Raw genomic sequence first — 57,671 nt, forward strand, 5'->3', positions numbered from 1 at the left:
CCTATCATCAGCACTTTATCTTTGCCGCCCCGACGTGGGAGCATCCGCCCACCTCGTGATCGCCCGTGACGGGGAGCTCATCCAACTCGTGCCCTTCAACGTGGAGGCATGGCACGCCGGGCGCAGCTACTACCGGGGACGTGCCGAATTCAATCATTTCTCTATCGGCATTGAACTCGACAACCTCGGAAAACTGCAAAGAAAAGGCGAACGTTTTTTCGCCGAATGTGGGGCGGAAGTAATGCCTTCCGAGGTCTACGCGGACTACGCGAACGACAAACTCACGTACTGGCACAAATACACCGACGCACAAGTTGAAACCCTGCGCCAAGTATGTCGCCTGCTAATCTCCGCATACCCCATCTACCACATCCTGCACCACTCGGACATCACCTCCCGTAAACTCGATCCGGGTCCCGCACTCCCGGAGATCACGTTGGAGAGTTTGTTACTCGGCAGGAGCGAGTAACAAGTTACAGGTTCAATATTAAAAAATTTGCATCCGATGTATCGGATCCATGCAAAGGGTGCAAAATTCATTTTCAATTTTCAACTTTCAATTATTAAGTTATGGCAAAATTCAATTCCTATTTACTCGGAAAAATCAGAAACTCAGTAGGTAACGTAACCACATGTTACGTGAACAAACAAAACATTGCAAAGGCGAAAATCTTCGCCCGCAAAGATGTCAAAACCCCGGAAATACTGGCACAGCGAGCCCGAATGAAAGCCTTGACGGCAATCGTCCGGAGAGCGCTGCCCGTCATCCGGAAAGGATTCGCGGGAATCGGCAAAGGCTCACCCTCGAATGCCTTCACCGCCGCCAACATGGGCGCTATCGTGGTTGACGAAAAGTATAACACCACGATCGACTACGAGCATTTATTGCTGGGAAACGGTATGCTCTACCCTCCCAAAGTAAGCGCAGAGTACACCGAAGAGACGAAGAAGTATTCGTTCATGCAAGAAACACAAGAAAGCGAAGACGGTTTTGCCCTCCCGAATGACAAAGTGTACGCCGTCTTGCTCGAGGAAACCATGAACCGCACCAAACTGGTCGCACTCCGTGACCGGGGAGAAAGCGGCAGCACCAGCTACGCCCTCCCGGAAGACTGGGATGCCTCAAAAGTCCATGTCTATTGCTTCGCCACCACGAAAAACGGTAGAAGCGCTTCCGACAGCTTATTGATTCAGTGATTTACGATTTTAGATTTCAGATTCCGGCCGCACAGGCATCGCTCTCGGGCGGCCGGAATTTTTCATTTTCAATTTTCAACTTTCAATTTTCAATTTTCAATTGTATGAATTATTTTCTTACCGGCATGTTCTTCACCCTCAGCATCAACACCTTTCTCTCGCAAATAGCAGACAGTCTGATCGCGGGAACGGTCAGCCTGCTGGGCGGTGTACTAAGTTCCATCATCGTCGCTTGGCTTAAACGACAATGGGACAGGAGAAACTGATTTAGGGTTATACCCCTAAAAAGTATCTAAAAAAGAAAAGTTTTTAGGGTTATAGCCCTAAAAACTTTTCGTATCAAATCACATATTGATCTTATTTACATTTCTGGCACTCGAAATATTTCCATACCCCGGCAGCGCAAACAGCACCCAAGAAAGGAGCCACGATAAACAGCCACAATTGGCTCAACGCCTTACCACCCTCGAACAACGCCGGAGCGATACTTCTTGCCGGATTCACGGATGTTCCCGTCACGGGGATACAAACAATATGAATCAACACCAACGCGAGACCGATAGCCAGCCCGGCAAACCCGGCAGGTGCATTGGCACTGGTAGACCCCAGTACAACCAGAATAAAGATAAAGGTAAAGACAAATTCCGCCACGAAAGCAGGCACCGCGTTACCTTCCCCGTACATGTTCGCACCTGTTCCTTCCAATCCCATTCCGGAAGAAATCACGTAAAGAATCGCCGAACCGATAAGGGCACCGATGACTTGAAACAACATATACATACCGGCATCTTTGCCACTCATTCGTCCCGCCAAGAGCACACCCAACGTAATCGCCGGATTGATATGGCAACCGGAAATACTACCAATCGTGTAAACCATTGCCAACACGGACAAACCAAATGCAAACGCAATACCCAAGAAACCGATCTCACTTCCGGCAATCACCGCACTCCCACATCCCATAAGCACCAAAACCATCGTTCCGATCATTTCAGCTAAATACTTTTTCATAATTCTTGCTATTTAGATTGATAATCATTACAATAACACACGATTATTGCAACACACTTGTACATTTAAACAACAAGTTTAAGAAAAATATCTTTCCATTATTCACATCTGCCATTATTTTTCACCATCTCCAATGGCAAGTTACACGATAAAAATAGTGAAAGTGCCCTTCATCAGGACACTTTCACTATTTTATAAAATTCGTAATCTACTTAGAAAACTTACGACCGTGGAATTGAGCGCTATCACCCAATTCTTCCTCGATACGAAGCAATTGATTGTATTTTGCCATACGATCGGAACGGCTCAATGAACCTGTCTTGATCTGACCGGAGTTCGTGGCAACAGCGATGTCGGCAATCGTGGCATCCTCCGTCTCCCCGGAACGATGTGAAGTCACCGAAGTGTAACCTGCGCGATGAGCCATCTCGATAGCATCCAACGTTTCGGTCAAAGTACCGATCTGGTTTACCTTAATCAAGATAGAATTGGCGCACCCCATATCAATACCTTTCTTCAAGTATTGCACGTTGGTCACGAACAGGTCATCACCTACCAATTGGCAACGGTCACCGATACGTTTTGTCAGCAATTGCCAGCCATCCCAGTCATTCTCGCTCATTCCGTCCTCGATAGAATCGATCGGATAACGGGATATCAACTCTTCCAGATAATCCACTTGTTGCGCGGAAGTACGTTTGGCACCCGTGGCCCCCTCGAACTTGGAATAGTCATAAATACCATCCTTGTAGAACTCGGAAGAAGCGCAATCCAAACCAATCATTACATCCTCGCCCGCCTTGTACCCGGCAGCCTCGATAGCCTTTATAATAGATTCCAACGCATCCTCTGTCCCTTTCAACGCGGGAGCGAAACCACCCTCGTCGCCGACAGCCGTACTCAATCCTCTATCGTGAAGTACTTTTTTCAAACTATGGAAAACCTCGGCGCCCATACGCAAAGCCTCACGGAAAGATTCCGCCCCCACGGGACGAATCATAAACTCCTGAAAAGCAATCGGAGCGTCGGAATGAGACCCCCCGTTAATAATATTCATCATCGGAACCGGTAAAACTTTAGCATTTACCCCACCGATATAACGGTACAACGGCATCTCCAAAGCATTGGCAGCAGCCTTGGCACAAGCCAAAGATACGCCCAACAAAGCATTGGCGCCCAAATTACTCTTGGTCGGGGTTCCGTCAAGTTCAAGCAACGTCCGGTCAATACCGACTTGATCCGTCACTTCCATTCCCAACAACGCATCGGCAATCACCGTGTTTACATTATTCACGGCTTTGGTCACACCCTTACCGCCATATCTTTTTTTATCACCGTCACGCAATTCCAATGCTTCATGTTCTCCGGTGGATGCCCCGGACGGCACAGCAGCACGTCCCATCACTCCACATTCCAAAAGAACATCTACTTCTACTGTCGGGTTCCCTCTGGAATCCAACACTTCTCTTCCTATAACTTCAGTAATGTACATTCTTCTTTACTTTAAAAAGTTGGTAAATAAATTGTTGTGACTAAGGTACGTAAAACAAACGAAAAAGTCACCCGAAATAGTTTATAAAGTTTTTAAAGTTTATAAAATGCATAAAGTCAAGAATCTATCGAGGACATCACTTCTGAATAAAACCACTACCACAACCTCCACTATAAACAGTTCCTCTCTATATACCTCTTTTCCCACGTTCAAGACTGTATTCCAGCTCCTCCTCTGTTTATAGAGAAGGAGGATGCGAAGCAGACGGAGAGCTGGTTACTATCTTCATTTTGGGAAATTTTTTATTTTAACAACCTCTTCTAACGTAAAAAAAGAAAGGTATAAAGTAAACTTCAAGGACATTATAAACCTTTTCCGATTAAATTTGTCTTATTGTCACGGAGGAAGATCAAGGATACAAGCGATTTGAAACTTAGAATTTAAAATCTACAATTGACTTGTCTTTCTCCGAGGAATGTTCAAAATTGTGTATAAAGTGTATGAGTAAAATGAAAGATGTCGTCTTGACTATCTTCCTTGTCTTATTGGGCACTGCCGTGTTCTCGCAAACCGGACAAACGGGAAGTATCAAGGGGAAGATTATCGACGCGAAGACAAAAGAAGCCCTAGAGTTTGTAAACGTAAGTATCCGGACAAAAGATTCCGGCAAAACGTTAGTCACGGGAACAGTGACCGACTCCACCGGAGTGTTCCACTTGAGTAGAATTAAAAACGGTACTTATATTCTCTCCGCATCCTATATCGGGTATCGGACGCTAGAAAAGGAGTTCACGATCTCCTCGAAAGAGAGAAATATCAACCTGCGCAACCTCCTTCTGGAGGAAGATGCCCAAGCAATCAGCGAAGTTCAAGTAGTCGCGCAACGCGCTCAAATGAGGTTCGAGATTGATAAAAAGGTTTTTGACGTGGCCTCTAACATCTCTCAAGCGGGAGGATCGGCAAGTGATATTCTCGGCAATATTCCCTCCGTGGAAGTGGACAACGAGGGGGAAATCTCCCTGCGGGGTAATTCCAGCGTGACGATCTGGATTAACGGGAAAGCATCCGGCTTGACCGCGGATAACCAAGCACAGATACTTGAGCAGATTCCGGCGGAAAGTATCGAACGGATAGAACTGATCACCAATCCCTCGGCAAAATTCAGCCCGGAAGGGACATCAGGCATTATCAATATTATCCTAAAAAAAGACCGGAAAGCAGGCTATTACGGAAGCATACAAACCGGAGCCGATACACAGGGCGGCTATAATGCCAGCGCCAATATAAACTACAATAGCGGCAAAGTGGAAACCTACCTGAACGCCGGATACCGGCAAAGGAAATCGGAGGGGGAAGACAATACCAACCGCACGAACACGGACGAAGCAGGTAACCCCGTTTCCTACTTGAACCAGAAAGGAAAAAGTGACCGGAACGGTAGCTCGGTATTCGTCCGCGCGGGAATTACCTATAACTTTACCCCCAAGAATCACTTGAGTCTGGAAGCATTCGCGCACTTCGGGGATCGGAAATCGGACAATATGATCCGTTACGAGAGCAACGTGCCGGGATCTTTCACCACGAGCGAACGACTGACGCATTCCAAGAATTCGTCGAACGGCAATAATATCAATCTGGACTATAAACACGAATTCAATAAAAACAGCAACATCACTGCCCGCGCTTCATGGGACTTGTGGAAATCGGACGGTACGGACACGTACAAGCAACACTCGTTTTACCCGGAAGGAAAAGAAACCGCTTCATGGCAACAACAGGAAAGCGACAACCGCAGCCAATCATGGGAATTTCAAGTGGACTACGTAAATAAATTCAGCGAAGACAGTAAAGTGGAAGCCGGGTACAAAGGCTCGCTCAGCAACCGGAAAAGTCCCGTGGAAACCTATTCCGGGGCAACGGAAGCATCTGCCGTGCTGGACGAACTATTGTTCAACAAATACATATACGACCAGAATATACAGGCTCTATATGCCACGTATTCGACCAAATTAAACCAATTCGGGGTACAAGTCGGGTTACGGGGAGAATACACGGATACCGAAACGAAATCATTGGGTTACGGGGAACACCGGAGCGAGGTGAAACCTTACAAAAATGATTACTTCAGTCTGTTCCCCAGTGTATTTCTTTCGTACAGCCTGCCGAAAGACAACGAAGTACAAATAAATTACACCCGTCGCATTTCCCGTCCCCGCGGATGGCAGCTAAACCCGTTCGTGAACATGACTGACTCGCTCAATATCTCGTATGGCAACCCGTACCTCGATCCGGAGTTCTCCAACTCCTTCGAGGTAAACTACATTAAGAACTGGGAAAAACACACGCTTTCACTTTCCGCGTACTATCGGAACACGGATGATGTCATCCAACGTATCCGCTACCGCGAGGGAGACGTGATGAAAAGCACTTCCGCCAATATCACGCGATCGTCGTCCACCGGAGCCGAAATCGTGGCAAAAAACAAATTTTTCAGCTTTCTGGATATAACGACCACCATGAATCTCTATTACAACAAGCTGGACGGCTTCTCGTACACGCCGGAAGGAACCGACACCCCGGTAACAGGGGAAAAAGATGATAATTTCTCGTGGAATGCCAAAATGATCGCCAATGCCATGCTTCCCTACGCTATTTCCCTACAGGCAACGGGGAATTATAATTCGAGACGGATCATTGCCCAAGGACACCGGAAATCCAATTACAGCATAGATCTCGGTGCCCGGAAATCGTTCTTCAACCGGAAAGTTACTTTCAGCGTAAACGTACAGGATATCCTTAATTCCCGCAACTGGCATAGTGTCACCTCCGGCAACGGTTTCCGTCAAGATAGCGATAGCTGGAGAAAAGGGCAAGTATTCCGCTTCACCCTAAGCTACAATTTCGGCAACATGAAAGCCACCCCCAAAAAACAACAACGCCAACAGAATGAAATGAATGGCATAGAAGAGGAATTTTAGTTTATAACCCCTTACAAACAAAGAAACCCCGGACCTGAGTCTGGGGTTTCTTTATATCTGAATTTCAAATTATTCAGCCTTGGGAGCTTCCTCCTCTGTCTTCGGAGCTTCTTCAACCGGAGTTTCAGTAGCAGCCTCAGCAACAGGAGCGGCTTCTTTCTTGGCAGAAGTAGATCTCTTACGACGAGTCGTTTTCTTCACTTCTTCTTTCTTCACTTCCGTGTAAGTCGTGTTGTAATCAACCAATTCGATCATACACATTTCCGCGTTATCACCCAAACGGTTACCCAATTTCAAAATACGGGTGTAACCTCCCGGACGGTTAGCAATCTTCTCCGCGATGTCACTAAACATTTCAGCAACAACTTCTTTACGACGAAGATAAGAGAACACGGTTCTTCTAGAGTGAGTCGTGTCGTTTTTGGCCTTAGTCAAAAGCGGCTCAACATAGACCTTCAAAGCCTTAGCCTTAGCAACTGTCGTTCGGATTCTCTTGTGAAGAATCAAAGAACAAGCCATGTTAGAAAGCATCGCGTGTCTGTGCGAGCTAGTTCTACCCAAATGGTTAACTTTCTTATTATGTCTCATCTTACTTACTCTTTGTCTAATTTATACTTGGCAACATCCATACCGAATTCAAGGTTGTTGTTCTCCAGAAGGGCTTCTAACTCGGTCAAGGACTTCTTACCGAAGTTTCTGAACTTCAACAAGTCGTTCTTGTTAAATTGAACAAGCTCCCCTAAAGTTTCTACCTCAGCCGACTTCAAGCAGTTAAGTGCACGAACGGAAAGATCCATGTCCACCAATTTTGTTTTCAGCAACTGACGCATGTGCAATACCTCTTCATCGAACTCCTCGTTTCCATATTTATCCTCTGTTTCGAGAGTAATCTTTTCATCAGAGAATAACATGAAGTGATGGATCAAAATTTTAGCCGCCTCTTTCAACGCATCCGTCGGGTTGATAGAACCGTCGGTTTCGATCTCGAACACCAAACGTTCGTAGTCGGTCTTACCCTCCACGCGGTAGTTCTCGATTTCGTATTGCACGTTCTTGATCGGCGTGTAAATAGCATCGATAGGAATTACCCCGATTTCAGCGTCTGCAGGCATGTTCTCTGAAGCAGGAACATAACCGCGTCCTTTCTGAATGGTTAATTCTATCTCAAGGTTCGTGGCAGTGTCCATGTTACAGATCACCAATTCCGGATTCAAAACTTCAAAGCTTTTCAGGAACTGGTTCATAGCACCGGCAGCAAACGTCTCTTGTCCGGAAACAGTAACGGTTAGCTTTTCAAACTCCACGTCCTCCACTTTTCTTTTCAACCGAACCTGTTTCAAGTTCAAGATAATCTCGGTCACATCTTCGATGACACCGGGGATCGTCGCGAACTCATGATCTACACCTTGAATTTTAATACCGGTAATCGCAAAGCCTTCCAAAGAAGACAACAAAATTCTGCGTAGTGGATTACCAATAGTGATGCCGTAACCTGGCTCCAACGGGCGGAATTCGAATTTACCGAATCTTTCCGTTGATTCAAGCATGATTACTTTGTCCGGTTTCTGGAAAGCTAATATTGCCATATATATTTTTATTTTACTACTTAGAATATAACTCTACGATTAACTGCTCTTTAATGTTCTCCGGGATATCTGATCTTTCCGGTACATTAAGTAGTTTCCCACTCATAGCGGCAGCATCCCACTCTAACCAAGAGTATCTGCTACTTCTATTTCCTCTCAGTGAATCATTGATCACCTCCAAAGATTTGGATTTTTCTCTGACAGCTACAACATCGCCCGGGCGGATGCGACATGACGGGATGTTGCATACTTTACCGTTCACGGTGATATGTCTGTGAGATACATACTGACGAGCAGCAGCACGCGTAGGAGCTACTCCTAAACGGTAAACGATATTATCCAGACGGCACTCCAACAATTGGAGCAATACCTCACCGGTAACACCTTTACTACTCTCGGCTTTCTCAAACAAGATACGGAATTGTCTTTCCAACAAACCGTAAGTATATTTGGCTTTTTGTTTCTCTTTCAATTGAGTTCCGTACTCGGAAATCTTCTTTCTACGGTGAGCTATTCCGTGTTGTCCAGGAGGATAGTTACGACGTTCTAACGCTTTATCCGGTCCAAAAATGGGCTCACCAAACTTTCTTGCTATTTTAGACTTAGGTCCTGTATATCTAGCCATTTCTATTTGATTTTTAAAATTACACCCAATATATTAATTACACTCTTCTCCGTTTCGGAGGACGACATCCATTGTGCGGAAGCGGCGTAACGTCAATGATCTCGGCAACCTCGATACCGCAAGCGTGGATCGCACGAATTGCAGACTCTCTACCGTTACCCGGTCCTTTAACATATACCTTAACTTTTCTCATACCCAAGTCGAAAGCAACTTTACCGCAATCGGTAGCTGCCGTCTGGGCTGCATAAGGGGTGTTTTTCTTTGATCCTCTAAATCCCATCTTACCTGCCGATGACCAAGAGATAACTTGTCCGTTAGCGTTCGTCATAGAGATAATGATGTTATTAAAAGATGAATGAACGTGTGCTTGTCCCACGGCCTCTACTTTAACTAGCCGTTTCTTGTTAGATGTAGACTTCTTTGCCATAATTCAATCTCTTATCAATTATTTAGTTGCTTTCTTCTTGTTAGCAACAGTTTTCTTCTTACCCTTTCTCGTGCGGGCATTGTTCTTCGTGCTCTGTCCTCTTACGGGAAGACCGATACGATGTCTGATTCCTCTGTAACAACCGATATCCATCAGTCGTTTGATGTTCATCTGAACCGATGTTCTCAACTCTCCTTCTACTTTGTACCCATCATTGATGACCTTACGTACAGCAGCTAGTTGATCGTCATTCCAGTCCTTTACCTTAGTGTCAAAATCGATGCCGGCCTTTTCTAATATGGTCCTGGCACTACTTCTACCTATACCGAAGATATAGGTTAGAGCTATTTCCCCTCTTTTGTTGGAGGGCAAATCTACACCAACGATTCTTGCCATAAAACTCTTTTACGTTTTTACTTAATTAATAATCAACCCTGACGTTGTTTAAATTTCGGGTTCTTCTTGCAAATGACGAATAAAACGCCCTTTCTTCTTACAATCTTGCAATCAGCACTACGCTTCTTGACAGATGCTCTTACTTTCATTGCTCTACAATTTAATTTTTATATCTGAATGTTATCCTACCTTTCGTGAGATCGTAAGGGGACATATCCACTCTCACTTTATCTCCCGGAAGTATTTTTATATAGTGCATCCGCATCTTTCCTGAAATATGAGCCGTAATGATATGCCCGTTTTCCAGTTCGACACGAAACATAGCATTCGACAATGCTTCCGTTATCACTCCATCTTGCTCTATTGAAGGCTGTTTCGCCATAATTCAATTTTAGATTTTAGATTTTAGATTTTAAATTAACCCTTCATTTCCCAATTTACAATCTAAAATTTGCAATTTACAATTTCCTAATCTTCTATATATTCAAATGTTGACAAAATATCAGCTTCTCCTTTTCCGATAGCTATCGTGTGCTCGAAATGGGCTGCCGGCAAATGATCTCTTGTCTTGATCGTCCATCCGTCTGCCATCTGAAACACGTTACGCGCTCCCATGTTTATCATAGGCTCAATGGCTATCACCATCCCTACCTTCAACTTACAACCTTGTCCCCGGCGACCGTAATTCGGAACCTGAGGTTCTTCATGCAAATTCTTCCCTACCCCGTGTCCTACCAATTCCCTCACGACGGAAAAACCGTTCGCTTCGGCGTATGATTGTACGGCATAACCGATATCTCCTGTCCGCATTCCCGCTACTGCCTGTCCTATCCCTTTGTACAAGCTGTCTTTCGTCACTTGTAAAAGTTTTTTCACTTCATCGCTAATCTCCCCGACAGCAAACGTATAGGCGCTATCCCCGTAAAAGCCATTCTTCACAACCCCACAATCAACGGATACGACATCACCTTCTTCTAAACAACGAGAGGACGGTATCCCATGAACCACTTCATCATTCACTGAAATGCAAAGCGTGTTCGGAAAACCTCCATACCCGAGAAATCCGGGAATGCCACCGTTGGAACGGATAAAATCTTCCGCTATCTTGTCCAACTCTAAAGTCGAAATACCCGGGCGAACGTGTTTGGACACCTCACCCAGAGTCTTTCCTACTAATCGGTTGCTTTCCCGCAATAACTCAATCTCCTCCTGTGTCTTTAAAAAAATCATGTCGCGAAAGTACAATATTTTTCTTTAATACGCAGCAGGTCCGCCAGGATTTTTACCTTTGATTCGTCCCGACTTCATCAACCCGTCGTAGTGACGCATCAACAAGTGAGACTCGATTTGCTGTAATGTATCTAAAACTACACCCACCAAAATCAACAAAGATGTACCTCCATAGAATTGGGCAAACTGATGGTTCACGCCTGATATTTGAGCGAAAGCCGGAAGGATAGCCACAATTCCCAAGAAGATAGATCCCGGAAGAGTGATTCTCGACATAATCGTATCAAGGAACTCCATAGTTTTTCTTCCCGGTTTTACTCCCGGAATAAATCCGCCGTTCTTCTTCATATCCTCTGACATCTGCATCGGATTTACCGTGATCGCCGTGTAGAAATAAGTAAACGCGACAATCAATACAAAGAACGTGAAATTATACCAGAACCCGGTGAAGTCAGAGAATGCCGCTGCAAACCCGGACAATCCCTCCGCATTGGAGAAATTAATCAAGGATACCGGCAACAACATAATAGCTTGAGCGAAAATGATAGGCATAACCCCGGCAGCGTTGATCTTCAACGGAATGTATTGACGAACACCACCGTATTGTTTGTTACCCACGATTCTCTTGGCATACTGTACAGGCACTTTACGCGTTCCCTGTACAAGTAGAATGGAACCGCAGAACACGAGAAACAATATTATCAATTCGATCAGGAAAGCTACTAATCCTCCTCCCTGTTGAGTCACTCTGGAAGTTACTTCTGCAACGAAAGCAAATGGCAAACGAGCGATGATACCAATCATGATGATGATCGAAACACCGTTACCGATTCCCTTATCCGTGATTCTCTCTCCCAGCCACAGGACAAACATGGAGCCTGCCGCCATAATCACGATAGAGGGAAGTTGGAATTGCCAAAAACCGGTAGACACGAAAGCCTCTACAGGCACCTGAGCTTTTAAGTTTGTAAGATACGCCGAACCTTGTAATACGAGGATAACCAAAGTAAGGTACCGCGTGATTTGGTTGATCTTACGTCTTCCACTCTCTCCTTCTTTCTGCAAGCGCTGGAAATAAGGAACTGCAATTCCCAATAACTGCACCACGATGGAGGCGGAAATGTAAGGCATAATACCCAAAGCAAATACCGACGCGTTCGAGAACGCTCCCCCCGAGAACATGTCCAACAAGCCTAAAACGCCGCTGGAAGTTTGATCTTTCAAGGCCTGCAAGCCATGAGGGTCGATACCGGGCAGTACGATCTCTGTTCCTAACCTGTAAACGAGAATAAGCCCAAGCGTAGTTAAAATCCTAGTCTTGAGCTCCTCTATTTTCCAAATGTTCTTTAATGTATCAAATAACTTCATAAGTTCTTTCTTTTAAGGCATTGATCTGGGTTTTGTTAAAGTTGCTTCAAAAATAGTAATTCTATTTTAAAAACAACTTTAAACGCCCAAATTTTTAATCTTACAATTTAACTACCGTTCCGCCCGCAGCCTCAATAGCTGCTATAGCCTTAGCGGAGAAAGCATTAGCTTTCACTTCCAACTTAGTAGTTAACGCTCCATCACCTAATACCTTAAGAAGATCGTTCTTAGACATTAATCCGGCTTGAATCAAAACGTCTTTTTCAATTACTGTAAGATTTTCTCTCTCGGCCAAATCCTGAAGCATCCCTACATTAATAGCTTTATACTCTACTCTATTTATATTTTTAAAGCCAAATTTCGGTACACGTCTCTGCAAAGGCATCTGTCCTCCCTCAAAACCGATCTTGGATTTATAACCCGATCTTGATTTCGCACCTTTATGTCCTCTTGTAGAAGTACCTCCTTTTCCGGAACCCTGACCGCGACCAATTCTTTTCTCTCTGTGAGTTGATCCGGCAGCCGGTGTTAAGCTACTTAAATCCATTGTATACTATCTTTAAAATAGGTTCGACAATTACTTTACTTCCTCAACGCGAACCAAGTGTTTAACCTTGGCTACCATACCCATGATCTGGGGTGAGGTTTCGTGTTCAACACTACTGTTTACTCTTCCGAGGCCTAACGCGTTCAAAGTACCAAGCTGACGCTTATCGCTACCGCTTCTACTTTTTACCAGTGTAATTTTAATCTTTGCCATCGTTCATTCAGTTTTATCCGTTAAACACTTTGTCAAGACTAATGCCTCTCTGTTGAGCAATCATTCGGGGATCTCTCAATAACTTCAAAGCTGCAAAAGTAGCTTTTACCAAGTTGTGAGGGTTAGATGATCCTTTCGATTTTGCCAACACGTCTTTAATCCCGGCACTCTCCAATACGGCACGCATAGCACCTCCGGCTACCAGCCCGGTACCTGAAGAAGCGGGACGCATAAATACGGTTGCTCCGCTATATTTAGCTTCTTGCTCGTGAGGAAGAGTTCCTTTCAATACAGGCACCTTTATCAAATTTTTCTTCGCGGCTTCAACACCTTTTGAAATAGCGGTTGTTACCTCGTTAGCTTTACCTAACCCGTAACCTACCGTACCATTCTCGTCGCCTACCACCACGATTGCAGAGAAACTGAAGGTTCTACCTCCCTTGGTAACCTTGGTTACGCGGTTGATAGCCACCAATCTGTCTTTCAATTCCAAGTCTGCACTATTAATCTTCTGTTCCATGCTCGCCTACTTTTAAAAATTAAGACCACCGTTACGAGCTGCATCTGCTAATGCTTTCACTCTTCCGTGATACAAATACCCGTTTCTGTCAAACACAACAGCTTCGATACCGGCTGCCTTTGCTTTTTCAGCAATCATTGCACCCAACAATTGTGCCTGTTCTGTCTTGTTGCCTTTCTTTTCAGCAATCTCTTTGCAAAGTGAAGTTGCTGAAACCAATGTCTTTCCGGCATTATCATCAATCAACTGAGCAGAAATTTGTTTGTTTGAACGGAACACCGTCAAACGAGGTCTCTCAGCAGTTCCGAAGACTACTTTACGTATTCTTCTTTTTATTCTTATTCTTCTTTCTACCTTAGTTAAAGCCATAACATTACTTTTTTACAGGTGATTAAACTTTAGCTGATTTACCAGCCTTACGACGAAGAACTTCACCCACAAATTTGATACCTTTACCCTTGTAAGGCTCCGGTTTACGGAATGAACGGATCTTGGCCGCTACCTGACCGATAAGTTGCTTATCGCAACTTTCCAGCGTAATAATCGGGTTAGCACGTTTTTCATTGAGTACGCTCACCTTCACTTCATTCGGTAACACCAAGAAGATCCCGTGTGAATAACCTAACCCTAATTCAAGAACCTGACCTTCAGCATTCGCTCTGTAACCTACTCCGACCAACTCTTGTTTGATCGTGTAACCTTCAGAAACACCTACAACCATGTTATGAATCAAAGCACGATATAAACCATGCATGGCTTTATGAGCTTTATCTTCTGACGGACGCTCAACAACAAGTTGAGTTCCTTCCACCTTCACGATCATATCTCCGTGTACGTCCTGAGAAAGTTCTCCCTTCGGACCCTTTACCACGACCGTGTTGTTAGGATTTACAGTTACTGTAACCCCTTGTGGTATATCTATTGGTAATTTTCCTATTCGTGACATTTTCCGCCCTTTTTATTAATAAACATAGCACAATACTTCACCGCCAACATTCTTTTGGCGAGCTTCTTTATCAGACATTACGCCCAATGACGTTGACAAAATCGCGATACCCAATCCGTTCAGCACGCGAGGCATGTCCTCTACATTCGTGTAACGTCTCAGACCCGGTTTTGAAACACGTGTCAATGTTCTAATGGCGGGCATTTTCGTCTCGGGATGATACTTCAAAGCGATTTTGATATTGCTTCTGATACCATCTTGCTCAAACTTGTAATTCAGGATATATCCTTTTTCCTTTAAGATCTTGGTCATTTCCCGTTTCATCTTTGATCCCGGGATATCCACTACTTTATGACCTGCCTTCACTGCATTTCTGATGCGTGTAAGGAAATCTGCTATTGGATCTGTCATCTCTTCAAATTTTTAAATATTACCAACTAGCCTTCTTAACTCCGGGTATAAGCCCCGCAGAAGCCATCTCGCGGAATTGAATTCTGCTTATACCAAACTGTCTCATGTACCCTCTCGGTCTTCCTGTCAGCTTGCATCTGTTGTGCAAACGAACGCGACTGGAGTTTTTCGGTAGAAGGCTCAATCCAATGTAGTCTCCTTCCTCTTTTAATTTAGCTCGTTTCGCGGCGTACTTTTCTACCAATTTTGCACGCTTAACCTCACGGGCCTTCATTGATTCTTTTGCCATTTCGCTTTTTTTTAGTTCTTTTTAAATGGTAATCCAAATTCTCGTAGAAGAGCAAAAGCCTCTTCGTCGGTATTAGCCGAAGTTACAAAAGTGATGTTCATACCCATGATCTTGTGAACACTGTCCAACACGATTTCCGGGAATATGATTTGCTCCTCTATTCCTAAAGTGTAATTTCCTCTTCCGTCAAGCTTATTGTTGATTCCTTTGAAATCACGGATACGCGGAAGCGCGGAAACAATAAGTCTTTCTAAAAATTCATACATACGTTCTTTACGCAAAGTCACTCTTACGCCGATCGGCATGCCCTTACGTAATTTAAAGTTAGAAACGTCCTTGGTTGATTTACAAGTTACGGGCTTCTGACCGGTGATGGTCGCGATCTCGTTCACTGAAAACTCAAGGATCTTCTTATCCTGAATGGATGATCCCACACCCTGATTGATTACTATCTTCTCCAATTTGGGCGCCTGCATAACTGACTTGTATCCGAACTCCTTCATTAAAGTCGGTACAATTTCTTCGCTATACTTCTTTTTGTAATTTGGTACGTATTTCATTTATAATATTTGTTATAATGCCTCACGGCATATCATTTTCATTTTGCGGCTGCAAAACTACAAATTAAAATCATAAATTGCAAGTTGCTCTATAACAACCTGCAATTTTATTTATTCTTACTTCAACTCCTGACCGGATCTCTTAGCGTATCTCACTAATTTTCCTTCTGCGTTCCGGCGGCGTCCGATTTTGGTCGGCTTTCCGGTTTGCGGGTCAACAACGTTCAAGTTGGAGATGTGGATTGGAGCTTCTTTCTTAATGATTCCTCCTTGCGGGTGAGCGGCGTTGGGTTTGGTATGTTTACTTACCAGATTGATACCCTCAACAATAGCTCTTTGCTTTTCCGGAATCATTTCAAGTACCTTTCCTTGTTTCCCTCTGTCTTCTCCTGCATTTACTTGAACTAAGTCACCTTTCTTTATATGAAACTTCTTGCTCATCGTATAAATTATTTATGATTTATGATTTACGATTTATGATTTCAAGACTTCCGATCATTATTTCAATCTAAAATCTAAAATCATAAATCTAAAATCTTAAAGTACTTCGGGGGCTAAAGATACAATCTTGGTATAACCCTCACGAACTTCTCTGGCAACAGGTCCGAAGATACGAGTTCCTCTCATTTCTCCCGCGTTGTTCAACAACACGCAAGCGTTATCATCAAAGCGGATATAAGATCCGTCCGGACGTCTGTATTCTTTACTTACACGAACTACCACTGCCTTGCTTACAGTACCTTTCTTAACCTCAGCATTCGGGATGGCGTTCTTCACGGTAACAACGATTTTATCGCCCACGCGTGCGTATCTTTTCTTGGTACCACCAAGAACACGGATACAAAGCACTTCTCTGGCGCCGCTGTTATCGGCTACGGTCAATCTACTCTCTTGTTGTATCATGATTACTTAGCTCTTTCAATGATTTCAACTAATCTCCATCTCTTGGTCTTGCTCAAGGGACGGGTTTCCATAATTCTCACGGTATCCCCGATGTTACATTCGTTCTTCTCATCGTGGGCGGTGAACTTTTTGGTCTTGCTGACGAACTTCCCGTAAATCGGGTGCTTCTCCTTAAAGTGAACAGCAACCGTGATAGACTTGTCCATCTTGTTGCTTACCACAAGACCGGTACGCTCTTTTCTAAGATTTCTTTCCATTTTTCTACTACTTGTTTAATTCACGCTTGCGTAACTCCGTCATCAATCTAGCGATGTTTCTTCTTGTAGCCCGAATAATCATCGGATTCTCAAGAGGAGAAACAGCATGGTTCATCTTCAACTTCGTCAAGGTAGATTGCTCTGTCGCGATCTTCTCCTTTATCTCTTCTGTGGTTAATTCACAAATCTCTGATTGTTTCATTTCTCTTACATTTTTTCGTTTCGAAATTCAAATAGTCAACGACTACTCGGAATAATCACGTCTAACCACAAACTTCGTAGCGATGGGCAACTTTTGAGCCGCTAAACGCAATGCTTCTTTAGCGATTGCATAAGGTACTCCATCTGCTTCGAAAAGAATACGTCCCGGTGTAACCGGAGCAACGAATCCTTCCGGAGATCCCTTACCCTTACCCATACGAACCTCAGCGGGTTTTTTAGTAATAGGTTTATCTGGAAATATACGAATCCATATCTGACCCTGTCTTTGCATGTAACGAGTTACCGCAACACGGGCTGCTTCAATCTGGCGCTGTTCGATCCACATGTTCTCCAACGCCTTGATCCCGAAAGATCCGAATGCCAGTTCATGTCCTCTTTGGGCATTCCCTCTCATTCTCCCTTTCTGCGACCTTCTGTATTTAGTCCTCTTTGGCTGTAACATAGCTCTTGATCTGTTTAAAAGTTAAAAGACTATTTTTTTCTCTTTTTAAACCCGCCTTTTTTGCCGGCATTGTTCGGACGGTTGTTCTCTCTCGGAGCACTTACCAGTGCGTTCGGAACCAGTTCGCGTTTACCGTAAACCTCTCCTTTGCAAATCCAAACTTTAATACCCAGCTGACCGTAGGTAGTCAAAGCCTCGGCCTGAGCGTAGTCGATATCAGCACGGAACGTGTGCAACGGAATTCTACCTTCCTTATAGATTTCGGCTCTCGCCATTTCCGCACCGTTCAAACGACCGGAGATCAAAATTTTGATACCTTCCGCCCCCATTCTCATGGTTGAAGCGATAGCCATCTTGATAGCTCTACGGTAAGCTACACGGCCTTCCAACTGACGAGCTATGTTATTACCCACGATCACGGCATCCAATTCCGGACGCTTGATCTCGAAGATATTTATTTGAACTTCCTTATCGGTGATCTTCTTCAACTCCTCTTTCAACTTGTCAACTTCCTGACCTCCTTTACCGATGATAATACCCGGACGAGCGGTGTTGATCGTGATAGTGATGAGTTTCAAAGTTCTCTCGATAACAATTTTAGCGATTCCTGCTTTAGCGAGACGGGCGTTCAGATACTTTCTGATCTTGTAATCTTCCACCAATTTATCGCCATAGTTTTTACCGCCAAACCAGTTAGAATCCCATCCTTTGATGATTCCTAATCTATTGCTTATTGGATTAACTTTCTGTCCCATGTAACTATTCTTTTGTAATGTTTTCTACAGCTGTCTTGCTTCCCAGCACGATCGTCACGTGATTTGAACGTTTACGAATCCGGTGTGCTCTTCCTTGCGGGGCCGGTCTAAGTCTTTTCAACATACCTGCACCGTCAACGAAAATCTCTTTCACGAACAGGGCAGCTTCGTCAACACGCTTCCCTTCGTTCTTCTGTTCCCAGTTTGCAATCGCTGAAAGCAACAGCTTTTCAACCTTACGAGCAGCTTCTTTAGGACAAAACTTAAGCATATCCAAAGCTTTCTGTACATCTACCCCGCGAACCAAGTCTGCCACCAATCTCATTTTTTGAGGAGATGTAGGACAATCGCGAAGAATTGCAAAAGCCTTCTCTTTTTTGGCTTCTTTATTCTGATTTGCTCTTAATCTTTTTCTTGCACCCATTTTAATACATCTTCTTTAGTTCAACCTTACCATGCATTACCTTTTCTTCTTATCAGCATGGCCTCTGAATGTACGCGTCGGAGCGAATTCACCCAATTTGTGACCTACCATATTTTCAGTCACGAATACCGGGATAAATTTATTACCGTTGTGTACAGCGATAGTGTGCCCTACGAAGTCCGGAGAAATCATGGAATGACGAGCCCAGGTTTTAACAACCGATTTCTTATTGGACTCATTCATCACCAATACTTTTTTCTCTAGCTTGAAATCTATAAAAGGGCCTTTTTTTAACGAACGACTCATAACATCAATAATTAATCAGTTATTTTTTCCTTCTTTCTATGATATACTTGCTAGAGTGCTTCTTCGGAGCTCTAGTCTTGTATCCTTTAGCCAACAAGCCTTTTCTTGAGCGAGGATGTCCTCCTGAAGCGCGGCCTTCACCACCACCCATCGGGTGATCAACCGGGTTCATCACGACACCTCTCACGCGAGGTCTGCGACCTAACCAGCGCGTACGACCGGCTTTACCTGAACGTTCCAAAGCGTGGTCGGAGTTAGACACCGTACCTACTGTGGCGCGACAAGCTGCCAACACCATACGAACCTCACCGGAAGGTAATTTGATAGAAACGTATTTGCCGTCTCTTGCCACTAACTGAGCGTATGAACCGGCACTACGAGCCATCACGGCTCCCTGTTGCGGTCTCAACTCGATGTTATGAATGATTGTACCTAGTGGGATTTCAGATAAGAACAAAGAATTACCTACTTCCGGAGCAACACCTGCACCACTCATCACGGTTTGATCAACTTGCAACCCGTCCGGTGCCACGATGTAACGTTTTTCTCCGTCTGCATACACCAATAGAGCAATTCTCGCCGTACGATTGGGATCGTACTCGATCGTTGCAACACGAGCCGGAACATTATCCTTGTCGCGTTTGAAATCTATTATTCTGTATCTTTGTTTATGACCACCACCTATATATCTCATTGTCATTTTACCGGAATGGTTACGTCCACCGGTTCTTTTCTTCGGTCCTAACAATGATTTCTCAGGTCTATCTGTAGTCAACTGATCAAAGGTAATCGCTACCTTATGTCTCTGACCAGGAGTTACAGGGTTTAATTTTCTTACAGCCATCTTAATTAAATATTGCTAAAAAAATCAATACTATCACCTTCTGCTAAGGTCACAATTGCTTTCTTGAATGAAGCGGTTCTTCCGGAGATAACACCTGCTTTCGTGTAACGGGATTTTGCATCTCCCTGGTACACCATCGTGTTTACATTCTTCACGGTCACGCTGTACATTGCTTCAACTGCTCTCTTAATCTCTAATTTATTCGCTGCTTTGTTTACAACAAACGCTACTCTGTTCTGCTTGTCAGTCAATGCTGTCATTTTCTCTGACAAAATGGGCTTAAATATCACTTGCATGTCTTACTCTTCATTAAGATTGAACATTTCATTCAGGCCCTGCACCGAACTTTCAACGAACACGAGATTCTTAGCTCTCATGATATTGTAAGTTGCAAGATCGCTAACTCTCATCACATCCAAATATTGCAAGTTACGAGCGGATAACAGAACGTTATCGTTCATCTCGTTCGTCACCAACAGGATGTTCCGATCACCTAATTTCAGGTTATTCAACAGCTGTACCATCTGTTTTGTCTTCGGTGCCTCGAAGTTGAGATCCTCAACAATAGTAACTGCATTTTCAGCAACTTTCACAGATAACGCTGATTTACGGGCCAATCTTTTCAGCTTCTTGTTCAATTTGAAGCTATAATCTCTTGGTACGGGTCCAAACACTCTACCACCACCTCTGAACAGAGGGTTCTTGATACCACCAGCACGGGCACCACCGGTACCTTTTTGCTTTTTCAGCTTGCGGGTACTACCGGAAATCTCGTTTCTTTGTTTTGACTTGTGGGTTCCTTGGCGGTTGTTCGCTAAAAACTGCTTTACATCAAGATAGATAGCGTGTTCGTTAGGCTGAATCCCGAAGATAGCGTCATTTAACTCTATCTTCCTGCCTGTCTCTTGTCCGGCAATGTTTAATACACTTAACTCCATTACTTCTCGATAATTACGTATGAACCTTTAGCTCCGGGAATAGAACCCTTCACCAATAACAAATTATTCTCGGGTATCACCTTCAACACTTCCAGATTCTGAACCGTTATTCTATCACCACCTGTTTGTCCACCCATGCGCATTCCTTTGAAAACGCGTGACGGTGTAGAACAAGCACCGATAGATCCCGGCTTTCTCTGACGGTTGTGCTGACCGTGAGTAGCCTCTCCAACTCCAGCAAAACCGTGGCGTTTCACAACACCTTGGAATCCTTTTCCCTTGCTGGTCCCTACAACATCAACGTATTCTGTTCCCTCGAACAGTTTCACGTCAATTACATCTCCTAACTTGTACTCGACATCATACCCTGAAAACTCAACGAGCTTTCTTTTCGGAGTTGTGCCTGCCTTCTTAAAATGTCCACTTAGCGGCTTCGTTGTGTGTTTTTCTTTTTTGTCATCAAAACCCAACTGAAGTGCTGTGTAACCGTCTTTCTCTACAGTTTTTACCTGAGTTACAACACATGGACCGGCCTCAATCACAGTGCATGGAACACTTTTTCCCTCGGCACTGAATACGGAAGTCATTCCGACTTTTTTTCCAATTAAACCTGGCATCTCTTTTTTTCTCTTTTTAAAAATAGGTTTTCAATCTCTCTAATAACGACATAGGTTTTCGCCGTTATCATACTTTAATCTCTACTTCAACACCGCTCGGTAACTCTAGTTTCATCAAAGCGTCGATCGTACCTGCAGTAGAACTGTAGATGTCGATCAATCTTTTGAACGTGCATACCAAGAATTGTTCACGGCTCTTTTTGTTCACGAACGTAGAGCGGTTTACAGTAAAAATACCCTTGTGAGTCGGAAGCGGAATCGGTCCGCTTACCACTGCGCCGGTAGCCTTTACTGTCTTTACAATCTTCTCTGCAGACTTGTCAACCAAGTTGTGATCGTAAGATTTCAACTTAATTCTGATTTTTTGGCTCATGTTTTTAATTATGATTTATGATTTAAGATTTACGACTCTCGATCACTCTTGAATCGTAAATCACTAATCCAAAATTCTTACAATAATTCTACTCTACCGTTATTCTTCTCTACAACTTCCTTGGCAATGCCCTTCGGTACCTCAGCGTAATGCGAGAACTCCATGGATGAACTTGCACGACCGGAAGACAAAGTTCTCAAAACGGTCACGTAACCGAATTGCTCTGAAAGCGGCACTTTGGCCTCGATCACGCGAGCTCCGGCTCTTGACTCCATTCCTTCAACTTGTCCGCGACGACGGTTCAAGTCACCGATAATATCTCCCATGTACTCTTCCGGGGTTACCACCTCGAGTTTCATAATCGGCTCCAACAACACCGGTTTCGCTTTCTGTGCTGCTTCCTTGTAACCGATCTTAGCGGCCATTTCGAAAGACAAAGCATCAGAGTCAACCGGGTGGAACGAACCGTCAAGCAAAGTAATCTTCAAGCTTACCAACTCGTATCCGGCCAAAACACCGTTTACCATGGCATCCTTGAATCCTTTCTCTACAGACGGGATGAATTCCTTCGGGATATTACCACCTTTCACCTCGTTCACGAAAGTCAAACCTTCTTTGCCGTCTTCTGCCGGTTCCATTCTGAAGATGATATCAGCGAACTTACCGCGACCTCCGGTTTGCTTCTTGAATACGTGACGATGTTCAACCGTTCCGTTGATAGCCTCTTTGTAAGCAACCTGAGGAGCACCTTGGTTACATTCAACCTTAAACTCGCGTCTCAAACGGTCAAGGATAATATCCAAGTGAAGCTCACCCATACCACTAATCACGGTTTGCCCTGAATCCTCGTCAGTCTTCACGCGGAAAGTCGGGTCTTCTTCAGCCAATTTAGCCAAAGCCATACCTAACTTATCCGTATCTTTCTGCGTAAGTGGCTCAACAGCAATACCGATCACCGGTTCCGGAAATGTCATACTTTCAAGTACGATTTGATTTTCCTCGGTACACAAAGTATCTCCGGTACGAATATCTTTAAATCCAACGCAAGCACAAATATCACCAGCCTCGATCACATCCTTAGGCTGTTGTTTATTGGAGTGCATCTGGAACAAACGAGAAATACGCTCTTTCTTCTCTGTACGCGGGTTGTAAACGTATGAACCGGCCTCGATTTTACCGGAGTAAACACGTGTATAGCACAAACGTCCCACGAACGGGTCAGTTGCGATCTTGAATGCCAACGCAGAAAGCGGAGCATCAGGATCAATCTCGAAAGTCACGGATTCTTCTGTTCCCGGTCTTTTACCTGCAGCAGCCGGAATATCCAGCGGGTGCGGCAAATAAGCGATAACAGCATCCAACAAATTCTGAACCCCTTTGTTCTTGAATGAAGAACCGCACATCACCGGACAGAAATCCATAGCGATAACGGCTTTACGAACCACGGCTTTCAATTCTTCAACCGTGATAGAATCTGGATCCTCGAAGAAACGTTCCATCAAAGCCTCATCCTGAACAGCGGCAGCCTCAACCAACTTCTCTCTCCATTCTTGAGCTTCCGCTAATAAATTAGCCGGAACTTCTTTAATTGTTGCATCCTTCGATCCATTCTCCCACACGTAAGCCTTCATCTCGATCAAATCGATTATTCCCTCGAAATTCTCTTCTGCTCCGATAGGCAACACTAATGGAATCGGGTTAGCTTTCAATTTCTCGCGGATCTCACGTACTGCCTTGAAGAAGTCAGCACCTGAACGGTCCATTTTGTTCACGAAAGCGATTCTCGGAACCCCGTACTTGTTTGCCTGACGCCAAACGGTCTCCGATTGTGCTTCCACTCCGCCCACGGCACAGAACAATGCAACAGCACCGTCCAACACACGCAATGAACGCTCAACCTCAACGGTAAAGTCAACGTGTCCCGGGGTATCAATAATATTAATTTTATATTGCTGGTCCTGATAATTCCAGAAACAAGTGGTAGCGGCAGAAGTAATGGTGATACCCCTCTCCTGCTCCTGCACCATCCAGTCCATGGTAGCCGTACCATCGTGAGTCTCACCAATCTTGTGGTTTACCCCCGTGAAATACAGGATACGCTCAGTCGTTGTGGTTTTCCCGGCATCGATGTGAGCCATGATACCGATGTTTCTTGTAAAATGTAAATCTCTTTTTGCCATCTTCTTTCTATCCCTTCAATTAAAATCTGAAATGTGCAAAAGCTCTGTTGGCTTCAGCCATACGGTGAATATCCTCTTTCTTTTTATAAGCCGCTCCTTCTTCCTTGTATGCAGCCATGATTTCAGCAGCTAATTTCTCTGCCATGTTTCTACCGCTTCTTTTGCGAGAGAACAGAATCATATTTTTCACGGAGAGAGCTCTTTTTCTCATCGGGTTGATTTCCGTCGGCACTTGGAACGTAGCACCACCTACACGACGACTCTTCACCTCAACTTGCGGAGTGATATTCTCCAAAGCTTGTTTCCAGATTTCCAACGCTGGCTTTTCTTCTTTTTTACCTATTTTTTCTTCCACGATATCAATAGCATCGTAGAAAATTCTAAACGCGATAGACTTCTTTCCGTCTACCATCAAATCATTAACGAACCGAGTTACTAATACATCGTTAAACTTCGGGTCCGGTAACAGGATTCTCTTTTTTGGTTTACTCTTTCTCATCTCTTCTAGTTTACGAATTTGTTCGTTCGCTGCCCTTTCCGGTCTTCAACGGTCTCACGACCATTTACTCAACTTTTCGGGAACAACCCATAAACAACTCCTGTTAATTCTTACTTTTTCTTACCTTTAGCGGGAGCGGCCGGAGCAGCACCTTTTTTCGGTCTCTTGGCACCATACTTGGAGCGACTCTGTAAACGACCGTTGACACCGGCAGCATCCAATGTACCGCGAACCAAGTGATAACGAACTCCCGGAAGGTCTTTCACACGACCACCTCTAATCAAAACGATAGAGTGCTCTTGCAAGTTGTGTCCTTCTCCCGGAATGTAAGCATTTACCTCTTTTCCGTTGGTTAATCTAACTCTGGCAACCTTTCTCATCGCTGAGTTCGGTTTCTTCGGGGTTGTCGTGTACACACGAACACAGACCCCGCGTCTTTGCGGACAACCATCCAAAGCCGGAGCCTTGCTTTTGTCCTGGATTTTTGTTCTTCCTTTTCTTACTAACTGTTGAATAGTTGGCATACAAGTACTTTTAAATTAGTTACTTTTATTCAATTTGGCTCGCGAATGTACGAACTTTATATTTCACCACCAAACAATTCTATCTTTTTTTTCAAAAAAAGGCAAGACAGTGAGAAGGTTAGCCGTACTTATAAACAAATAAACTCACATTTTCCCTTCCCTTTCACATCAAACTCTTTTCAAAAACCTTCCCGAAGGTCTTTGAAAGGAGTTTGAAAGGAGTTTAAAAGGAATTTGTTCCCTGTCTTCACCGGGAATTCATCGGGTTCCTCCAACCTCGTGTATCGTGTTAACACCTGAAACATATTCACCGGCACCCGTCGATAAATCTATCCACGAGACCGGTGAATATTAAATTACACGATTACTCCTCGTTACCCCTTTTCGGGTTTTCCCGGGAAGTATCCAGTATATTAAAACAAGCCAACACGCTTTTCCGGTAATAGTCCCCCACTGGGAACCATTTCTCCCCGACTCGCAAGGAGTTACCCGCCCACGTGTCGACATAACGCAGGTTCAGGATAAAACCACGGTGTACACGCACAAGATAGGCGTCTGGTAGTTGCCACTCCACGCTACCCAAACGGCACGCCACGGTAATCCGGGATTTATCTTTAAAATGAAAATAACAATAATTACCCGATGCCTCTATCCAAAGGATTTCGGCATAAAAATATTTCTTGTAATACTCGTCCTGACGAATAAGCAAGCCATCTGCCACCAGCGGTGACACCCTCAAAGGTGCACTTACACCCGATAAATCTGTTTTCATTGACAATTAAATTTATGCCTCATGAAAAAATCACCGACGGGCATGACCGATTATCTCACATACAAAGAATAATCGTCAAATCAATATTTATTACTTAAATAGAAATGCCTTTCCTCATTAATACAAATTTAAAACAAGAGGGAGTTGAAAATAAGTCAACTCCCTCTTCGCACGCACCAATTATAAAAATTAAAATATTCCTATCTCACTCAATGCTACAGAAAAATTGTTCCCGTAAATATTATCATTGACAATAAATTGTAAATATTGTGTTGTCAAAGGTGAAGGGAAGCGAAGAATTGTCGTTTCTCCATTTGTAGCCCCCAACGTATTTTCCTCTTCATTCATCGCATCACGCCAAGACACCTTATCGGAAGAAACTTTGACTTTGATAATAGAAGGTAATAAATTCCCACTCATTTTATCCGACTTCGGATCAAAGCTTTTCTGCACGATTTTCACGCCATTTATCGTTATCTTTTTACCGAAATCCACGATGATCTCGTGCGAACGCTCTCCCGGTAAAGCCTCCGGTTGCCACCAGTTGTCGACATCACCATCAAACAAATTTTCCAGATAAGAGTCATATATCCCCTCGTCCTCCGGTTTACAAGTGAATTTCCATTCACTCGCATCCAAACAAGCGAGTTCCGGCAAAACGGGATTCCCCATTTCTTGCACGCAGGATAAAGTTTGATCCGAGAGATAATGTTGATTATAGCGTTCCACTTTTAGTCCATTCAGTTGACTTGCCATTTTCAAGGCGAATAGACTACGCTCTTCTTCATACAATTCACTATCACACTTATTAAGTTTCAAACTGTCAACACTGGTATAAGTATTCAGATACTCTTCTTTCAAATAACGATTTTTTCCCAACACCAACTTCTTTAAATTAGGGAGATTAAGAATATCCTCAAAAGAAGTCATCGTGTAATCGTACTCCAATTCTTCCAACCCGTTCACAAAAGCATCCGTCACTTCCTGCTGCCCGTACTTCACTTTGGCTATTTGCTTGAAATCACTCGTGTATAACTTCTCGTGTGATAGCTCGTGAGGATCGAAAACGATTAAATCCTTGCATCCTTCCACCCGTCCCGTGCGATTGATCGTGACCGGCTGGTTTAAATCGATCTCGTCCGGGAGCAAATAATACGGCTCTTCATCTAATAATTTCTTGGTCAAGGGTAAATTTTTCGGTTCCCCGGATGCCAAATAGTAATTCAACTCGGCCGTTTCTATCCCCTCCTGCCAGTTTGTCCAAAAGATAATCAAACGATTCTTGACGAAATAATGTTTCGTTACCAATCGGGTAAAACTGAGTATCACTTCATGATTAGACGTGTACGGACGCCCGTAAACAGAAACGGGCAAGGATGTATTCCCCTTTTTGTCTATCCCGGTAACCGATATCTCGTAATTTCCATCTTCCAATTCGGGTATATTGCATTCCGTTTCAGTGACATCCAAAAATAACGAATCCCGTTTATCATTCAATTTCCACGTGACTTTTATCTTGTCAATAACCGGGTCCACATTGTTCGTCCATTTCACAACTAACCGCTTCCAACCGGGAGTCACGGATAAATCCGAACACATACCAAGGTAACGAATGGTGCCATCGCCGGCATAATCGCTATACGTGTCTTCAAGACTCTCGCACCCCGTTCCAAGCAGGGCAAAGAATAATATCCAGAAATATGTTTTCATCCTCATAACTCAATCTTTTTTGGTAAAAATTTCCAATTCGTGCATGGTCACGTATTCCGTATCATTTCCGGAACCACCATATATTTCATTTTCAAATGTATCATCCACTACAACTTTCAAATATTGATAAGTCTCACCGGAAGCCGGAAGCATCACTTCCATGTAACTCGGTTTTGCAGCCCGCACTTCCGATTCATCCATGGTGTCCCAATTAGAAGTTGCAGCATTCACGCACCAACGCAAGGAAGCATCCATCTCACGATCCTGCTCAAACGAAGCCATCTTTTTCCAAGAATCCTTGTCATCCTTATTATTAGAAACATACACGGATAATTTACAAGGCAGTTTATTATCATATACAGTGCGCCATATTGAATTATAAGGAAAATCCCTCATATTTAACATACAATAAATTCTAAGTTGAGCGATTTGTTTCGGTTCTTTGAAATCAATAATAAACAAATCTTCTCCAAAAACACCCGGGCCGGCAAGATAAGTTTTCCAGACATTATCAGCCAAATAACAACATGTTTCTCCTTTTATATCACCGTCAAACAAATATTCAAATCCCAATTGTGCCTCCGGATCATTTTTTGAAAACTTATTGGGATCTAAAAATTCAAATTGAGAACGGGCAAGTTTCTCTGTACTATATGCTTCCACGTTTTCCCAAATCTTTTGCTTCACCATATACCCGCGAAAATCCTCGGTACGAATAACAACCGTGTTCGACTCGCTCTCTTGTTGTACTTGGAAAGATAACGTGTCCGTACCCTCCATAATCGGGAAACTGGAGATCAATAGAGTATCAGGTTCTTGTGTCAATGGATTTTTCCCAGTATAAAGCACGTGTGCCATGCCATTGGCATACCCTGTAACATCGTAAGAAACAGTAAATCCATTCCAATTTGAAGCTACTTTCACATTTTCAAAAAAAGCAACCGGCCCGGAGTCTTTCGTGTCAAAAGTAACTTCTATCGGCTCCGATTCCACCCGTGCACGATTACAAAGCGTAACCGTTGCCGGAATATTTTGCCGTGCTTCATTGAAACCGACCAATAGCAACGAGTCGCACGCATAGCTACCCGTACGTAACATCTCCTGCCCGTAGGCATCTCTATAACGTACCCGTATAAAAAGTGTTTCGTCATCCTCGGGCAAATTATAATACATTACCGCTCCCCCGGCAATCGGACGAAAAGAGAGCCCGTCTTTCGGCATCATGAGCCCGAAAGTATCCCCATCATCCTGACATCCCGAAAAGACAAAAAACAATAATACAAATAATATATTTCTCATAACCAAACATTTATAATTTAATCTACAATCTAAAATCGTAAATCTAAAATTCATTACCATCCCGGATTTTGCTTACAACCCGAAATAATCACCTCTTCACTCCTGAGCGGAAAAAGATAATCCCTCGGGGACACGAACCCACGCTTTGCCCAAACGACACGAGGTCCCTCATAATTATTATAAAAGGATTCGGCTGTCGTTCCCAGGATATTCCAACCGTAAAGAGCCGTGTTCAATTCTTCGGCGGCAGTCAACCAACGACGTAAATTCCAAAAACGCACCCCCTCGAAAGCAAATTCGATATTCCATTCCTGACGGATAATATCCCGCATCCCATTTTTACTTTTCACCTTCTCCGGAACATTAGAATAATTTTGCCAAGCCGTTTCTACATCTAAGATTCCCGCACGTTCGCGCACTTTATTCAACGGCGCATACACGTGCTCATCATCTGGTGTTGCCAAATACTCGTTCCAAGCTTCCGCTTTCATTAAATATAACTCCGCCAAGCGAATAACAACCATTGGGCGTTCCTGATTTTTCCAAGTATAATAAGACCTTGAAGGAATATCGGAAGTAAGATGTTTTTTCACCCAGTATCCACTCAGGTTTTGTGGAACAGAACTATTGATCGTGTTCGCTTGTGTCCCGAAACGCTCTCCCTTGTACGGGGTTACCACCCGTTTATAATTTTCACCCTTACCGCGTTGCCAATAACAACGATCAGCAGCGATATGGGCATAAAAACGCGGTTCTCGACGTAAATGCAATCCCAACATATCCGTGTTCAACGATACTACATCACGATATTGAGGGTTTGTTTCCTTACCCATCTGATAGCGTGAAGTATAATCCCACTCTTTGTCCATATCAATCGGCAAACCGTGTTCCGTATAATACATCTCCACCATCTTCATACTCGCTCCTAAACAACCGAGATTATCAGAATCATAATCATTATCGTCACTTTTAAGATAGGGAAGCAACCAAGTGTACCAGTAATTAGCATCCCATGTATCCAACACTCGTAACATGAATATAGCCTCATCACTCACGAAATTTAGAGCCAACACCGAATTCTCAATATCGGCTATTTTCCCCAGCAACGGAGTTGCCTTTGTATTACCCGTAACTAATTTTTTGCCGGAATCTTCACAAATCTTTATCGCCTCATCAACCGCCTCCGCAGCACGTTTCCATTTTTCTGGATCGTACGTCGTGCTTATCAACTGTTCTCCTTTTTTATTCGTGAAATTCGTGTATATGGCATTCCCATTAAACAAAGGAGATGCTGCATAGAACAAAACTTGCGCCTTCAATGCCGCTGCCGATTCCTTGCTATGGAACGCCCAACGGTCCTGTCCTTTTTGCTGCATCGAGGGAAGGACTTTCAATGCTTCATCCAACAGTGCCACTGTCACCTTCACACAAGTATCAAGCGGGGAACGCGGTTGTTGCATGATATCAATATCCGCATTCGCTTCTATATTCTCGGGAACAAGAATAAAGGGTCCGTAATGACGCATTAATTCAAAATAATAATGGGCTTTCAGTGCTTGTATTTCCGCTTTCCATAGTTTTTTTTCACTATCCTGCATATTATACACGCCATCAATATGTTGTAAGAAAATATTACAATAACGGATTCCGGCATAATAAGAATCGTTTTTCCAAATATTCCCGTAGGGATCAGATGACATTTGCAAGCCATCCCCGATAAAGAAGCCACGCCAATGAAGTTTATTTGGTTTCAAATATAATCGTCTAGCATAATCTCCTGCCACGAATTCATCCGCTCCTGTCAAAGCTGGGTTCTCATATATATTCGTAATTGGCTGCTGAAAAATAACATAACAGGTTTTCAACCATGCCTCAACATCTTCCTTTTTCTCAAAAATCGTTTCAACTGTCTGGATATCGTTTTTCGGCACAACATCCAAGTAATCGCACCCGGAAACAAGCATCGAGATAATGACAATAGTGTGTAAAAAATATCTCATAATATTCACGTGTTAAATTTAGAAACTAAAATTCAATCCCACCGTGTAAGTCTTTTGAATCGGATAATTAAACCCGTCCTCTCCTAATTCCACGTCCCACACTTTAAAGTTCGTGAACATGAACGGATTGTTTGCCCGGACAAAAAACTTCACGTTCTGCAATTTCCATCTCTCTGTCAATATTTTCGGCATATTGTAAGCTAATTCCAACGACGTACACCGCAAGAAACTACATTCACGCATGAAGTACGTACTTTTCCTGATTTCAGCGTTATCTTCATTATACCAATCTTCTAAAGGATTGTGCTGAGTAATATTATACGTGGACAATCTCGGCCAAAAGGGCTTATCTGACATATTATCCTCAGACCAATGATCCTTGTATATAGCTTTCAACATGGCATGATCCCCCGCGAAAGGAGAAATCGCCGCCGGATCCATAAAGAATGAACGGTTTCCCGATCCCTGGAAAGCGAAACTAAACTCCCAATTTTTATAGTTGACAAATCCCGAGAAACCATAAATCAACCGAGGCGTTTCCGGGTAACCGATATACGTGGCATCATTCACGTTAATCACACCATCCCCATTTATATCCCGGTAACGAATATCTCCCGGCATCACATCTCCATCCTGCCGGGGAGAGTTATCTATTTCCGCCTGGTCTTGAAACAATCCCTCGGCGATATACCCAACTTGCTGTGAAAGTTCTTTCCCTTTCTTACGCTGCCATGCAGGTTTATCGGTAGCCTCCTCAATTTCCATGAAAATAGCCTTATTGTAAGTCAACGTACCATTTAAAATCACCCAAAAATCAGGGGAAAACGCGTGCTGCACCTTACCCGAAAAATCAATACCCCGAGAACGGGCTTTACCGATATTATCCAACGGAGCCAATTCAATACCCACGGAAGCGGGAATAGTCGTGCGATTTGCCAACACGTTGTGGCGTACTTCCTGATAAGCATCCAAGGTAAATTCCACGACACCTTTGAATAATTTCATTTCCATACCGAAATTCACCTGCTCGGCTATTTCCCACTGTATCTTTTCATTCGGATAAGCCTGAATTTGATAACGGGACATATAGTCGGCAAAAGGCGCCGGATCCATTATACCGCCATCTAATTTCTTTACTAAAGGCAAAAACACGAAACGAGGTTGTGCAATCACCCCATCATTTCCAACCTTGCCATAAGAAGCCCTAAATTTCAAATAAGACAACCATTTGTTTGTCGATGCCATAAAAGATTCACTAGACGCTACCCAGGCAATACCTCCTGCCGGGAAAAAACCCATCCGATTCTTTTTAGCGAAACGTTCGGAACCGTTATACCCGAAGCTACCTTCTATAAAATAACGATCCTTATACCCGTAACTACCGCGCATGGAGAAGGTAAGATTTCGTTGCGGCATTCCATTCAACACGTCCGGCACGGGTGTATAAGTCCGTTCCTGTGCCTGAAATACAGCTGTCAACGAAGTCTGGTGTTCCTTCCACGCCGCAGTGTGCAACAAACGCCCCTCGTAGGTCAAGCGGGTATCTGTCGTGGATACTGATGTTTCATTATCTTTCTCTAGTGTTCTGCGAGGTTGCGGATAAGTTTTCATATTTCGCAAGGTGTGCTTTCCCGTTTCAAAATCATAATTTGCCAAAGCATAGGCGTACGGCTCTGTTTTAAACCCTGTCGTATAATAGCCCGTTTGAACCAACGATACACTCGCTCTCAACTCCAATCCCTTGACCAACTGGGATAGATTCTGAATATACTCCGCCCGATTCGTGGTCGAGTAACGCGTTCTTTCCAAATAGCCTTGATGCAATAAACTATATGGATTTACCTGATTCGATTCCGACGTCCCGAAACGCAAATGCGGCCAAGCGTACGCCTCGTCACCCGGATACATCGGGGCAAAATCAACGGGAGATGCGTTAAATGCCAACCAATAAGCCTCGTTCATACTATTCAACGGCCCGTGGTACTTATCCAATGTTGTGGATGAATTGACGAGCATCTTTATTCCCGCTGCCAAATCAATATTCAAGTTTGCACGGAAAGAAGTTTGGTTATTCGTGATATTACAGTCAAAATCATTCAACCGGTCAGTTTTCAACATTCCCTGGTCCCGATTATAATTCACGGAAGCGTAGTACTGAACCACTTTTGATCCCCCACGGGCATTGACTCCTACATGGTGATTCATATTGTAATTTTTAAACATCAAATCGTACCAATCATTAGCGGGGTAAACCCACGAAGGATATTTTCTGGAAGCCGTACGATTGATCTGCTCTACACTATATTTAGGTGTAGCCATTGGATCTCGCCCTATTAACGCTTGATTATACATTTTCATATAAGTAACCGGATCCACAACTTCAATTTCTTTCGTCGGCATAGAAAAAATAGCCTCATAACGGGCAGAAACATACACGCTCCCCTCTTGCCCTTTCTTCGTCGTTACCAAAATAACTCCATTCGCCCCGCGAGCCCCATACATGGCTGTTGCTGAAGCATCTTTCAACACGCTAAACGATTCGATATCCTCTGGGGCAATACGCGCCAGATCTAACTTGGACGATTCCACCCCGTCCAACAAGATCAATGGGTCGATATTCGCATCCGTCTGAAAAGAGGTGATACCCCGAATGTAAAATTTCGTGTTCATCTCCTCCTCGGTCAAAGCCCCGGGAATACCTCCCGTCTGCCACCCGATCATTCCGGCAATCTTTCCAGCAAAACTGGCAGTCAAATCGCTATTTGACGATTTTAAATCCATTGCTTTCACGGTGGTAATTGCCGATACCACGCTCTCCTTTTTCTGTTCCCCAAACGCAACGACTGTTACCTCCTCCAAATTCTCTTCCGTCGGATTTAAACGAATGTTTAACTTCGTTTTTCCTTTAATATCCGCTGTTTCAGTCTTGTAACCAATAAATGAAACCCGTAACACATCATCCGGCTTAGCCGCTATCGTGTAGTGTCCCTCCGCATCAGAAGCCACCCCTTGTGTCGTTCCCACGATAACGATTGTCGCACCGGCAATAGGATTTCCCTTTTCATCCACAATACGACCGCTGACTTGTAGCATCTTTACTTCCGATTGAGTCTTCGCTTGTTTCTTTATAACCACCGTCTGTCCCGTGATACTATACGCCAAGCCTTTCCCTTGCAACAGCGAATCCATAGCCGTCCGGAGCGAAACATCTTTCAACGAAAGCGACACATCCTTCACATGCTCCACATCCGGAGCGTTAAACACGAACTCATATCCCGTCTGTTGACGCAAACTCTCGATAACTTTCACGAATGTTGCATGTTTCAGATCAAGGCTGACTTTGGGCACAGCCTGCCCCCATACACGGGTATTGCCACCGCATAACAACCCGCCGATTAGAAAAATAGTTTGCAATAGCAAAATAAATTTTCTGTTTGGGCTCGTCCCAAACCATTTTCGTCGATTTTTTTGCATAACTTTGTACTTGAATTTATTTAATGAATAATTCAGCCTTAAAAGCGAGAGATGTGCGCGCATCTTTTGCTTTTTTTATTGCTGTCCTACAATCACTTTCTTTCCATGTATTTTGTATTTTATTTTTCCGGTCAAAGCCACTTTATCCAATACCTCCTCCAGTGTCTTGCTCCGCTCTACGTATATATAATAACGATCGGTTTTCAAATGCCCCGATTCGTACTCCACTTCCATATCATACCAACGGGAAAGTTCATTCATCATATCTTCCAAGGTCACATCCTTGAACACGAATTCCCCGTTCTTCCATGCCAGCACTGACACCAAATCAGCCTCTCGTACAGTCAGAGCACCGCCACCTGCCACACACTGCTGACCGGGATTTAATATCAAAGAATCCGAACCTGCCGCCACGCTCACTCGCCCCGTAACCAATGTCGTTGAAACATCGTCTTTCCGGTAAGCATTCACGTTGAATTCCGTTCCCAACACTTTTACCGTTACTGCTGCCGCCTCCACCAGAAAAGGACAGTTTTCGTCACGAGCAACTTGAAAATACGCCTCACCCTGCAAATATACCCTACGTTCGTCCGATTGAAATTCATCGGGGAAACGAATTCTGGATTCCGAATTTAATATCACCCGCGTACCGTCTGCCAAAGTCAACTGGTATTCCGCTCCCCGGGGAACAATCACTTCACTATAGGTTATCTCTTTCTTATCAGACTCTAGCACCTGCTTTTGTTCCAACTGTTTCAATCCATTGTTCTTTACCTCGAAACCCGGCACCTTCAAGGTAGTATTTTCATCCGTCTTAACGACATGAGTTGTACCATCAGACAACACCAAGCGAACACCCTCTGTCTTAGTCATCTTAACCATTGGTGATACTTTCGGTTCTCCATCCATTATCAAACGGACACCGAAAAATACCCCGACAACAACAGCTGCCCCGGCAATCCATCCCACCACACGGCGAGACATAAACCGATGCTTCCGTGTCCGCTGCCTCACGGTAAGCCAAGCCCTTTCAATTTCCTCCCGGGACAGGTCATTCACCTCCTGCCCCTCCCGGTAGAAAGCCTCGGCATCTTTACAAAAGCGTTCTCGTTCTTTGTCCCCCCCTTGCCATTCCGACACTTCCTGCTTTTCCCGCTCGGAAGATTCATCGAGAGCCATTCGCTTTATTTTTTTCCACTCGATTTCCATGATTTATCATTTGCTTTACATGTATAAGACGACACACTTTGAAACCGGGGGACAAAATTCACCAACTTTTTTTCAAATTAATTTCAAAAGCTACAAGCAGAGCAAAAAAATTTGGCTAAAAAAATAAAACTACCTCCCAATGCCCTGACTTATTAGAGCCGATACGCCTAATAAGACCTTTCTCTTTTAATGTCGCCATAATGCGCTCACCTTGTCGTAAAGAAACCGAGAGTAATCCTGCAACTTCTTTCGCGGTTATTCGATTATTAATTCGAATAAGCTCTAATGCACGTTGTTCGTTTATACCGACATTTATACCGACATTTATACCGACATCGGAACGAGATTCTATGCCTTCGTTCTCTATTGAACCCTGATAATTACGAATTGTTTGTTCAAGATTGTGGATATGTTCATCAAACATAAAGTTACGGAACAATTCAATATTATCATTCTCACGCGTAGCAATAAGAGCTTCAATGTATTCAGCTTTACGCTCTTTATTGATATTTGTTGGGATAATCTCAAATTCAAACTGTAACTGATTCATTAATAAACGAGACATCCTGCCATTACCGTCAGCCCACGGATGAATAGTTACCAAATCAAAGTGAGCATCAAAGCTCAATTTGTAGCACTCAATAACATTCGCCTTTGATAGAGTTTTTCGTCTCTGATTTATACTTTCACAAAGTTCCGCAAGCTTTGTAGGCACCTTTGAATAATTCATATAGGAATACCCCCCGGCTCCTGCCGTAACATTCAGTAAACGCAGCTCTCCATTGGCTGACGAAAATTCACCTAAAGCAGTTTGATAAGTTGTCCCTGTATTTTTCAAAACGATAGAAGATAGCTTCTTAAGCATCGCAACCGTAATATCGCTATGGCTCTTTGCAAAGTCTATCGATTGCTCGTATGCCGCTTTGAGGTCTAAATTCATCAATAACTCAGCCATTGAGCGACCTTTGGCACTAATACCTTCGTCAAATAGAAGTTGGTTTTCAATCTCAGTGACCGTTGAACCTTCAATAGCCGTCGAATGGGTAATAAGAGAATACAGATAGAATTTATTGTAATCTATCTGTTTATCGATACCCAACTCCTTAAATTGAGCCAATAAGGATAATAATTCTTGTTCTCTGGTCATGATACACCCCCTTTCTGTGCAAACTCTTCACGTGAATATCCAAGTGCTTTGTTCTCACATATTCATTTATCGGTAGATTATCTATATTCGATACTTTTCGGGTACGAATATAGTGAATATTTTTTAAATAACACCCCCAAAGATAGCATTTGGAAAAATAAGCATCAACAGAAAAGAATCATTAAAACTTTATAAGGCACGGATTCGCGCAAATATTTGTACGCTCTTTTAATATAGGCATGAACGGATTCTTCCGTAATATCCAGTTCTCGCGCTATTTCCTTGTAATTCATTTTTTGGAAAACCTTCAATTCCAATACTTTTCTCTGCTGTTCCGGCAATCCTTGCATGCATTGTTTTACCTTGTCCAGTAATTCTTGATTATCCTCGTACTCCACCGTACCGGAAAAAATCAAAGCCTCAGCCAATTTCTCCTTGTTGGCATCAATCACTTGCAGATGTTTTATATAATCAAGGCAGCCATGCTTCACGGATGAATAGAGATAGCTTTTCAAACGGGTATCCGCGGGCAATGAAGGTGCGGCAGACCAAAGGGACACGAAAGTATCCTGCACCATATCCTCCGCTAAATTCTTATTCATCAAATAGGCATAAGCCAACCTGTAGAGGCTGGGATAATAGGTTTTAAAGATTACCTCAAAGACCTCATGCGATTGATTTCTCAACCCGTTGACCAAGTATTCATTCACGTCTCCAATTTCACGCACGGCACAATAGCTTAATATTGGTCAAATGTAAATAAAATATTGATTTTTCATCTATTCTTGGAATACTTTTAACACGAATTTTTCGGCAAGGTAAACCAAAATGTAGAGCCTTCGCCTTCTACCGAGTTCACCCCGATTTCCCCACCCAGTCTTACCACGATACTCTCGCAAATGGAAAGTCCCAACCCCGTGCCTTGTTGGAAGGGATTCAACTTGACGAAACGCCCGAACACTTCTCGCGTTTTATCGGCAGGAATCCCACAGCCGGTATCGGAAACAAAGAAATAAATTTTCTCATCATCCAACATTCTATACCCAAAACGGATATATCCTTTTTTGGTAAACTTTATCGCGTTCGTGATCAAGTTATTCATAACCTGCATCAATCTGTTGGCATCCGAGTAAATTGTACATTCCGGCAGGCGTTCCGTGAATTCAACGGACACCGCGTCATTCTTCAGGCGTAACCGGGCTGTTTGCTCCATTTCTACCAGTAACAGGTTAAGATTTACCTTAGAATAAACGAACTCGAATACCCCCGCCTCTATCTTTGACAAATCGAGAATATCCCCAATCAGTTGCAATAACAGGGTATTATTACTCTCGATAATCTGTATATACTCTTTTTTCTCTTCCTCGTCCACGGTTTCCGCCAACACGTTCGAGAACCCGACAATAGCATTCAACGGGGTACGAATCTCGTGACTCATGTTAGCCAAAAAGGCCGATTTCAAATGATTCGAGATTTCTGCCTGTTCTTTCGCCTTCACGAGATCCATTTCCAATTTCTTGCGGTCATCAATGATTATAGAACCTCCCACTAACATGCTCGGTCGACCGGATTCATCCCGTTCCCCCACGATAACAAAACTCTCGAACCAATAATAAACCGGGTCCTTGATGGAAAATGAAGCCCGATACTCTTCTTTTATCACATCCACCCGTCCCCCTAGCAAATCGTCATACGCCTTCTGAATCAGTTCTCGATCATCTGGATGCACTCGCGACTGGCTATCCGCTTCCGACATTATTTTCTGATCGCTCCCATCTTCAATATATTGATTTGAAATATAGGCAATATTGTATTCCACCGTGTGTTTCCGAAGATCCCAAGTCCAAGGTATCAATCCGGTTGCATCCAGTACCAAATCATATTGCCGGTTCAATCTTTCCAACGACCGCTGGTATTCCCGGGAAGCCAATGAAGCAAAATATTCATCCGTCCGATCAATGAAAAATACATCCCACACCCCTTTTTCAGTACTGGGGAAAGACAATTTATCAAAATATCGCGTTTCATTGCCTTCCCCGGGGAAAACAAAAGAAGCCAACCGTCCGGATTCCTTATCCATCATGTAATCCAACAGTTGATTATCCACGTCAGCTTCCGATAACCGTTTACCCACGACCTGCTCCCGTGTCGTTTTGAACACGTTCTCGAAAGTAGAATTCACGTCCAAGAAAATGAAGTCGGAAATATGTCCTTCCTTATCCGGCAACAACTGTTTTCTCACGTAAATCACAGGCATATTATCCACGAGACAGCGATATTGTGAAAGTAATTGATACTCGCGGGTCTTTTGTTTCTGTCGCTGCAACAAAAGATGAAAACGCATTAAAATCAGAGCCCCGAACAGGATAATTACAGCAATAGCTATCACGAAATAGATCTTATAGCGCTGGAAAAAATCCAATGGCATCTGGTAATATACCGCATCTTGGGGAAATAAATCCGGCTTTACCCCGTGATGCACCAAATGATGATAATTCAGATACGCACGAGGTTTTCCCCCGTTCTGAACCGGTATATCACGGGCAGCTTTACCACTCAATATTTCCTTAACCGCGGCAACCACTGTTTGCCCGAATTCCGAAGAAGAAATAAAATAACCACCCGCGAAGGTTCCCGTATTCATATCCATCTCGGACAAAGTAAAAACAGGTGACTTCGAGAAACCATAAATTATCCTCTGGAGATTATCTCCCAAGTACCGATTATCCCCTTGCTGACGTCCCATGAACCAAGAATAATAAATAACTCCCACCCGTTCATCATAGAGCATCAATGAATCCAACAGACTCTCTGTCGTGATTTCTTGAGAGGAAAGCAAATCCAATTGCAGATAAGGGAAACTCTCGTTTATTACTTGACGCACCTCTTTACGTATCATCGAGCTAATATACCTCCCGTCTGAAATAAATGCGACCTTATTCATACCCGGCAATAACCCTTGCATCAACTCCACCATCTCTTTTATAAAAGAAGGCTGCTTCAAAATTGTCACGTTATACGAACGGATCATCTCCTCCGTCGGCACAAATTCCACCTCATTATTCAAATCACCCAAAAGCAAATCCTCTAATCGAGAAGGCATCGAATCCCTAGAAAAACAAATAACAGTAGGCACATCCTTCCACTCCCGGTCAAACAGAGAACGACACAACAACCACGCGGGATCCCCTATACACACGACAGCCTTGGGCGGCTTCGTGTATTTCCGCGATAAATCCGCCTTCTTCAAATCCGCCTCTTCCAGCGTTTTTATCATTGGTATCAACAACTCCTCCGCCCGAACCTCTATCTTTTCCGAAGAAACATCAGCCAGCACTTCTTGATACAAATTATTTGCCCATGCCTCGTTAAAATTTATCGAGTTCAAAATAAGTATATAATCTTTCTCTCGTGTATCTCCCGCGAATACATTAATACACGAACAAAAAAAGATAAACAATGCCGATATTCTCCTCTTCATAGCTAAATAATCCTACACTAAGCCTCAAAGCTACGAAATAATCATTTATATCCTGCATTGAAAACAACAAAGTTTTAGATTTCTTTAGAAAAGAGAAGTGATTCATGAATAATAACTAATCCCAAAAACTCAAATCAAAAGTCTATAAGTTCCATCAAGCCTTCAACAATAACAATATGCCTACACGTTAAATGTTATCGTAATCTGACATTATAACCCTTATAGACTTTTGAGAAAATTCTAAATTTTATCGTACGAAACAATCACTTTTTTAATTCCGTTTCCAACATCTTTTTTAATTCCGGAGAAGACGGACGAGGGGCATCTATCGAAACAATATTCCCGTTTTTATCGAAGACCATAAAGCGGGGGATACCTTCTATCTTGTAATCCTTCGTGATTTTACTCCATCCCGAGGCGTGTACCTGAATACCTCCCATGCCTTCTTTTCGGATAAAGTCCAGCCACTTCTGTTTATCTTTTGCTTCATCCACGGATACGCCAAGGAAAACGATGTCTGCCCCGTGCATTTCTTCTTCAAGTTTCTTCAGATGGGGAGTTTCACCTCGGCACGGACCACACCACGTTGCCCACACATCCACCAATACCACTCTCCCTTTAAAATCAGATAATGACACGTCTTTTCCATTCACATCCGGATAAGTAAAGTCTGCTGCCGTTTTACCGGGAGCCGTTTCATATAACGCGGCCCCGATAGCTTCCACGCGAGCCTTTTGAGAAGAAGTAGCCAAATATTTTTCAAAACGATTCAACGTACTCAAATACTGATTATAGTTCTTTATACCCGGGAAAACATTATGCACCAAATATTCTCCTTTCAAGCGATCGTTTTTTAAATATCCCAAACAGGCATCTTGATACTCCTCCAAACTCGAATATTTCTTACCCGAAGAAATCCGCCCAAAGTTTGCATACATATCAAGCATCCGAACTCCTTGAGGGAACTGCAACACTTCGTCTGTCGTGAACTTATCGTCAGAAATAATCGTGGTATAAAACTCCGGCCAATCCGCACGTTCGGGATGAACAACTCTCGGTGTTCGCAAGAAATAAGCCGCGTAATAATCAACGTCATAATCAATTTTCTTTTTCAATAAAGCGTCAAATGCAGCATTTTTACTTTTAATCTTCCTCTTGATTGAATCTATCTTAGACACGAACACGGTGAATTCCGGGAAGAAATCCCTGTAATCACTTTTAGTCCGGTTAAAATAAACTGCTTTTAATCGCACGTCGGCAGCAAAATCTTCCCACATGTATAAAGCGATATTCTCTTTCGTGCTTTTCCTCCCCAATTCAGCTTTATTCTCCAAGATATCAATATGAATCTTGTCGTTCCCCCTCACGTAAATCACAAAATCCATTTGATCATTACCCAAAGTATAAAAAGCCGGTCCCGGCGGAGAAAAGAGAAAACCGTACGATCCGTCTTCCGCCACTTTCGTGGAAGCATAAAGATGAGAGACACCATCCGCCACACGATAAAGATGGATCTCTTTCAAACGATCATCTTTCACAAAACCTTTTATTTCCGTGTATTTTTGGGCACACACGACTGTACCTATACAAATTGATAACAATAACAAACTGATTCTCTTCATAAACCGTATTGATTAGATTTCAAATAAAAGAATTAATAGAGAGTCCTAAATTCCGTTCTAACATAAAAAAATCTTCACCGGCTTCACGGCCTATCAACCTCAAACCGGCTCAAACTATTCGAGATCAATAGAGTAAAGCTAGGAGGGAGTTTAAAAATAATATTTTACTCCCTCCTCTTATCCTGTTTCTCTTTGAATTTCTAGCGCTTTCAACAGAGGTAAAACGATTAACGCAATATCGCGTACCCTGCCTTACCTCTACCCGAATAAACGAGTACAGGGGTTTCCTCAAGTTCCGGGGTTTGCCCTACCGTATCATACAGATACAATTTCCAACCTGCAGAACTATTTGTCAAAATAAGTAAACGATTATAAGCCGGCGTAACTCCCCAAGGAGATTCTATATTCTCGATATAAGCGATCTTTTCTCCCGGGAAGGAGATTAATTCACTCTCACGAATCTCTTCACGAGAATCTTTATACACCTTCAACACATCACCGTCACCTTTCGACTTCGCGTAATATATCGCACTCGCGTATATTGAAGCTCCCCTCACCTCGGCATCTAGTATTTCACAATTCAATGGAACCGTATCAACTGACGTAAAGGGATATCCCGACATGGAATGCGAGACATTAAACAAATAATATTCATCTTTATTCTTATTCTTCATTAGGGCATAACCTGTACTGGTGTTTGCTATTTTTTTCGTCAGCAAACAAATCAAATCCGTGTCCATTTCAGTAGAAGAAACACTACCCGCCGGGGCATTACCGAATACATCAATTGTTGTGCCCCCGGCCGATGAATTATAAAATGTAGAAGTTGTTTTATCGAATACCATTGCAGCATTCATACTTAGTAACATATCAGAATGCAATTCATACATTCCCGGTCTCGCATACCCCAGTTTACCATTATTAGCGGACATAGTATATAGCGAATGAAGTTTTCCCGCGTTAATCGCATAATAATAATAACTACCTCCCACACCGAAATTTTGAGGATGGCATACTTCAGGTGTTTCATAAAAATAATGTTCATAATCATAAAACATCCCCATGTTATCCGCGTTAAAAGTCCTCATGTCCTGATCGCTCAACACGTGAAATGCTCTTTGATTCGATAATCTCGTGACTGTCCCGTCCGGATTCTCCACGTCAACAGAATAACGTGAAGATTGATAATACATCTTTACAGGTTTCCCCTTCATACGTTCCTGCTCGGAAGAAGCAAGCAGATTCTCTTTCAGCACACCTTCTTCTGTCACATAATCAATATCTGTCTCTCCGTTTTCTTCTTTCAATATATACCATCCGGTACCAAGATCCGACTGTACCGTCAATCGTACGTCTTTATACGTGTAGATGTCCAACTTCGGGTCGCGCAACTCGTACACTAATTTGTAAGTACCCGTCTCATAGGTTACTGTAAATGATAGTTTTTTCTCCAAAGATAAGGTGTCACGCTTCGGGGTGTATCCCGCCACATCAGTGGGTAAAGCATACCATAAATGGATATAACGCGACGTATCATCCATATTGTCCAATACCGGATCTATATTCAAGACTGTACGCATGACCACGGTCGTATCTTTAAAACCGGAAATAGTTACCGGGAATAAAGTCTCCTTGTCAATATAACTATAATTTCCCTTGTCATCAATACATGAATATACACCTTGAAGTAACACAGCCATTACCAAGGCTATTAATATATTTCTTAGTCTCATAAATCTTCTAATTATCAAAGGTTACTAATGTTCCATCTGCCTCTGCTAACGGCTTCTTAGGATGCGCGGCGTTATACTCTAACAACTTTTGCTTTGCTTTGGCACTTAAATAAGCGGCATACCCCGATTCCGGCCTTGTATCAAAATCTGTCAAACCGACCATCGTTATAATAAACCTCATCTTTTCGGTTCCCCATGACAACCCGAAATGATACCTCCAAAGCGTATTCCAGTTCGCCGGTTTTGTTGCCTGAGAGGTTGTCTTTACAACAAACCGCGTCCAGGCATCAATACCCGTTTTAAAATAAGAGTTTTCCACAAGTTTCAACTCAAAACGTATCGTATCCGTGTCTAAAGAAGGATCACGCAAAACGATCAACGGGAAATCGACACCTACCGCACCTTTAGAAATCTTAAAATGCTCCTTCATTTCCGGATCATCGAAAGCGACAAAATGCTTTCCCGGCACGGCAGCCTTCGGTTGTCCGGCATTTGCCAGTACCAACTCGAAAGGTCGATCATCATCCGCCGGATTGCCCATGGTGAGAATATAAATCAAAACGGTATCCCGCATCTCCTCTTTCGGTACCAAGAAAAAAGAATGGTCCAAACTATCTCTTTGGTAGATTTCATCCAAATTATCGGAATACTTAAAATAGAGCGCAGGAACATCCCCGTATCTCAACCCCGTCTCTTTTTCACAACCGGCGATACTAACAACCAGCAGGAATATCAATATACTTGCATTAATTATTCTCATAATATCTCATTTACTATTCAAACACACTTTGACTCTTAGGAATAGGCAACATATAAACCTCTTCTTTAATCGTTCTAGTCTTAGGCCAAGAGAATCTGGTAAAATTATGTTTCTTGTAAAAGAACCACATCTGTCCCTCACCGAAGAACTCTTTTCGATACTCCTTCTCCAATCGCTCCGAAACATCTTGCTCCGTTATCAACGAATTATCAATAGAGACATCCAAACTTCTCGACACGCGATACGCTTTAAAATACTCTCCGACAGAAGACAATGGTAAATCCTCAATCAATATTAAATACATTTCAGACAAACGAAGCAATGGCACTACATTTAACGGAGCGTATAGGTCATTCCCGGTATATTTCCAGAAATGGACTGCTTTTACATTATTCTGATAGGTCTTTTCTTCCCAATAACGCCCGGGCTTAACATTCACCTTATATCTTATATCATCCGGATGTACTGTGCTTTCATATGCTGTATTGATATTTGCCACAGTTTGAGTTAATAAAGGGGGTGCATCTTTAAACAAAGATTGCAAAATAGTTTGATGTTTGGGGTTATGTACCCCGAAAAGGTGTTCCGACTTCATCACCAGATTACTTCCTTTGAATATCGTACTATATATTGATTCCGTCGTCAGTTCAAACTTTGAGGTCTCATCCGTATTTTTAGCCTCAATCACCTCTTTCGCATACTTCACCGCATTTTCTTTATCCCCGATCCAATGATAGAATCGGGCTTTCGCTCCTTTTACAGCATAATAATTAAAACGTACCTGACGATAAAACTGCCACTCGTCCTGAGGCTTTCCTTCCCATTCAGAATCCGCGTACATCCGGTTCAACTGATCGTTCGAACCGAACACGATAGGATCCTTGCTCAAAAACTCCTCGGCAGCGTTCAAATCCCGAATGATCTTTTCACATACCTTTTCGTAAGTAATTGATACCAACTTACCGGGATCTTTCGTCATCTCTTCCTGATACGGGATAGCCGGCAATCCGTTTGCCCCATCGCCGGGGATAGGCCCGAAGAAACGTAAAATCTCCAGGTGAAGAAAGCCCCTCAATCCCAACGCTTCACCTTTAATCAACTCTTTATTCCCGTTGCTGAAACTCACCCCTGTCGTTTCCAGATTACCCAGCACATTGTTTAAATGCACAATACATTGATAATACTTTTTCCAAAGCGTTTCAAGTGCTTTTTCAACAGTCTCGTGCGTGTAATTAAAATTACTCATATTGTATCTTAATTGAGTATTACTTGTAGGAATCGTCCAATGCTGTGCCAACAACTCCGGCAAATACATCGAAGCATCCCTACCATAAAGATCCTTTTCTGCCAATTGGACGTACGCCCCCATCAATGCACTTTTAAACCCCTCCTCATTTTTATACATCTCCTCCTCTTTCATCTCATTACGAGGACTTACATCTAGCCAATCACTACATCCCGAGCTTATCGCGAACAACACCAACAGAATATAGCCATATTTCTTTTTTATAATATTTCCCATAATCTAAATTATTTAAAATCTAACGGATAATGCCAGTGAGAACTTACGCGAGAAGGGGTAAGTCATACCTCTTTCTTGCTTTATGGACGAAACTCTAAACACATCTTCCATGTATCCCGTTACAGTCAAATAAGAAATCCCGGCTTTCGCTAACCAGGGTGCATCCCAATCATATCCTAGTGAAATAGAACGACATTCCAACGTATTCTCATCCATCACGAAACGGCTTGAAGCATTCGTCGTTTCAGTATTTCGCACACTTTTGAACAAAACGTTATCACCCGGTTCCTTCCAACGATCGTACAACACGCGTTTGTCCGCGTTATTATACGGTTTAATATTTTCCACCCGGCTCACCAACGTGTAGTTATACATCTGACCGCCGTAACGGTAACCGAAAATAGCATTCAACGTGAAACCCTTGAAGCGAAGCATCGTGTTCAGATTTCCCCAAATTTTCGGTTCTTCAATGCCGCAAGGAACTTTATCTTTTGCATCCCATTTATAAGTTTCCGTCCCATCTAGCTTAACAAAAATCTCTTTTCCATTACTCGGGTCGATTCCCTTTGACTCCACGGCAAAAATCGTGTTCATCGACTGTCCTTCTTTGTATAGGAAACTCGGATTCCCTCCGGCTTCTTTATTCATTTGCTCGTTCAAGAACTCCAATGAATTTGAAATCTTCTTAATTTCATTCTTGTTACGAGCCAACGTACCCCCGACTAGCCATATCAAATCCCGTTTCGTATCCCGAATCAGGTAGACGTTCACGCCTAACTCCACCCCGGTATTGGCAACTTTTCCCACGTTCGCCTTGTAACTGCCGAAACCGCTCGCGGAAGGCAATGTGATGTCGGATAACAAATCATCCGTCACTTTGTTGTAGTAATCTGCATTGATACGCACCCGACCACTAAAGAACTCCAGTTCTGTCCCGATATTCAACTGCTTTGTTTTCTGCCATCCCAAATCCTCATTACCTAAAGCAATCATATATACACCGTACCATCCCTGGTAACCACCACCACCGTAATCCTTAAACGTTGTCATTGCCTGGTAAGAGTTGAAAGATTGCGAACCGGAAGTACCATAAGACAATTTTAACCGGGCGACATTCAGTACTTTATTGTCCGCCATAAATGCCTCGTGATGCATATTCCACCCGATACCAACCGACCAGAAAGGAGCAAAACGGTTATCGCTACCGAATTTGGAAGAGCCTTCCACTTTGACTGAAGCGTCCACAAAATAACGACGGTCATACGTGTAGTTCGCATTGGCAAGACCTCCAAGTCGCCTTGAAAAACTTTCGGTACCCTTCGGGCTGCCTTCTTTCTCGTACTTACTTGCCATACCCAGGAAATCCATATTTATATTGGAAATCCCTTCCGCCACAATCGTGAAGAACTCATCTTTCTCTTGCGCGAAATTATATCCCAAACCAACATACACCTGATGTTTTTCTGCAAAGACCTTCGAGTAGTTAAGTGTGAAATCCGCCTCATAATTAAATGCTTCACCCGTTCCGTAAGTATAAGTCCCTTTCCGATCGGAATCCGATTCCGAATATTTGGCAAAATCCGTGTGTTTGGCAGATTTATATTTATCCGAACGATCTGTTCTGGAAGTAATACCCAAACGTCCTCGCAAAGATAATTCCGGCAGTACCTGCCACTCTATAGCAAAATTATTTTGAATTTGCGTATACCGGCTCTCGTCTTTACTCGGTAATTTCGCGTTATAAAGCGGGTTATACACGGTATTTTTATCCTTAACCGTCGCGTATTGATAATCTTCCAATGTCATTACGAGATTCCCGTCTTCATCATACGGGCTCCAATAAGAATTAATTTTCGCAAAGTCATTAAAGGTACCGTAAGGCGAGTTATAAGAACGATTGAAAGATACCTGCAGATCATTCTGGAATGTCAAATTATTATACTTGTACGAGAGAAATACATTCCCGTTTAATGTCTTCCGATTAGAGCCTTTCATCGCTCCGGCAATATCATTATATGACAATCCGACAGCGTAACGGTAGATTTCATCGCCTCCTTCTGCACGTAAGCTATGCTTATGTCCGACTCCTGTCCTTACCGGGTATTTCAACCAATAGGTGTTCACGCCTCTTTCCGCATCCATCTTACGTTGATTATAGAGATCCCACAACTCTTGCATCGTTTCGGGTTCCTCGTCATCGTACAAACCGGCAGCCCATTCGTATTCCAGTTTTTCCCGCGCATTCAGCAAATTATACGAGGTTAGATCCGGAGCCTCTATATTCAGACTTCCTTTATAAGTCAACCGGATACGTCCCGGTTCCGGTTTTTTCGTCACGATAACAACCACACCGTTCGCCCCGCGCGTCCCGTACATGGCCGTGGCACTCGCGTCCTTCAACAAGGTGATACTCTCCACCTGATTCTCATCCAAGTCCATCATACGCTCCAACGAAATTTCGAACCCGTCCATGATAAATAAAGGCAGATTCGCCGTGCTTCGCGTTCCCTCCTGTAAATCCTTCACCCCGACATCCAAACTGGAAGTACCGCGCACCGTGATATCGGGCAACTTATTCGGGTCCGAACCGATCGTGATATTCTCGGCGATATTGAAACTCGGATCTATATTCCGGATGGAAGATACCAGATTCCGGTTTCCCACCCGCTGCAAATCCTTCGCGGTAATCGTCGTCACGGCACCCGTGTAACTCTCCTTCGCTTTCGTGAAGATACCGGTAACAACCACTTCATCCATCACCGCCACGTCCTCTTTCAACACGATCACGATCGGCTTCTCGTTCTTCACCTGAAACTCTTGCGTTTTGTACCCCACGAAAGAGAAAATCAAGATAATCGTATCCTGTTTTGGAATATCAAATTTGAAATTACCATCCACGTCCGTCACGAATCCTAATGTGGTGTTTTTAATCCGAATGGTCACACCCGGCAGCGTTTCTCCCTTTTCATCCTTCACGCTTCCAGTAAGCGCAAGTTTCTCCACGCTTTTCTTTTCCGGCTCCGGACGAACAATAATCAATCCCCCATCAAACTCAAACATCATTCCGGTATTCTTTAATACCCTACGCAATACACTCTCTACCGTTTCATTTATTGCCTGCACGGAGAACACACCTAACTTCTCCGTCTGTTCCGTGTTAAACACGAAAGACAGAACCGTCTGTTTTTGAATCTCATCAAACAATACCTTAATGGAAACATCTTTCAAATTAAGGTTTACTCGTTCTTGTTGACCTAATGTCGATGCTGACAAACCTAACGTGAAAAACAGCATCAAAGAAATACAAAGTTTCATCATTAATAAGACTTTTCGTTTTCTATGCCCACCCAGAAGTTGGCATAACCATTTTTTTCTCATATATTTGCATTATTAAGATTATTATTGGCGACAGTGCGTTTTTCTAGGACTACTCTGCCGCTATTGTTACAACGGGGAATGCGTCAACATTCTCCGTTTTTCTTTATTCTGTCACTATTATTATTTTATCTTTTATGGTAAAATCTACCCCCACCATTTTACTAATCGCCCTTAAAAAAATATCTATACTTTCATATTTTTCCATATGCCCGGTAAAATGATACCTCTTCACTTTCTCATTTCCGTAGATAATATCTACATTATACCAACGGGACAAGCTATTCAATATCTCTTCCAGACTCTCGTTTTCAAAAACAAAACGCCCGTCTCGCCAGGCCGTGTAAGCCGTGGGGTTCACCTCCCGAATACCCTTAAACACACCCTTGTCATTAAACTCTGCCAATTGCGAAGGCTTCATCATATATTCTTCACTCGAACCTTTTCCACGAACCCCCACCTTACCGGAGACCAACACGGTTTGAATCCCCCGGGCACTGTATGTATTCACGTTAAATTTCGTACCATAGACTTTCACCCGTACAGCATCCGTTACAACATAAAAAGGTCTGTTCGTGTCTTTCGTCACCTCGAAATAAGCCTCTCCCGACAAATACACCTCTCTCTTTCGCTCATCAAACATCACGGGATACTTCATTTCCGATGCAGCATTCAAATACACCCGCGTACCGTCCGATAATGTCACCGCATATTCTCCACCCCTGGACGTCTGCAACGTATTGTATTGTAATGACCCAACCGAACCTTTTACATTGTCATAAGCTATTCCGTCCTGTCCGTTCGTCACCGAAATATTCTCGTCCACCTGAATATCCTCTTGATTCGAAGGAAGCAAAGAGATCGTACTTCCTGAAGCTGTTATTAAAGTTGCTTTATATTCTCCCGGCTCGATTCGGGCGACAACAGGTATAGACCGGACGTCTTCCGGCATCCGCTCTCTTTGTAACCAATAAACAACACCTACCAATAGAGGCAAGATTATTATCGCAACGTATTTATATATCCGACGCAAACGATAAATCTTACGCTTTGATCTAATATAGTTCATATAATAGCGAAACTCCTTCTCTTCCCTTTCTTTAGAAGAAATAGGCCCGCTCGTCAAGTTCCATGCTTTTTTCAATTGATTAAAATACTCTTCATTCGCGGAATCTGTTTCAATCCAGCGAAACAAAGCCAAAATTTCTTCCGGGGTTGCTTTCCCGTCCAAAACTTTTAAAATCAATTCGTCTTTATCAAAGTTACAAGTCATTATTTCTTCGCTTTATACTTCTATAACGACCAAAGACAAATTTACCCCTAAAAACTTTCTAGAAATTTTGAAAAAAAATTACGCACAACAGCCATCCCAACTCTTTCCGCAATCGAGTGAAAGCAATCGTCATCTGAGCCTCAACGGTTTTCACGGAGATATTCAATTCTTCTGCGATTTGTTTATTGGATAATCCTTCTATTTTACTCAATTCAAATATTTCCCGACACCGTTCGGGCAATTTAGCGATAGCCTCTTGAATCGCCCCCTTCAAATCCTCTTCTAACAAAGCCAACTCCGCCTCCGGGGTTTCAATCACTTTCGAGAAATAAAAGTCCAATAATTCCTGATTAGCGTAATTACTTTCTACTTTCTGATGCTTAATCACATCCAAACAACGATTGTATACCGTTTTATAAAGATAAGGTCGTAACTGAAGATCCTCGTTCAATTCTTTACGCCTCTCGAACAAATTGCAAAAAGTCTCTTGTACCAAATCATTTGCCAATTCGGCATCATGAAGAATACGCCCGGCATAATTCAACAAAGGATTATAATACATACGAAACACTTGGGCAAAAGCATCCTCTTTTCCTCCTCGAAGTTCGATCATCAATTGTTTCGCATCATTATCTACTTTCATTATAGACCATTTTCCATTAGACAAATATACAACAATCTTCGGATAAAATAGAATATATAATAAACACGGTAAGGTCTCGTATTTCGAAATACAAAACCTTACCGTATAAAAACCATAAATTACAATTAACTTCAAATTCCCTTCAATCCCTCCAAAATCTTCTCAAACTCCGGGCTTGAAGGCTTCGGCAATTTCAAATTCATTACCCGTCCTTTCTTATCTAATAATATAAACCGAGGAATCGTTATTATTTTAAAAGCTATCATAGAAGACTCATCTCCACCTATCCACCATTGCTTTCCCTCCATACATCCATATTTCAACTCATCGAGCCATTCCTGTTTTTCCGTATCACAAGAAAGACTTATAAATACAATATTTTTCCCTTGATATTTTTCTTCCAATTCACCAAGAAACGGATATTCCCGCTTACACGGGTAACACCATGATGCCCATACATCAATCACCACATATTTCCCCTTAAATTGTTTCAACGTCACTTCCCGATTAGATGTATCCCGAAATACAAACTCAGGAACACGATCTCCTATTTTCAATTCAACAGTATCATGGAGCGGTATTGTTTCTTTTACCGCTTGAGTCCACCCGAACAACGGGTATAACATCAAAATAACAAACAATATATTCTTCATATTCACTTCTATTTCTTATAAATTCATCTTATTTTAACACGACACGCTACAAGTAATCCATGGAAACTACTCGCCCGTTAACATTACATACATTTTTCACTTTATCAAAAGTCCCATCTGTTTTCAATTGGATCTCGAAGACCGATCCGTCCCGACTGTTCCCTCCTGACATACTCGTCCCCAAATACAAAACCAAGTTTATTTCCGGAGAAGTATCATATTTATAATAAGTCGCCATCACAGTTCTCATGTAAACATGATCTATATTGTGCTGGGGTGCCAAAGTGTGAATATCAAGAATTTCCCGAATATCTCCGGTATAAAGATCCACCATATACAACTTATTATCTTTAGCACAAAACATATGAGGATACAATTTACTCATGGCAAAACTTTTAGCCTGTTCCACGATATTAATTGCCTCCTCTGACATGGGAGTAATACTATATGAAGCCCATGAATCCCCAGGCATTACCGCATCAAAACAAAGAATGACTCCAGTACCTTTAGAATAGCCAGAAGGATGCTCATCTTCCACAATACGACCAACAGCATAAGCTTGTAAAATTGCACCATTATTAGCATCGTTACCTTTCCCCATATAATAAACATATACTCCCGTGTCATTCGGATCAAACGCTTTAGGGTCATCTCTTTTCTGTGAAATATTCTTAAAATAACCCGTTATTGTTTCATCTCGAACGTCAAGAGTCCAAAACCGACAATTCAAATTATCGTAGAAAATATAAGCAAGACCTGTTACAAAAGCATATTTACTCAAATGATAATCGGAATATTCGGAAAACCTAGGCAAACGGACACTAGTACCGAAATAAGATTTCCCTTGGGATTGATACTGCAAATCACGACAATAAAGTTTCCCGTCATTTATCAGGTGATCGTTATACACGTAAATCGAAGGGAACGTAGATCTATAATACGCTTCCGGTTTTATTGTCACAGGAGGCACCATAAACATATCCCTCATATTCGATTCTTTAACCCGAGTTATTGAGGACACTGCGGCTCCTCCCGTCTCATCCCCACATAGAATCAGGATATTCTGGAGATCAGGATTCTGAAAAACTCTTGCATCAGCAATACACATCGGATTCCGCCCGACACTCTTGCCCTCATTCGCATTTTGATACACATTTTGACGAACACCCCCATCCTTGTGAATAACCGAAACATTCGCCACCCCATCAAGATCACTTAAAATATACAACCCACCGCTTTTGTCCGATATCGCCGTCATTTTAAAGTTTTTACGATAGTATATATTGGTCTTCGTGTTTTGGGCAAAAAAACGCAAATTATACTCACCGTTAGGTACATTCACGTTCCACGCTAAATTACGATCTCGTGAAATCGTATCGATTATTGCTGTTGACTGCTGAGCCTGCGCCCATATTGTCCAATAAAACACCAAATCACTTTCATCCTTGTCTATTGTTTGAGAGAAATAAGGTGTTAGTTTTAAAGTTTCTCCTATCTCTGCAAAAAAAGCATCTCCAACATCAACACCTTCATCATTAACAAACTTTTCAAATACAATCTCATTGATCGCATTATAGTCGTAATTACCTTTCTCCTCCATCATGTCACACCCGGTTAGGATAAACAATATAGAATACAATATTAAATAAATCTTTTTCATACCATCTATTTTTACAGGTTATCTATTTCCAAGGCAGAATTCGCGAATTAGGATCATTCGGATCTTCCAAAACAACATGGTCTCTAAAATAATTGTTGGCAATGATTCCCCAATTATTAAACATCACACGATCTTCAAACTCATAAATATAATGATCAGGGAGTTCTTCTATACCATTAGCCACTAATATGTAGCGGTGTTTCATCTTAGAATATGTCCCGAAATAGTAATACATATAAGTATATACATCACGCGTCCCCCAACAGGTCGGTTCTTGTACCTCGTTAGTAAAACGTATATCAAGATGTTGCAGATAGTGAATACCATTATCAAAATCATCATTCGCTTTGATACGAATATATAACCGTCTCTCTTCCGAATCAAGAACAGGATCCGTGTTATAAAACGTAATTTTAAGAGTATCATGATAATGACCATCACGAATAATCAGCTTTTCCGACATACTGTAATGAACATCTTTTATTGCTGTAGTATACTCATCCACGATTTCCAATTCAACGGAACGCTCCTTTTCAGACGCATATCCCGCTATTTCCAACGGGAATACTCGTTCAATTGGTTTCCCGTCCACATGAGTAGCAAATGACAACTTCATATCATTTTCTCCCTCTTTATACTTGAAATGAACAGTTGTTTTACCCTTGTCGTAATAACTATATTTCATCTCGCAGCTTGTGCAAATACCACAAATTGACACAAATAGTACTAGTATATTTCTGACTATTTTCATAATAACACTTTTTATTTTGTTTCGATTTGACCGTACTCGAACTCGTTAACCGGCAAATATTCAAGCAGATTATAAACCTCACTCATCTGAATACCAGGGGCATTCGGGATCTCAGAACTCTCGTACCCAAGCCGCTTGTAACAGAAAAATGTCTGTCCCTCTCCCGGGAAACGCTTCCGATATTCCTTCACTATTTCAGAAAGTACCTGGGCTTCAGACAAATCAACGTCAAGCGGACTATTACCCAACCCGAACTTTTCCCTGACATCATTCAATACCTTCACGGCTTTTTCCTTAAAACCAAGTTTTAATGACGCTTCCGCATATATATAAGCGGCTTCAGAGCCCGAAATGATAGGGAAGCCCGGCATCACGAACTGGTTATCTACCGAATATTTGGCCACTGTGCGATAAGACGCACCCGCAGAAGTAGAATTTTTAAAATAATTGAGCATCCTTAAATCCGTAGATCCATAAGTACTTATCTCATAATCAACCTGCACTTTTTCCTGCGTTTGAACTAAATAAGTATTCCCTGTCATACCACCCGAGAAATAAGTATTCGCAATACGTGTCATATTACTTTTATAAAGAGTAAAGATTGCTGCCGAACCCAGATCCACCCGTTCTGAGGTCAAGACTTCTTCGGTGGCTTTAGCCGCCGCTTCATAATCTTCCATGTAAAGACATACGCGTCCTTTCAAAGTAAGCGTCGCCAAATAATTCATACGTGCATCGCGATAATAGAAAAAGCCGTTATCCAACGTTGCATCCTCCGGCAAGCCACGTCCCCATTCTCCATCAGAATAAACTTCAAAAACAGGACTAATCGGGTCCGATTCATGAAGTAAAGAAAGAGCGGCATTTAAATCTTCCAAACAATGTTTCAACACGCCAGCCACCGTCAACTGTTTAAAAGGAGTACGCTGAAATTTATCCACGTAAGGAATAGCTTTAGCATCGGCAGAATTTTTGCAAGGTGGGGCTACCAACCGGAGAATATCAAAATGCACGTGTGCACGCAAAGCTAAAGCTTCTCCTTTTATCAAATTGTAAGTACGTTTATCCCGGAAAAAATCGGCATCAACGTCATCAATATTTGCTAATAAATTATTTATATTGGCAATGGCCGTATAAGCCGCTTTCCAAGCGCCTTCTATGTATCCCCTAGCAGTCGTATTGCTAAAATCATACTTGGAAACATAAAAAAACGAGTGCTGCGCTTCCGTGATATCGAAATATTGTGCCAATACATCCAGAAAACTGAGGGTGAATTTATCACCGTATAAATTTTCATCTCCCAACAGATTATAAACACCCAGCAGGGCATTACGAAAACCGGTTTCATCCTCGAACAATTTCTTATCGCGGACTTCAGACCTCGGTTCCACATCTACCCAATCTGCACAAGAAGAGAACATGAAGAATACGATGCTGATAATTGCTATTTTTTTCATAGTCTTAATATTTTATTTAGAACATAATACGGAGAGATACACGTCCCGCTTTGGCGTACGGGTAAGAAGTTCCGCGTTCTTCTTTTACCGTGGAAAGGAAAAACAAATCGTTAGTCGAAAAACTAAGGCGAGCAGCTTTTAAACCGACATGAGCCAACCAACGTTTTTCAAAATCATACGAAATATTAAATGACGAACATCTCAAATAACTATAATCAAACACGAATCGGGAAGTAGCGAACGTGGCATTTTGGAGACTAGCCGCTTTAAAAAAAGTGACATCCCCTACCTCTGCCCACGTTTTGTCATATTTTCGTTTATCGACATTCCAGAGCAAATAAGCCCCCTCGACTTTATCAACTAAAGTCTGGTTGTAATGCTGACCACCAATCCTGTAAGAAAAATAGGTTGTTAATTGAAAATTTTTCCAACCTACATTAATACCTATGGATCCTTGCAAGTCCGGTTCGTCAACACCTATGGGTACTTGGTATTCCGCCTTCCATTGATCCGTTATCCCGCCATCGGGCATTCTGAAAATCTCTGCCCCGGAAGCCGGATTAATTCCCAGAGACTTTAACCCCCAAATAGTTTTAGTCGACTGTCCTTCTTCATAGCGGACTTTTATTTTTGTAGATAGATAAGAATCCACCTCCTCATTCCACGCAGATACCGATGAAGAAAGCTTTTTGATAATATTTCTATTACGTGACGCATTAATGATAATATTTAACCAGGCATTTTGTTTCTTTATAGGGGATATTCGCACACCCAATTCCCACCCTTCATTCTTGATCTCACCGATATTTGCCTTGTATGAATCAAATCCGAGAGAAGGGGGGAGTAATATATCCGTAAGCAAACTTTTCGACAATTCATTATAATAATCGAAACTAATATCCGCTATCCCATCAAAAAAACTAAGATTTGCCCCAACGTTTCTTTTTAACACTTTTTGCCACTTAAGATCCGGATTACCCATTGCCATAAGCTGAGTACCAACACCTTGTGCATAAGGGTCAGGCTGATATTCATAAGTAACAACTGCCTGATAAGAATAAAAATTCTGAGATCCCGTGTACCCATACGAAGCCCTAAGTTTCAATACATCCACGAATCCCAATTTCTGTAAAAACTTTTCGTTATGCATATTCCAACCAATTCCGACCGACCAGAACGGCGCCCAACGGGAATCCTCTCCAAACTTACTGGAGGCATCGGCATTAACATTTATATCCGTCAAAAAGCGATTATCGTAAGAATAATTAATACTACCAACAATACTCATCAAACGTGAATTTTCTTCCGTCGCTTCAACTTTCCCGAAATCAGTACTATATTGCTGTCCAAATCCTATAAAATCAAGTTTTTCCTCCGAAAACCCTTGCATATAAGATGAAGCTTCATCCGTGTTATCACTTCTGAAACTAAAAATACCGTTAGCAAAGAGTAAATGTTTATCCAGTTGAAGATTATATTGTCCGCTTACCCGGGCATCAAAACCATAAGTTCGTCCGTTTGTCAAGGAGTATTCTCCCTTAGCATTCTGTTCTTTCTCCAAATATTGAGAGTGAGCTCCGGGCAAAAAATCATCATTCCGAGAGTCCTGCCAAAAAATAGAAGCTTCCGCCCGCAAATTAAAATCTTTGGTTAACCACAAATCTGACGAAAAATTATTTGTCCAGTAATTATAACGGCTACGGTGAATCTGATGCAATTGCGCATCTTTAAGAGGATTATTATCCACTCCCAAGGTGGAAGTATAATTCCCCGCTTCATCATAAAGCGGATAGTAAGGATTCAGACGCGCATATTTATCAAAACTTCTATAAGGAGAATCATTAGAAACCATATCCTCGTAAGACATCATATTCCGCAACGTGACACGGTCTTTTATGTTATATTGCAACATGATACCCAATGACTTAACTGTTCGATCAGACCCTTTCATAACACCGACTTCCCTATTCCATGAACCGTCTATAGAAAAACGGAGATTACCTTCTCCACCATCCAACGTCATCGAATGCTTTTGGCTTATAGCATTCCT

59 protein-coding genes (1 of these 59 running past the window's edge) are annotated in these 57,671 nt (G+C 42.6%); 3 read left to right on the forward strand and 56 right to left on the reverse strand.

Annotation, left to right across the window (positions count from 1 at the left end; all coding sequences use genetic code 11):
* Together Q5866_RS05780 and Q5866_RS05785 are read left to right on the forward strand one after the other, a co-directional pair.
* On the forward strand, window positions 1–469 hold a 469-nt coding region (locus Q5866_RS05780), incomplete at its 5' end, for an N-acetylmuramoyl-L-alanine amidase (RefSeq protein ID WP_303179421.1).
* A gap of 101 nt (window positions 470–570) precedes the next feature.
* The gene (locus Q5866_RS05785) at window positions 571–1,197 is read left to right on the forward strand and encodes a DUF6266 family protein (RefSeq protein ID WP_186975986.1); all 627 of its coding nucleotides are present in this window, start codon (window positions 571–573) and stop codon (window positions 1,195–1,197) included.
* 357 nt (window positions 1,198–1,554) lie between these two features.
* Here Q5866_RS05785 and Q5866_RS05790 read toward each other — a convergent pair whose 3' ends face one another.
* A complete protein-coding gene (locus Q5866_RS05790; RefSeq protein WP_099291635.1) occupies window positions 1,555–2,208 on the reverse strand; it encodes an aquaporin in 654 nt (217 codons plus the stop codon).
* 208 nt (window positions 2,209–2,416) lie between these two features.
* Window positions 2,417–3,700, reverse strand: coding sequence for a phosphopyruvate hydratase (gene eno / locus Q5866_RS05795; protein WP_099291634.1), 1,284 nt, complete (start codon window positions 3,698–3,700; stop codon window positions 2,417–2,419).
* 500 nt (window positions 3,701–4,200) lie between these two features.
* Here eno and Q5866_RS05800 point away from each other — a divergent pair, with 500 nt between their 5' ends.
* On the forward strand, window positions 4,201–6,678 hold the full coding sequence (locus tag Q5866_RS05800; protein WP_303179424.1) for a TonB-dependent receptor: 2,478 nt from the start codon (window positions 4,201–4,203) through the stop codon (window positions 6,676–6,678).
* A gap of 69 nt (window positions 6,679–6,747) precedes the next feature.
* Here the strand turns inward: Q5866_RS05800 and rplQ are convergent, their stop codons facing one another.
* The 54 genes from rplQ to Q5866_RS06070 all read right to left on the reverse strand — a co-directional run.
* Window positions 6,748–7,266, reverse strand: a complete 519-nt coding sequence (gene rplQ / locus Q5866_RS05805; RefSeq protein WP_303179426.1) for a 50S ribosomal protein L17 — start codon at window positions 7,264–7,266, stop codon at window positions 6,748–6,750.
* Between the two features lie 5 nt (window positions 7,267–7,271).
* A complete protein-coding gene (locus tag Q5866_RS05810) occupies window positions 7,272–8,264 on the reverse strand; it encodes a DNA-directed RNA polymerase subunit alpha (RefSeq protein WP_303179428.1) in 993 nt (330 codons plus the stop codon).
* Window positions 8,265–8,280: 16 nt separating this feature from the next.
* Window positions 8,281–8,889, reverse strand: a complete 609-nt coding sequence (gene rpsD / locus Q5866_RS05815; protein ID WP_186975988.1) for a 30S ribosomal protein S4 — start codon at window positions 8,887–8,889, stop codon at window positions 8,281–8,283.
* Between the two features lie 37 nt (window positions 8,890–8,926).
* Window positions 8,927–9,316, reverse strand: coding sequence for a 30S ribosomal protein S11 (gene rpsK, locus Q5866_RS05820; protein ID WP_099291630.1), 390 nt, complete (start codon window positions 9,314–9,316; stop codon window positions 8,927–8,929).
* 18 nt (window positions 9,317–9,334) lie between these two features.
* Complete coding sequence (gene rpsM, locus Q5866_RS05825) at window positions 9,335–9,712, reverse strand: 30S ribosomal protein S13 (RefSeq protein ID WP_099291629.1); 378 nt, start codon at window positions 9,710–9,712, stop codon at window positions 9,335–9,337.
* A gap of 32 nt (window positions 9,713–9,744) precedes the next feature.
* Entirely contained in the window at window positions 9,745–9,861 is a 117-nt protein-coding gene (rpmJ, locus tag Q5866_RS05830; protein WP_018337663.1) for a 50S ribosomal protein L36, read from the reverse strand.
* An 11-nt stretch (window positions 9,862–9,872) separates the two neighbouring features.
* Window positions 9,873–10,094 carry a translation initiation factor IF-1 gene (gene infA / locus Q5866_RS05835; protein ID WP_018337664.1) on the reverse strand — a complete coding sequence of 74 codons (222 nt, stop codon included), beginning with the start codon at window positions 10,092–10,094 and terminating at the stop codon, window positions 9,873–9,875.
* An 86-nt stretch (window positions 10,095–10,180) separates the two neighbouring features.
* Complete coding sequence (gene map, locus Q5866_RS05840) at window positions 10,181–10,942, reverse strand: type I methionyl aminopeptidase (RefSeq protein ID WP_186975989.1); 762 nt, start codon at window positions 10,940–10,942, stop codon at window positions 10,181–10,183.
* 24 nt (window positions 10,943–10,966) lie between these two features.
* Complete coding sequence (secY, locus tag Q5866_RS05845; protein WP_099291627.1) at window positions 10,967–12,310, reverse strand: preprotein translocase subunit SecY; 1,344 nt, start codon at window positions 12,308–12,310, stop codon at window positions 10,967–10,969.
* Window positions 12,311–12,410: 100 nt separating this feature from the next.
* A complete protein-coding gene (gene rplO, locus Q5866_RS05850) occupies window positions 12,411–12,857 on the reverse strand; it encodes a 50S ribosomal protein L15 (protein ID WP_099291626.1) in 447 nt (148 codons plus the stop codon).
* 30 nt (window positions 12,858–12,887) lie between these two features.
* Window positions 12,888–13,070 (reverse strand): 50S ribosomal protein L30, encoded by a 183-nt coding sequence (gene rpmD / locus Q5866_RS05855; RefSeq protein WP_099291625.1) that lies wholly within the window; start codon window positions 13,068–13,070, stop codon window positions 12,888–12,890.
* A gap of 13 nt (window positions 13,071–13,083) precedes the next feature.
* Window positions 13,084–13,590, reverse strand: coding sequence for a 30S ribosomal protein S5 (rpsE, locus tag Q5866_RS05860; RefSeq protein WP_099291624.1), 507 nt, complete (start codon window positions 13,588–13,590; stop codon window positions 13,084–13,086).
* Between the two features lie 12 nt (window positions 13,591–13,602).
* Window positions 13,603–13,959: a 50S ribosomal protein L18 gene (gene rplR / locus Q5866_RS05865; protein WP_099291623.1), complete on the reverse strand. Its 357-nt coding sequence runs from the start codon at window positions 13,957–13,959 to the stop codon at window positions 13,603–13,605.
* 22 nt (window positions 13,960–13,981) lie between these two features.
* The gene (gene rplF, locus Q5866_RS05870; protein ID WP_099291622.1) at window positions 13,982–14,536 is read right to left on the reverse strand and encodes a 50S ribosomal protein L6; all 555 of its coding nucleotides are present in this window, start codon (window positions 14,534–14,536) and stop codon (window positions 13,982–13,984) included.
* Between the two features lie 15 nt (window positions 14,537–14,551).
* Window positions 14,552–14,947 carry a 30S ribosomal protein S8 gene (gene rpsH, locus Q5866_RS05875; RefSeq protein WP_099291621.1) on the reverse strand — a complete coding sequence of 132 codons (396 nt, stop codon included), beginning with the start codon at window positions 14,945–14,947 and terminating at the stop codon, window positions 14,552–14,554.
* Between the two features lie 19 nt (window positions 14,948–14,966).
* The gene (rpsN, locus tag Q5866_RS05880) at window positions 14,967–15,236 is read right to left on the reverse strand and encodes a 30S ribosomal protein S14 (protein WP_027201662.1); all 270 of its coding nucleotides are present in this window, start codon (window positions 15,234–15,236) and stop codon (window positions 14,967–14,969) included.
* An 11-nt stretch (window positions 15,237–15,247) separates the two neighbouring features.
* Complete coding sequence (gene rplE, locus Q5866_RS05885) at window positions 15,248–15,796, reverse strand: 50S ribosomal protein L5 (RefSeq protein ID WP_099291620.1); 549 nt, start codon at window positions 15,794–15,796, stop codon at window positions 15,248–15,250.
* A gap of 117 nt (window positions 15,797–15,913) precedes the next feature.
* The gene (gene rplX, locus Q5866_RS05890) at window positions 15,914–16,237 is read right to left on the reverse strand and encodes a 50S ribosomal protein L24 (protein ID WP_186975990.1); all 324 of its coding nucleotides are present in this window, start codon (window positions 16,235–16,237) and stop codon (window positions 15,914–15,916) included.
* Window positions 16,238–16,333: 96 nt separating this feature from the next.
* The gene (gene rplN, locus Q5866_RS05895) at window positions 16,334–16,699 is read right to left on the reverse strand and encodes a 50S ribosomal protein L14 (RefSeq protein WP_303179433.1); all 366 of its coding nucleotides are present in this window, start codon (window positions 16,697–16,699) and stop codon (window positions 16,334–16,336) included.
* A gap of 2 nt (window positions 16,700–16,701) precedes the next feature.
* Window positions 16,702–16,956, reverse strand: a complete 255-nt coding sequence (rpsQ, locus tag Q5866_RS05900; protein WP_018337677.1) for a 30S ribosomal protein S17 — start codon at window positions 16,954–16,956, stop codon at window positions 16,702–16,704.
* Window positions 16,957–16,963: 7 nt separating this feature from the next.
* Entirely contained in the window at window positions 16,964–17,158 is a 195-nt protein-coding gene (rpmC, locus tag Q5866_RS05905) for a 50S ribosomal protein L29 (RefSeq protein WP_303179435.1), read from the reverse strand.
* 42 nt (window positions 17,159–17,200) lie between these two features.
* Window positions 17,201–17,620 (reverse strand): 50S ribosomal protein L16, encoded by a 420-nt coding sequence (gene rplP, locus Q5866_RS05910; protein WP_099291617.1) that lies wholly within the window; start codon window positions 17,618–17,620, stop codon window positions 17,201–17,203.
* A gap of 29 nt (window positions 17,621–17,649) precedes the next feature.
* Window positions 17,650–18,375: a 30S ribosomal protein S3 gene (rpsC, locus tag Q5866_RS05915; RefSeq protein WP_099291616.1), complete on the reverse strand. Its 726-nt coding sequence runs from the start codon at window positions 18,373–18,375 to the stop codon at window positions 17,650–17,652.
* 4 nt (window positions 18,376–18,379) lie between these two features.
* Window positions 18,380–18,799: a 50S ribosomal protein L22 gene (rplV, locus tag Q5866_RS05920; RefSeq protein ID WP_099291615.1), complete on the reverse strand. Its 420-nt coding sequence runs from the start codon at window positions 18,797–18,799 to the stop codon at window positions 18,380–18,382.
* A gap of 36 nt (window positions 18,800–18,835) precedes the next feature.
* A complete protein-coding gene (gene rpsS / locus Q5866_RS05925) occupies window positions 18,836–19,105 on the reverse strand; it encodes a 30S ribosomal protein S19 (protein ID WP_303179438.1) in 270 nt (89 codons plus the stop codon).
* 19 nt (window positions 19,106–19,124) lie between these two features.
* On the reverse strand, window positions 19,125–19,949 hold the full coding sequence (rplB, locus tag Q5866_RS05930; RefSeq protein WP_303179439.1) for a 50S ribosomal protein L2: 825 nt from the start codon (window positions 19,947–19,949) through the stop codon (window positions 19,125–19,127).
* Between the two features lie 5 nt (window positions 19,950–19,954).
* Window positions 19,955–20,245, reverse strand: a complete 291-nt coding sequence (rplW, locus tag Q5866_RS05935; RefSeq protein WP_099291613.1) for a 50S ribosomal protein L23 — start codon at window positions 20,243–20,245, stop codon at window positions 19,955–19,957.
* A 3-nt stretch (window positions 20,246–20,248) separates the two neighbouring features.
* Window positions 20,249–20,887: a 50S ribosomal protein L4 gene (gene rplD, locus Q5866_RS05940; protein WP_303179441.1), complete on the reverse strand. Its 639-nt coding sequence runs from the start codon at window positions 20,885–20,887 to the stop codon at window positions 20,249–20,251.
* Window positions 20,887–21,504, reverse strand: coding sequence for a 50S ribosomal protein L3 (gene rplC, locus Q5866_RS05945; RefSeq protein WP_099291611.1), 618 nt, complete (start codon window positions 21,502–21,504; stop codon window positions 20,887–20,889). Before rplC ends, rplD begins: the two co-directional genes overlap by 1 nt.
* Window positions 21,505–21,571: 67 nt before the next feature.
* On the reverse strand, window positions 21,572–21,877 hold the full coding sequence (gene rpsJ / locus Q5866_RS05950) for a 30S ribosomal protein S10 (protein WP_009137840.1): 306 nt from the start codon (window positions 21,875–21,877) through the stop codon (window positions 21,572–21,574).
* Window positions 21,878–21,954: 77 nt separating this feature from the next.
* On the reverse strand, window positions 21,955–24,057 hold the full coding sequence (gene fusA, locus Q5866_RS05955; protein WP_303179442.1) for an elongation factor G: 2,103 nt from the start codon (window positions 24,055–24,057) through the stop codon (window positions 21,955–21,957).
* 19 nt (window positions 24,058–24,076) lie between these two features.
* Window positions 24,077–24,556 carry a 30S ribosomal protein S7 gene (rpsG, locus tag Q5866_RS05960; protein ID WP_186975992.1) on the reverse strand — a complete coding sequence of 160 codons (480 nt, stop codon included), beginning with the start codon at window positions 24,554–24,556 and terminating at the stop codon, window positions 24,077–24,079.
* A gap of 110 nt (window positions 24,557–24,666) precedes the next feature.
* Window positions 24,667–25,080 (reverse strand): 30S ribosomal protein S12, encoded by a 414-nt coding sequence (gene rpsL / locus Q5866_RS05965; RefSeq protein ID WP_099291608.1) that lies wholly within the window; start codon window positions 25,078–25,080, stop codon window positions 24,667–24,669.
* 364 nt (window positions 25,081–25,444) lie between these two features.
* Entirely contained in the window at window positions 25,445–25,852 is a 408-nt protein-coding gene (locus Q5866_RS05970; protein ID WP_303179445.1) for a LytTR family DNA-binding domain-containing protein, read from the reverse strand.
* Between the two features lie 189 nt (window positions 25,853–26,041).
* Window positions 26,042–27,568 (reverse strand): DUF4998 domain-containing protein, encoded by a 1,527-nt coding sequence (locus tag Q5866_RS05975; protein ID WP_303179446.1) that lies wholly within the window; start codon window positions 27,566–27,568, stop codon window positions 26,042–26,044.
* Window positions 27,569–27,571: 3 nt separating this feature from the next.
* Window positions 27,572–28,861, reverse strand: coding sequence for a DUF4959 domain-containing protein (locus Q5866_RS05980; protein ID WP_303179448.1), 1,290 nt, complete (start codon window positions 28,859–28,861; stop codon window positions 27,572–27,574).
* Window positions 28,862–28,914: 53 nt separating this feature from the next.
* Window positions 28,915–30,861: a RagB/SusD family nutrient uptake outer membrane protein gene (locus tag Q5866_RS05985; RefSeq protein WP_303179449.1), complete on the reverse strand. Its 1,947-nt coding sequence runs from the start codon at window positions 30,859–30,861 to the stop codon at window positions 28,915–28,917.
* A gap of 18 nt (window positions 30,862–30,879) precedes the next feature.
* Window positions 30,880–34,398: a TonB-dependent receptor gene (locus tag Q5866_RS05990; RefSeq protein WP_303179451.1), complete on the reverse strand. Its 3,519-nt coding sequence runs from the start codon at window positions 34,396–34,398 to the stop codon at window positions 30,880–30,882.
* Window positions 34,399–34,410: 12 nt separating this feature from the next.
* Window positions 34,411–35,544, reverse strand: a complete 1,134-nt coding sequence (locus tag Q5866_RS05995; protein WP_303179452.1) for a FecR family protein — start codon at window positions 35,542–35,544, stop codon at window positions 34,411–34,413.
* A 115-nt stretch (window positions 35,545–35,659) separates the two neighbouring features.
* A complete protein-coding gene (locus Q5866_RS06000) occupies window positions 35,660–36,691 on the reverse strand; it encodes a Fic family protein (RefSeq protein ID WP_303179453.1) in 1,032 nt (343 codons plus the stop codon).
* A gap of 164 nt (window positions 36,692–36,855) precedes the next feature.
* Window positions 36,856–37,419 (reverse strand): RNA polymerase sigma factor, encoded by a 564-nt coding sequence (locus tag Q5866_RS06005; RefSeq protein WP_303179455.1) that lies wholly within the window; start codon window positions 37,417–37,419, stop codon window positions 36,856–36,858.
* A gap of 68 nt (window positions 37,420–37,487) precedes the next feature.
* Window positions 37,488–40,172 carry a PAS domain-containing hybrid sensor histidine kinase/response regulator gene (locus Q5866_RS06010; RefSeq protein ID WP_303179457.1) on the reverse strand — a complete coding sequence of 895 codons (2,685 nt, stop codon included), beginning with the start codon at window positions 40,170–40,172 and terminating at the stop codon, window positions 37,488–37,490.
* Between the two features lie 263 nt (window positions 40,173–40,435).
* Window positions 40,436–41,794 carry a TlpA disulfide reductase family protein gene (locus Q5866_RS06015; RefSeq protein WP_303179458.1) on the reverse strand — a complete coding sequence of 453 codons (1,359 nt, stop codon included), beginning with the start codon at window positions 41,792–41,794 and terminating at the stop codon, window positions 40,436–40,438.
* A gap of 227 nt (window positions 41,795–42,021) precedes the next feature.
* Window positions 42,022–43,527, reverse strand: a complete 1,506-nt coding sequence (locus Q5866_RS06020) for a PKD-like family lipoprotein (RefSeq protein ID WP_099291595.1) — start codon at window positions 43,525–43,527, stop codon at window positions 42,022–42,024.
* A 7-nt stretch (window positions 43,528–43,534) separates the two neighbouring features.
* The gene (locus Q5866_RS06025; protein WP_099291594.1) at window positions 43,535–44,287 is read right to left on the reverse strand and encodes a DUF4843 domain-containing protein; all 753 of its coding nucleotides are present in this window, start codon (window positions 44,285–44,287) and stop codon (window positions 43,535–43,537) included.
* A 13-nt stretch (window positions 44,288–44,300) separates the two neighbouring features.
* On the reverse strand, window positions 44,301–45,809 hold the full coding sequence (locus Q5866_RS06030; RefSeq protein ID WP_099291593.1) for a RagB/SusD family nutrient uptake outer membrane protein: 1,509 nt from the start codon (window positions 45,807–45,809) through the stop codon (window positions 44,301–44,303).
* 12 nt (window positions 45,810–45,821) lie between these two features.
* Window positions 45,822–49,127 carry a SusC/RagA family TonB-linked outer membrane protein gene (locus Q5866_RS06035; protein ID WP_303179463.1) on the reverse strand — a complete coding sequence of 1,102 codons (3,306 nt, stop codon included), beginning with the start codon at window positions 49,125–49,127 and terminating at the stop codon, window positions 45,822–45,824.
* Between the two features lie 163 nt (window positions 49,128–49,290).
* Window positions 49,291–50,457, reverse strand: a complete 1,167-nt coding sequence (locus Q5866_RS06040; protein ID WP_303179465.1) for a FecR family protein — start codon at window positions 50,455–50,457, stop codon at window positions 49,291–49,293.
* A 58-nt stretch (window positions 50,458–50,515) separates the two neighbouring features.
* Complete coding sequence (locus Q5866_RS06045) at window positions 50,516–51,100, reverse strand: RNA polymerase sigma-70 factor (protein ID WP_303179467.1); 585 nt, start codon at window positions 51,098–51,100, stop codon at window positions 50,516–50,518.
* 131 nt (window positions 51,101–51,231) lie between these two features.
* Entirely contained in the window at window positions 51,232–51,753 is a 522-nt protein-coding gene (locus Q5866_RS06050; protein ID WP_292265410.1) for a TlpA disulfide reductase family protein, read from the reverse strand.
* Between the two features lie 46 nt (window positions 51,754–51,799).
* A complete protein-coding gene (locus Q5866_RS06055) occupies window positions 51,800–53,413 on the reverse strand; it encodes a PKD-like family lipoprotein (protein WP_303179470.1) in 1,614 nt (537 codons plus the stop codon).
* Between the two features lie 22 nt (window positions 53,414–53,435).
* Window positions 53,436–54,164 carry a DUF4843 domain-containing protein gene (locus Q5866_RS06060; protein ID WP_303179472.1) on the reverse strand — a complete coding sequence of 243 codons (729 nt, stop codon included), beginning with the start codon at window positions 54,162–54,164 and terminating at the stop codon, window positions 53,436–53,438.
* Window positions 54,165–54,175: 11 nt separating this feature from the next.
* A complete protein-coding gene (locus Q5866_RS06065) occupies window positions 54,176–55,621 on the reverse strand; it encodes a RagB/SusD family nutrient uptake outer membrane protein (RefSeq protein WP_292265404.1) in 1,446 nt (481 codons plus the stop codon).
* A gap of 16 nt (window positions 55,622–55,637) precedes the next feature.
* Window positions 55,638–57,671, reverse strand: partial view of a SusC/RagA family TonB-linked outer membrane protein gene (locus tag Q5866_RS06070; protein ID WP_303179474.1) — the 3' portion only. 1,257 nt of this gene lie beyond the right edge of the window; the window shows 2,034 of its 3,291 coding nt (coding positions 1,258–3,291); the start codon falls outside the window, past its right edge; its stop codon occupies window positions 55,638–55,640.

The sequence above is a fragment of the uncultured Butyricimonas sp. genome (assembly GCF_959596855.1).
GTDB lineage: Bacteria > Bacteroidota > Bacteroidia > Bacteroidales > Marinifilaceae > Butyricimonas > Butyricimonas muris.

Excerpts from the sequence above, each read along its gene's own strand:
- rpsJ (WP_009137840.1), bottom strand. The coding sequence starts at position 21,877 with ATGAGCCAAAAAATCAGAATTAAGTTGAAATCTTACGATCACAACTTG.
- rpsQ (WP_018337677.1), bottom strand. The coding sequence starts at position 16,956 with ATGGAAAGAAATCTTAGAAAAGAGCGTACCGGTCTTGTGGTAAGCAAC.
- rpsC (WP_099291616.1), bottom strand. The coding sequence starts at position 18,375 with ATGGGACAGAAAGTTAATCCAATAAGCAATAGATTAGGAATCATCAAA.
- rpsM (WP_099291629.1), bottom strand. The coding sequence starts at position 9,712 with ATGGCAAGAATCGTTGGTGTAGATTTGCCCTCCAACAAAAGAGGGGAA.
- Q5866_RS06020 (WP_099291595.1), bottom strand. The coding sequence starts at position 43,527 with ATGAGACTAAGAAATATATTAATAGCCTTGGTAATGGCTGTGTTACTT.
- secY (WP_099291627.1), bottom strand. The coding sequence starts at position 12,310 with ATGAAGTTATTTGATACATTAAAGAACATTTGGAAAATAGAGGAGCTC.
- Q5866_RS06060 (WP_303179472.1), bottom strand. The coding sequence starts at position 54,164 with ATGAAAATAGTCAGAAATATACTAGTACTATTTGTGTCAATTTGTGGT.
- rpmJ (WP_018337663.1), bottom strand. The coding sequence starts at position 9,861 with ATGAAAGTAAGAGCATCTGTCAAGAAGCGTAGTGCTGATTGCAAGATT.
- rplC (WP_099291611.1), bottom strand. The coding sequence starts at position 21,504 with ATGCCAGGTTTAATTGGAAAAAAAGTCGGAATGACTTCCGTATTCAGT.
- rpmD (WP_099291625.1), bottom strand. The coding sequence starts at position 13,070 with ATGGCAAAGATTAAAATTACACTGGTAAAAAGTAGAAGCGGTAGCGAT.
- Q5866_RS05790 (WP_099291635.1), bottom strand. The coding sequence starts at position 2,208 with ATGAAAAAGTATTTAGCTGAAATGATCGGAACGATGGTTTTGGTGCTT.
- Q5866_RS05975 (WP_303179446.1), bottom strand. The coding sequence starts at position 27,568 with ATGAGGATGAAAACATATTTCTGGATATTATTCTTTGCCCTGCTTGGA.
- rplF (WP_099291622.1), bottom strand. The coding sequence starts at position 14,536 with ATGTCACGAATAGGAAAATTACCAATAGATATACCACAAGGGGTTACA.
- rpsL (WP_099291608.1), bottom strand. The coding sequence starts at position 25,080 with ATGCCAACTATTCAACAGTTAGTAAGAAAAGGAAGAACAAAAATCCAG.
- Q5866_RS05995 (WP_303179452.1), bottom strand. The coding sequence starts at position 35,544 with ATGGAAATCGAGTGGAAAAAAATAAAGCGAATGGCTCTCGATGAATCT.
- Q5866_RS06040 (WP_303179465.1), bottom strand. The coding sequence starts at position 50,457 with ATGACTTGTAACTTTGATAAAGACGAATTGATTTTAAAAGTTTTGGAC.
- rpsK (WP_099291630.1), bottom strand. The coding sequence starts at position 9,316 with ATGGCAAAGAAGTCTACATCTAACAAGAAACGGCTAGTTAAAGTAGAG.
- rplB (WP_303179439.1), bottom strand. The coding sequence starts at position 19,949 with ATGGCTGTAAGAAAATTAAACCCTGTAACTCCTGGTCAGAGACATAAG.
- Q5866_RS06045 (WP_303179467.1), bottom strand. The coding sequence starts at position 51,100 with ATGAAAGTAGATAATGATGCGAAACAATTGATGATCGAACTTCGAGGA.
- Q5866_RS06065 (WP_292265404.1), bottom strand. The coding sequence starts at position 55,621 with ATGAAAAAAATAGCAATTATCAGCATCGTATTCTTCATGTTCTCTTCT.
- rplV (WP_099291615.1), bottom strand. The coding sequence starts at position 18,799 with ATGGGTGCAAGAAAAAGATTAAGAGCAAATCAGAATAAAGAAGCCAAA.
- Q5866_RS05980 (WP_303179448.1), bottom strand. The coding sequence starts at position 28,861 with ATGAGAAATATATTATTTGTATTATTGTTTTTTGTCTTTTCGGGATGT.
- Q5866_RS06035 (WP_303179463.1), bottom strand. The coding sequence starts at position 49,127 with ATGATGAAACTTTGTATTTCTTTGATGCTGTTTTTCACGTTAGGTTTG.
- rplQ (WP_303179426.1), bottom strand. The coding sequence starts at position 7,266 with ATGAGACATAATAAGAAAGTTAACCATTTGGGTAGAACTAGCTCGCAC.
- Q5866_RS06015 (WP_303179458.1), bottom strand. The coding sequence starts at position 41,794 with ATGAAGAGAATCAGTTTGTTATTGTTATCAATTTGTATAGGTACAGTC.
- Q5866_RS06025 (WP_099291594.1), bottom strand. The coding sequence starts at position 44,287 with ATGAGAATAATTAATGCAAGTATATTGATATTCCTGCTGGTTGTTAGT.
- rpsG (WP_186975992.1), bottom strand. The coding sequence starts at position 24,556 with ATGAGAAAGAGTAAACCAAAAAAGAGAATCCTGTTACCGGACCCGAAG.
- Q5866_RS06000 (WP_303179453.1), bottom strand. The coding sequence starts at position 36,691 with ATGACCAGAGAACAAGAATTATTATCCTTATTGGCTCAATTTAAGGAG.
- Q5866_RS05785 (WP_186975986.1), top strand. The coding sequence starts at position 571 with ATGGCAAAATTCAATTCCTATTTACTCGGAAAAATCAGAAACTCAGTA.
- rplR (WP_099291623.1), bottom strand. The coding sequence starts at position 13,959 with ATGGCTTTAACTAAGGTAGAAAGAAGAATAAGAATAAAAAGAAGAATA.
- Q5866_RS06030 (WP_099291593.1), bottom strand. The coding sequence starts at position 45,809 with ATGGGAAATATTATAAAAAAGAAATATGGCTATATTCTGTTGGTGTTG.
- rplD (WP_303179441.1), bottom strand. The coding sequence starts at position 20,887 with ATGGAGTTAAGTGTATTAAACATTGCCGGACAAGAGACAGGCAGGAAG.
- Q5866_RS06050 (WP_292265410.1), bottom strand. The coding sequence starts at position 51,753 with ATGAAGAATATATTGTTTGTTATTTTGATGTTATACCCGTTGTTCGGG.
- rplN (WP_303179433.1), bottom strand. The coding sequence starts at position 16,699 with ATGATACAACAAGAGAGTAGATTGACCGTAGCCGATAACAGCGGCGCC.
- eno (WP_099291634.1), bottom strand. The coding sequence starts at position 3,700 with ATGTACATTACTGAAGTTATAGGAAGAGAAGTGTTGGATTCCAGAGGG.
- rplO (WP_099291626.1), bottom strand. The coding sequence starts at position 12,857 with ATGGATTTAAGTAGCTTAACACCGGCTGCCGGATCAACTCACAGAGAG.
- map (WP_186975989.1), bottom strand. The coding sequence starts at position 10,942 with ATGATTTTTTTAAAGACACAGGAGGAGATTGAGTTATTGCGGGAAAGC.
- Q5866_RS05990 (WP_303179451.1), bottom strand. The coding sequence starts at position 34,398 with ATGCGCGCACATCTCTCGCTTTTAAGGCTGAATTATTCATTAAATAAA.
- rpsN (WP_027201662.1), bottom strand. The coding sequence starts at position 15,236 with ATGGCAAAAGAATCAATGAAGGCCCGTGAGGTTAAGCGTGCAAAATTG.
- rpsE (WP_099291624.1), bottom strand. The coding sequence starts at position 13,590 with ATGGAACAGAAGATTAATAGTGCAGACTTGGAATTGAAAGACAGATTG.
- rplP (WP_099291617.1), bottom strand. The coding sequence starts at position 17,620 with ATGTTACAGCCAAAGAGGACTAAATACAGAAGGTCGCAGAAAGGGAGA.
- rplE (WP_099291620.1), bottom strand. The coding sequence starts at position 15,796 with ATGAAATACGTACCAAATTACAAAAAGAAGTATAGCGAAGAAATTGTA.
- rpsS (WP_303179438.1), bottom strand. The coding sequence starts at position 19,105 with ATGAGTCGTTCGTTAAAAAAAGGCCCTTTTATAGATTTCAAGCTAGAG.
- rpsH (WP_099291621.1), bottom strand. The coding sequence starts at position 14,947 with ATGACAGATCCAATAGCAGATTTCCTTACACGCATCAGAAATGCAGTG.
- rpmC (WP_303179435.1), bottom strand. The coding sequence starts at position 17,158 with ATGAAACAATCAGAGATTTGTGAATTAACCACAGAAGAGATAAAGGAG.
- rpsD (WP_186975988.1), bottom strand. The coding sequence starts at position 8,889 with ATGGCTAGATATACAGGACCTAAGTCTAAAATAGCAAGAAAGTTTGGT.
- Q5866_RS06055 (WP_303179470.1), bottom strand. The coding sequence starts at position 53,413 with ATGAAAAAGATTTATTTAATATTGTATTCTATATTGTTTATCCTAACC.
- infA (WP_018337664.1), bottom strand. The coding sequence starts at position 10,094 with ATGGCGAAACAGCCTTCAATAGAGCAAGATGGAGTGATAACGGAAGCA.
- fusA (WP_303179442.1), bottom strand. The coding sequence starts at position 24,057 with ATGGCAAAAAGAGATTTACATTTTACAAGAAACATCGGTATCATGGCT.
- Q5866_RS06010 (WP_303179457.1), bottom strand. The coding sequence starts at position 40,172 with ATGAAGAGGAGAATATCGGCATTGTTTATCTTTTTTTGTTCGTGTATT.
- Q5866_RS05985 (WP_303179449.1), bottom strand. The coding sequence starts at position 30,861 with ATGAGATATTTTTTACACACTATTGTCATTATCTCGATGCTTGTTTCC.
- rplX (WP_186975990.1), bottom strand. The coding sequence starts at position 16,237 with ATGAGCAAGAAGTTTCATATAAAGAAAGGTGACTTAGTTCAAGTAAAT.
- Q5866_RS05800 (WP_303179424.1), top strand. The coding sequence starts at position 4,201 with ATGAGTAAAATGAAAGATGTCGTCTTGACTATCTTCCTTGTCTTATTG.
- rplW (WP_099291613.1), bottom strand. The coding sequence starts at position 20,245 with ATGCAAGTGATATTTAAGCCCATTTTGTCAGAGAAAATGACAGCATTG.
- Q5866_RS05970 (WP_303179445.1), bottom strand. The coding sequence starts at position 25,852 with ATGAAAACAGATTTATCGGGTGTAAGTGCACCTTTGAGGGTGTCACCG.
- Q5866_RS05810 (WP_303179428.1), bottom strand. The coding sequence starts at position 8,264 with ATGGCAATATTAGCTTTCCAGAAACCGGACAAAGTAATCATGCTTGAA.